We start from the raw sequence: 57,671 nt of genomic DNA, 5'->3' as shown, positions 1-57,671 counted from the left end.
AAAAAGCTAAATAGTACCCGAAATAGCGCATAAGCCCAAAACGCCGCCAGCGCGCAAAAGCCCGCGTCACTGAAATCCTGCGCGTAAAGCGCGAAGCAAAAAACGCTAACGATCAGCGCTAGCCTAAGCGCTATTTCACAGATCCAGCGGCGCGTCGTCGTCATCGAGCCTGTTTGCCTCATTGATCTTTGGAATGCCCATATCTTCGATATTTAAAGGCGGCGCGGGTTTAAATTTAGCCTCGTCCTCTTGCGGCTCCTGCGGCTCAAAAGGCGGCTCATCGCCCTCGCCGCTTCCAAAATACACAGAGTTCTCTTGTCGTGCGTTATTTGCCTCTTGCGATGCACCCTCTGCACCTTGCTGCGCGCCTTTTGCGCCCCGAGATGTGCCTTTTACGCCCTGCGGAGTGCCTGCTAAATTTTTATGCGCGCTTTTTGTTTGAGGCGCGACACCGCCCACTCTCGTATCATCTAAATTTTGCTCCTGAAATTCTTGCTTTTGCGGTGCGTCCTGTGCCGCACGACGCACCTCTGCTAAGCCCTGCTCTGCGCTAAGCTTAGACTCGCCGTCTATCTCCTCGCCGTCCTGCGCATCGCTTTGACCGAAGCTAGGCATCTCGTCAAAATCGATATTTACCCCGGAATTTCGAGCACCAGCAGAGCTTTCGTTTAAGCTTACGCCGCTATTTTGCGCTTCGTTAAAACTTTGGGCTTCATTAAAATTCTGCGTTAAATTTTGCTGCAAATTCTGCGCTGCATCGGGATTCGGCATATCGAGGCGCGGCGCAGTAGGCTCCTCAAAGCCCTGGTCTTGCAGCTGCGAGACGTAGTCGAGATTGTCGTTTTCGTTAAAGATCGCGCTCTCGCTGGGCTCGCCGCCGAAGCTCGTATCGACGAAGCGGGTAAATCTGCCCTGAAAGCCCACCTCGATCGTCCTGCCCGCCTCGCCCGAGCGGTTTTTACCGACGATGATTTCGGCTTTTTCCTGATAGTCGTTGCGCCTAAACACGGGCTCGCCAGCGTCCTTGCCCTCGGCCTCCAGCCGCGAAATGCGCTCGCGCTCCATCTGCTCTTTATAAACCTCGTCGCGATAGACGAAAAGTATGATGTCGGCGTCCTGCTCGATCGCGCCGCTTTCGCGCAGATCGCTTAGCATCGGGCGTTTGTTCGAGCGCGCCTCAAGCGAGCGGTTTAGCTGCGATAGCGCGATGATCGGGATGTTTAGCTCGCGCGCCAAAAGTTTGAGCCCGCGCGAAATTTCGGCGATTTGCAGGTGGCGCTCGGAGTAATTGCTCGTGCTCGTCATAAGGCCGATATAATCGATCACGCAAAGCTCGATATTGGCGTCTGCGGATTTGAGCTTGCGCAGCTGGGTACGGACTTGGTGGATGTTTACATAGCCGCTGTCATAGACGAAAAGCGGCATATTCAGAACCGCGTCGCAAGCGTCGTTGAAGCGCGTCCAGTCGTCGTCGCTGAGCTTTGCGCTCATTATGTCGCTTAGCGGGATCGAGCTAAGCGCGCTTAATATGCGATACATCAGCTGCACAGAGGGCATCTCTAGCGAGAAAAATACGACGCCTTTGCCGCTTTGCAGCGTTTTCATCATCAAATTTAGCGCAAAGGCGGTCTTGCCCATGCCGGGGCGGGCGGCGATGATGATGAGCTCGCCCGGCTTTAGCCCCTTCGTGCAGTCGTTTAAGAAGCGAAAGCCGGTATCAAGCCCCACGAGCTCCGAGCCTGCGAGCGCCTTTTGGCGCTTGAGCTCCTCTACCACGTCGGCGATGATCTCATGCGATTTTTTGATGCCGCCGTGGCGCTCCTCGTCGATGAGCTCGTAAATTTTGGAGCTGATTTTATCGGCGGTGTCCTTGCTGCGCACGGCTTCGTTTACCATCGAAGGGATCTCGTGTGCGACCTTGATTAGCGAGCGCTTGATCGATTTTTCGCGCAGCTCGAGTGCGTATTTTTGGGCATCGACCACGCCGCTGGTGGCTACGACCTCGGTAAATGCGCCATCGTCGTAGCGCTCGGCTAGCCATTTTTTAACGAAGCTCGGCGCGATCGGCTCGTTGTGCGAGGAGCACTTGACGATCGCCTCGTAGATGTCGGCGTGCGGCTTGTAGAAAAAATCGCCGACCGAGATTATCTCGCTCAGCTCGCCGTATGCGTCCTCGTTTTGCAAAAGCGAGCTTAAAATCGCGCGCTCCATATCCAGATCGTATAAATTTGCAGGCACATTCTGCTTCGTTGCCATCGCTTCCCCTCGTTTCGCATTTAAATTCTATAAAATTTCAAGCTCGCCTCCGCAAATCTCTGCGGCGCGATAATTTTAAATTTTATAGAATTGAAATCTCGCCTCTTAGCAAAATTCTATCGGGCAAAATTTTATAATTTGAGCCGCTTTAAATTTTTATCTAAAATTTCATCCTCGGAATTTTCGCCTTTAAAATTCCGTCAATTTTAAATTTCGCCCTTTGAAATTTTGACTCTTAAAATTTCGCTCGCCTTAAATTTAGGTGCAGGACGAAATCCAGCCGGATGAAATTTCGTGGCGTATCGGAATTTCATCCGTCAAGATTCCGCTTTGCGGCACGGAATTCTACCGAGGCAAATCCTGCGAGTAAAATTGGCGAGCGCATAGAGCCTGCGCCTAAATTTCATAGACAGCATAAAATTCTACCGCTTAAAATTTCGCGCGGTAAATTCTACTCTATAAAATTTCGCTTCAAATCGCGAGGTTGAAATTTTAAAATGAAATTTCAAGACGAAATTCCAAAGCCAAAATTTTAACTCAAAATTTCACGCGAAATTTCAAACCAAAATTCCAAGCCGTATTCCCCAAAGGCTCAAATTTAAAAGCGCCGTTTTAAAGACGAAATTTTAAAATTTCACGCCAAGACGCGCTGTACCGATGAGCCTAAACGAACCGCGATAAGCCCAAGCGCGCCGAAATTCAGAGCCGAGCCGCCCAAGCCACGAATCATAGCGACATTTAAGCTGCTAGGCGCCCCATAGATCTCACGCTCCTTCGCGAACCCGCACCTCGTCCTCGACCTCCTGCAAAAACCGCTCCACGAGCTTACTCTCATCGAGTTTGGCGACCACTTCGCCGTGGCGCATCACGATGCCACGCCCGTTGCCGAACGCGATCGCCACGTCCGCGCCCTTCGCCTCGCCGATCGCATTTACGACGCAGCCCATGACGCTGATATTTAGCGGCGTTTTGATATGTGCGGTTTTTTCTTCGACAATTTTGATCGCGCTTAGCAGATCGCTTTGCAAACGCCCGCAGGTAGGGCACGAGATGATATTGACGCCGCTTTTTTGCACGCCCGCATCCTGCAGGATCGCGCGCGCGACGCGGATCTCCTCCTCAAGCTCGCCCGTGATGCTCACGCGCATCGTATCGCCGATCCCCTCCATCAGAAGTGCTCCCAGCGCGATCGCGCTCTTGATGCTCGCGTGAAATTTCGTCCCCGCCTCGGTCACGCCCAGATGAAAAGGATACTCGCATAGCGGGCGCAGCGCGCGATACGCAGCCACCGTGCTCGGCGCGTCCGAAGTCTTAAGCGAGATCGCAATATCGCTAAAGTCCTCATCTTCAAGCAGCGCGGCGTTATACAGTGCGCTTTGCACCATCGCCTCCACGCTGCGACCGTATTTCTGCTCAAACTGCTCCTCCAAAGAGCCCAAATTTACGCCGATACGGATAGGCAGATTGCGAGCTTTGCACGCGCGCACGACCTCCTTGATACGATCCTTGCCGCCGATATTGCCCGGATTTATGCGGACTCCGTCGACAAACTCCGCGACCTGCAGCGCCAAGCGAAAATTAAAATGGATGTCCGCTACGATGGGAAGCGGCGAGCTTTTTTTGATACGTGCGAGCGCGTCCGCGTCCTGCTTATCGAGCACGGCGCAGCGCACGATGTCGCAGCCTGCGAAATATAGGCGGTTAATCTGCTCTAGCGTGCCCTCCACATCCTTAGTCTTAGAAAAACTCATCGACTGCACGGAGATGGGCGCGCCGCCGCCGATTTTGACGGAGCCGACGGAGATTTGGCGGGTCGGATAGCGATTTTTCAAATTTAAGCCTTTAGAATTTTTTGCGCTATTTTATTCAAAACGGGGTTAAAATTTAATAATTCGCGCTCGCTAGCCGCCGCAGAATTTTGCCTGCAAAATTTCACTCGCTGAATTTTGCTTTTGCGCTTACGAAAAATTTCATTTCGCCGTGAAATTTTAACAAATAGAGTTCTATAAAATTTAGCCATCTAATAAAATTCTAAAAATTCCGACAACAAATGAAACTCTACAAAATTTGATGGCAAGCGAAATTTAACAAACTACGCGGCCAAGCAAAATTCCGCGAATTTAGTAGGCGAGACGGGCGAAGTCCTGCGACGTAAAATTACAAAATTAAGCTTTTGAAATTTCCGCGAAATTTTACTCGCAGTATCGTCGCAGCGCTCACTCGCGCAAAACGAGTGCAGTATGGTTTATCCTAGCAGCGCGGCATGCAGCCGTGAAATTCAAAGCAAGTAGATGAAATATGAACATTCTATCTTTAATTGCAGTATTAGGGCATTGTTTCGCACGACGGCAAAGCCGAAAAACATCAGCGTTCGTGTTTTTGCAATGCAAGCGCCTGTATCGCGATCTTATAGAGGCAGCAAAATTTAAACCGCCTACGCATATAAATTGCGCCGGCGTGCCGCCTAGGCTAGCGCACTAGCTCCATATTCACCTTGACCCTGCTCATCTTGTCCTGCAGCATATCCATCACCGACTCATTGCGCGACGAAGCGTCATCCGTCGGGGCTTCGTGCTGCTGCCACTTACTTTTCGGCGCGGCGGGGCCCCACTGCGATGAAAATATCAGCCCTCGCTTTTTCTCAGTCTCAGGCGCAGGCTCGTACGGCTGTGGAGCGGGCCTCACCCAACGCTCATCATAACGCATCGTAGCACCTTGCCCTAGTGCATTACCCCGCTTTGGCGACGACATCCTACCAAGCGCGCTACCGCCAGAGCGCCCTATCGCACGGCTAGAGCGAGCAGATGTGGGAAGATAGGGCGCGCGGGCATTTTGACGAGCCGTATACTTCGTGGCGCTCGAATGAGATGCAGCTGTATGCCCCATAGCGCCAGAACGAGTTGCACTATAGCCGTAGCGAGCTTGCGGCTGTGCAATTCGAGTCGTCGTTAATTTTCGAGCTTGTGCGTCTACGGTTTTGCCGGTCTGCTCATCCGCGCCTCCGTGAGTTTGCGCGCTTACGCTTCTCCGCATGTCTGCGCCTCTGTAAGTTTGCTCCGTATCGCGGGCGTTTGGCACCTCATCCTCATAAATACGGGTCTTTGGCAAACGCATCAGCGTCGCGACTAGGCTCTTGCTAGCTCCATTCTGACTGCCTGATTGATTAGCTGGGCTCATAGATGCTTTATTTCTCGCAGAATGCGATGCGGAATTTTGCCCGGGATTTTTAGTAAAATTTTTCGCACTTTTTTGCGTGGAATTTTTAGCGAAATTCCTAGACGCACGCGTATTTTTTGTGAGCTTGGATTTTGAAAGGCTTTTAGCATTTGCAGATTTTTTAGCATGCGGCTCGGCAGAGAATTTTGCCGAGGTATTTTTACTCGGATGATCTTTGGCTCGCAAATTTTGAGATGAAATTTTAGATTTATGGTTTTGCAACGCGACAGGCAATTCGTGGTTTTGCTGCGCAGCAAAAACGCTAGAAAAGCTCGCCAAAATGAACGCAATTAAAAAAATACGAGCTAAATTTTTCATCGTTTTCCTTTCCATGGATTTTAGGCGAAATTTAGCAAAGCTTAGATTAAGCGGCGTTAAATTTAATGAGTGAGGCTATGAAATTTCAGCTCTAATTCCAAGCCGTATCGCCAAATAAAAACCTGGATAAAGGCTAAGCTTCAAAAATTCCGCAGCTAGGATTCTGTTTGCAATAGAATTTTATCACACTAAAAATATGACGCCACGAAAAAATTTTATCTTGTAAGCGTTTAGGTGGGATAGCTGAAAATTTTAAAGTTTTAGAATTCTGCGCTTAAATTTTGAGTGGCAAGTCAGAATTTAAGGTAAAAAGCAAGCTCAAATAAAGTTTTTAAATTTAAAGGATAATGCGGCAAAACCGTAAATTTGCGGTGAGATACGAAATTTATAAGATCATGCAGTGACTAAAAATCACACCGCTTAATCGCTAATTCATAATAAATCGCCGCGCCTTAGACATATCCAAAACGCGGCACATATCATTCTGACGGCGTATGGCAAAAATATCGCCGCGCATAAAGCATTTCGCGGCGCCGCAAAATCTCGCAGCACCGCCGCAAGGCGTATGGGGGCGCCGAATGACGCTCCTATGGGGCTACATCATTCCGCCCATGCCACCCATTCCGCCCATATCAGGCATTGGAGGCATTGCAGGTTTCTCCTCTTTGATCTCGCTTACGGTCGCTTCGGTCGTTAGAAGCAAGCTTGCGACAGAGACTGCGTTTTGAAGCGCGATGCGCTCGACCTTCACAGGATCGATGATGCCCGCTTCAAACATATTGACGTACTCGCCGTTTGCGGCGTTGAAGCCGAATTTTTTATCTGAGCCTTGCTCGACCTTATTAGCTACGACGCCCGCATCAAATCCCGCATTCTCTGCGATCTGGCGAAGTGGAGCAAAAAGCGCGCGCTTAACGATGTCTGCACCGATAAGCTCGTCGCCGCTTAGAGCTAGCTTTACGCTAAGTCCAGCTCTGATTAGCGCAGCACCGCCGCCGATTACGATACCCTCGTCCACGGCTGCTTTAGTTGCGTTTAGAGCGTCGTCCACGCGATCTTTTTTCTCTTTCATCTCGGTCTCAGTCGCAGCGCCCACCTTGATAACCGCAACGCCGCCGCTAAGCTTAGCCATGCGCTCTTGAAGCTTCTCTTTGTCGTAATCGCTCGTAGTCTCGGCGATCTGAGCTTTGATCTGCGAAACGCGCGCATCGATATCTTTTTTCTTGCCCGCGCCGCCTACGATAGTGGTGTTATCTTTGTCGATCACGATGCGCTCGGCTTGTCCAAGATCAGCCATGGAGGCGCTTTCTAGCGTTCTGCCAAGCTCCTCGCTAATGACGGTACCGCCCGTTAAAATCGCGATATCTTCAAGCATCGCCTTTCTGCGGTCGCCAAATCCAGGGGCTTTGACCGCAGAGATGTTTAGTACGCCGCGAAGTTTATTTACGACTAAAGTCGCAAGTGCCTCGCCCTCGATATCCTCGGCGATGATTAGAAGCGGTTTGCCGCTTTTTTGAACCTGCTCCAAAACCGGAAGTAGATCTTTTAAATTTGTAATTTTTTTGTCAAATAGAAGCACTAGTGGAGAAGCTAGCTCGACTAGCATTTTCTCGGCATTTGTAATGAAATATGGGCTTAGATAGCCGCGGTCAAACTGCATTCCCTCGACTACGTTTAACTCATCGTTGATAGATTTTGCCTCTTCTACCGTGATAACGCCGTCCTTGCCGACTCTTTCCATAGCGTCTGCGATCAGATCGCCCACCGCGCTGTCGTTATTAGCAGAGATCGTAGCAACCTGAGCGATCTCTTTTTTGCCGCTTACTTTTTTAGATGATTTTTTTAGCTCCTCAATAACCGCAGCACTAAATTTATCCATACCGCGCTTAACTTCGATCGGATTTGCGCCCGCAGTTACGTTGCGTAGGCCTTCTTTAAAGATCGCGTGAGCTAGCACGGTCGCAGTCGTAGTGCCGTCGCCTGCCTGATCGTTAGTTTTGCTCGCTACTTCACGCACCAAAGAAGCGCCCATATTCTCTAGCGTATCTTTTAGCTCAATCTCTTTAGCCACGCTCACGCCGTCTTTTGTGATCGCAGGAGCGCCGAAGCTCTTTTGGATTAAGACATTGCGACCGCGAGGCCCCATCGTAACTTTTACAGCGTCGTTTAGCTTTCTAACGCCCGCGTAAAGCTTGTTTCTTGCGTCGTCTGAAAAAATAATCTCTTTTGCCATTTTCAATCCTTTTTATTTAATTATGCCTAAAACATCTTCTAAATTTAAGATAAGGTATTTCTTATCGTCTAAGCTGATCTCGCTACCTGCGTATTTTGCAAACGCTACGGTATCGCCATTTTTGACGCCTTCACATTCGCTGCCGACGGCTACGATTTTGCCGGTCGAAGGCTTCTCTTTTGAAGCATTGTCGGGGATGATGATACCCGAAGCGGTCTTTTTAGTTTCCTCCTCGCGCTCTATTAGAACGCGCTTGCCAAGTGGTTGAAATTTCATTTCAGTCCTTTCTTTGATTTGTGATTTCTAAAATTGGCACTCAATGTGTTTGAGTGCTAAGATTATATGCAAAATTTAAAATCTTGTCAATAGTTTATGAAAAATTTTTATAAAACTTTAGTGATTTAAACTCAAGTATTGAGATTTCAAACGTTAAATTTTAAGGGCTATAATACCCTCAAATTTTAAATTTTAAGGGGACGAAATGAAAATTTTCGGCATAATCGCAGGAATTTTAATCCTGCTTATAGTAGGCGCAGGCTGCCTATTTTTCAGCGATTTTGGCAACAATCTCACCAAGCCTTACATAGAAAATTTGATCAAAGAAAAAAGCGGACTTGACGTGAAACTTGAGAAATTCGATCTAAATTTCGGTGATCTGGACATCAGCGCCAACGTAAATGACGCTGCGAACGTAAACGTAAAGGGTAAATACTCGCTTTTTGCGCGCTCTTTCGATCTTAACTACGACGCAAACGCGCACGATCTAGCCAAGCTCGGCATAAAAATGGACGAAGGGCTAAACCTTAAGGGGCAGATTTTAGGCGATCTTGACAAATTCGGCATCAACGGCAGCGGGCGGATTTTTGATAGCAACGTAAAATTTTTAGCAAATTTAAAAGACCTTAGTCCGCTTGATCTGCAAATCGATGCTAAGGGCCTAAACGTCGAAAAGGCCCTTGCCGTGGCCTCTCTGCCGATCTACGCCAAAGGAAATATCGACATTCTCTCAGACATCAAGGCTAGCAGCGGCGGTGCAGAGGGCAACGCAAGTATCAAGAGTTCAAATTTGATCCTAAACGAATCTGCGTTTAAAGATATGAATATCTCTATCCCAAAGGGCGTGCAGATCACGCTAAACTCGGACATCACGGCGCAAAATGACGTCCTGCGAGCAGCAAGCAAGATCGATTCGACGCTAGGCAAGATCAACGCCGAAAAATCGGAATTTGATCTGAAAAACAAAACTTTAAACTCAGATTTTAATCTGAATTTGCCCGATCTAGCGAAGCTCGAAAGCCTTATCGGGCGTAAAATTTCGGGCGATGTTAAAGCAAACGGAAATTTAAAGACCGATTTTTCTACGCTTGAGCTTTCAAACTCGCAAATTTCAGCGTTTAAAGATGCGCTTAAAGCGGATGCCGAGGCCAAATTTGACCTGAAAAACAAAAACGGCGAGCTGTCCGCGAAGCTAAGCGCAAACGATCTAGCCGCGCTACAAAACGTCCTGGGAGTGAAGCTGCAGGGCAAGGCAAACGGCGAGCTTAGCGCGGCTCTAGCGCAAAATGAGCTTAAAAATCTAAGCTTAAATTTAAACGCTATGGGCGGCAACCTGAACGCGAGCGGAAATTTAAGCGATCTAAAGCTTAAGGCGAGCAATCTAAATCTGGCCGTGCTTTCGGCTCTGTTTTACGGCAACGCGATCGGAAACGGCACGATAAACGGCGATGCGAAGTTAAATTTAAAAGACAGTATCAACGGCACGGCGCAAATTTCGCTCGCTAACGGCGTAATTTTTAAGAAATTTTTAGACGGCACGACGGGCAAGAGCTTCCCGAGCGATCTAAAAACAGATGCGCAGGCGCAGACAAATATCAAAAACTCCGTCGCAACCTTTAGCGTAAGCGCAAACTCCGATCTAGCGCAGCTTCAGAGCTTAAACGGCACTTATGAGCTTAAAAACAAAGCGCTTAAGGCTAACTACGCGCTACTGATCCCGAGTCTGCAGCGACTAGAATTTTTTCTAAATCGCAGACTAAACGGTAAAATTGCCGCTACCGGCGAGCTTTCGCACGACGGCAAGAGCCTGTTTGCGACCGTAAATTCCAAGGTTGCGGGCGGCGAGCTAAACGGACAGATCGCGGGCGATGAAGCGAACTTTAAAATCCAAAATTTTATCGTCAAAGAGCTTACGACGCTTCTAAATATCGATCACGTTTACGACGGCACGGGCAATGCGAATCTTACGTATAATACCAGCTCGCACAGCGGCAAATTCGACGCGATCATCAATAACGGCCGCCTTCCTAGCGGCGGATTGATCGACAAAATCGGCAAAATTTTAGGCCGCGATCTAGGCGGCGAGGTCTATAACGACGCCAAAGTAAACGGCACGATCAAGCAAAATTTGATAAATTTTAACGCCGATATGAGCGCGCAAAAAAGCAAGCTAAACGTAACGGACGGCACGCTGGATAGCAAAACGGGCGCGATTTCGGTGCCGGTTAAAGCAAATATCGAAAAGACCGATCTTGAAATAAACATCACCGGCACGATCAAAGAGCCGAAATACAATATCCAATCGGATTATCTAAAGGGCAAGCTTGACAAGCAGATCGGCAAGGGCATCGACAAGCTTTTCGGTGTGAAAAAGGACGATAATAGCAGCAAAAACGACGCGAAAAAGGAAAAATCTGACGCGATTAAGGGGCTGATAAATGGGCTATTTTAGCCCATCCGCCCCATTTGACATTTAGAATTTATGGGCACTGCTAAACGAGCGCGAAATTTAAAATTTTAAAATTTTGAAACCTCGAGCAGTTTAAATTTTAAAATTTCGCGCTAGCCGGCGCAGACAAAGCCGCAAAATTTCAAAACTCGGCGCATGCTATTTATCAAAATTTTAAATCTCGTTTCGATCTGTTTTTGATGACGATTTAAATTTATCGCCGTAAACTTATCCTGCTTGCGCCGCTATCCGCAATGAAATACACGCCGCAAGCCTAGCGTCTTTTAAAGTACTTCGTATCGATACTGCGCGCCGTGTTTTGAACTATCGCTGCGGCTAAAATTCTGCAGCACAGTTTTTATTGCAATCGGCGCCATGCTTGATAAAATTTACCCGCCACTATCACAAGAAAGAAGAGCGTTAAAATTCCAAATACCATAGCTGTAAATTTATCATCCGTCGTAGCGTATTTGTCATATCTGAATTTCATCAGATACTCGCGCTGCGGCGGATCGACGCTCGCATTATAATCCAAAAATAAAACTTGATATGCCGTGCCGCGACCCTGAAACGGAAACGGACGGCTTTGATACCAAGCTTTAACTCGCTTGCCTTCCAGCCATTCGTATGCGATTAGTGAGATAGAAGGCTTGATATTTATGCCTTGCCACTCGTCCGCTCCTGAGCGCTTAAAATTAGCTTCAACAATTGCCGCATTGAGCAAAATTTTATTTTTATAAAAGTAGGTTAAGTTATCCGTATCGCCATTTAAAAAGACTTTGATAAATTTGCGCTCGTCCGTAAAAATCTGCATATATTCGCGCCCATCATCGCTTCCGACATCCATGATTATTCCATTTGCGATTTTCAGATCATCTAAACTTTTCGGATTCAAGCTAAAAAGAAATCCGTACCACATCGCCGCCAAATAAAATGCGATCATAAATAGATCAAACTTACGATCTAAGTTATGCCAAATTTCGCCGAGCTTCATCGATCATTACATTGTAAGTTTCGCTGCAAGATACGCAATTTCACGGCTTTTACTATCGCGGGCTATATTCCTGCATCGCTACCACAGGTAGAAATAGCACTGTTCCCACGATTATTATCGGTATAGCTACGATGGCGCTTATCGTATACAATAAGGCGTTGCCCTCGCAGCGTTCAGGTCTAACCTCGATATTTGCCGGGATCGCAGAGCGTAGCCTATCGCTTGGCTTCATTATTTCGCTAAGATTTTTGATCTGTACGACGCGCGCATCAAAGTTAAAAATAACCTCGATCTCGCCTTTTTTCTCATCGATTTCGATGCGGTTCGCTAGAGCCTTGATTTTGGCGACATCTGCTCCTGCGGCGGAATTCAAAAATGCGCTGAAGCTACCGCGCACCTCGCCGTTTTTAGCATCGGTTACTTCGATCTGTACAAACTCGCGCTTAAGCCCTTTGGCGTATCCGCCATCGTAAAATTCTGAAATTTTCTTAAGCGACGAGCCGTCCGTCAGCACATAGCTGAGTTTCTCGCCTACGATGTATTCCTTGCCATCGTTTATGAAAAATGCCGTAATCTTTTCGGGCGTTTCTTTCGCCCCAGGCACTACGTTTTGTTTGCACTGGCATCCCACAAGCAGGACAGCTAGTAAAACCGCGATAAATTTTTTCATAATGATCCTTTAAAATTTTAAATTAGCGTATGAATTCCGCAGCCAAAGTTCTATCTCAAAAAATTTCGGCCGCAAAATTTTAGCCGATACAATTTAGCCGTAGCCGAAATTTAGCCCCAAACGCAGGCTACTTCAGTGCCGCTTTGACTGCATCGCTCAGCCGCTTGCCGTCCACGCTTGAGCCGAGCGCTTCCTTGGCGGCTTTCATCACGCGCCCCATGTCCTTTGCGCCGCTCGCACCGAGCTGCGCGATTAGCGAGCCAACCTCGGCGGCAAGCTCGGCATCGCTTAGCTGCGCGGGCAGATAGGACGCGATGATCTCGATCTCGCCCTGCTCTTTTTGCACCAGATCGTCACGACCGCCCGCGCGATACTGCGCCGCGGAGTCATTTCGGCGCTTGATCTCGCTTTGAAGGATGCTAAAGACGCGCTCGTCGCTAAGGCTGATGCGCTCGTCCACCTCGACCTGCTTAAGCGCGGCGTTAAGCATCCGCAGGCTGTCTCTGCGGAAGCGATCGCCGCTCTTCATCGCCGTTTTAATGTCTTCTAAAATTTGCTCTCGCACACCCATTTTCCACTCCTTGAGATTGAAATTTCGGCGGTAATTGTAGCAAATTTAAAATTTGGCTCGGGTAAATTTAAGAGGATAAAATTTTAAAATTTTAAAGATTTAGCGCGATTTGCGGCTAAGCTTAAAGCTCGCACGGATATCTTCCGCGACAAAAGCCTGCGCGAGTGGAATTTGAGTAAAAATATCCACGCAAAAACTTGCGCGAATGGGGCATGCGCAAAGTGCGTTAAATTTAAAAAGCCTCGCAAGAACATAAAATTCCTGCGAGGCAAAGCGAGTAATTAAAGCTCACAAAAGCTCTATTTAGCGCGTGAGAATATCATTCGCACGATTTGAAGCAAGAAGCACACGCTTCCAACCAAAAAGATCGTATCGCCGATGATGCGCGCCCAGCGGAGCCCATAGAGGCTATCTTTTTGCAAAAACTCCGCGCTTCTTGCGTACCACATACCCACGTCGATCGCCGCAAACGCCTGCAAAATTCCAACTGGAAGAAGCGAAATCAGCACCATTAGAAGCAGACCCGCATTAAGTGCCCAAAAGCCGATCTTCATCAGCGTATCGTCGAAGCTTTTGTCTTTGTAAATATACAGCGCCACGAGCCACACGAAGCCAAGAGCCAAAAAGCCGTATACACCAAATAGCGCCGTATGGGCGTGCACCGCGGTGGTGTTTAAGCCCTGGATATAAAATAGCGCAAGCGGCGGGTTGATCAAAAAGCCGAAAACGCCCGCGCCTAGCATATTCCAAAACGCTACGGCGATGAAGCAGTAAAGCGGCCATTTTAAACGCTTGGCCCAATCCTGCGCGAATTGAAGCTTGTAATAATGAAACGCCTCCGAGCCCAAAAGTACCAAAGGCACGACCTCAAGCGCCGAGAAGCTTGCACCCACAGCCATTATCGGCGTAGTGGTGCCCGCAAAATAGAGGTGGTGGAAGGTGCCAGGAATTCCGCCAATTAGGAAAATCGACGCGCTAGCAATCGAGGTGTAGGTGGCAAATTTCTTGCTTACGAGGCCCAAGGACGCGAATACGAACGCCAAAGACGCCGTCGCGAAAACCTCGAAAAATCCCTCTACCCAAAGGTGCACGACCCACCAGCGCCAATACTCCATCACAGGGATCGGCGAGCGTTGTCCGTAAAATAGTCCCGCGCCGTAAAAAAGCCCCACGGCGATGACCGAAGCGGTAAAGATCGCCAATAAATTCTTATCGCCCTCGGCTCTAAAGCCTGCGATAAAGCCGCGCAGCACGAGCACCATCCAGATCACAAGGCCCACAAACAGTATCAGCTGCCAAATTCTACCGAGGTCTAAATACTCGTATCCTTGATGTCCGATCCAGAAGCTGCTACTTGGATCCATCTTGCCCGCAATCGCCATGTATTCGCCGGCGAAGCTGCCGACGACTAAGAAAAGAAGCGCGTAGAAAAGCACGTCCACGCCGAGCTTTTGAAATTTTGGATCCTTGCCGCCGTTGATTATCGGAGCTAGAAACAATCCAGCCGCCAAAAAGCCCGTAGCGATCCAGAAAATGGACGCCTGCACGTGCCAGGTGCGCGCTAGCGAGTAAGGGATATATTGCGAAATATCAAGCCCGAAAAAGGACTGACCCTCGATCGTGTAGTGCGCAACAAAGCCGCCGATGAAGGCCTGAAATGCAAACAACGCAATCGCTACGAAAAGGTACTTACCGAGCGCCTTTTGCGACGGCGTAAGCGCTAAAGCGGCGATCGGATCGGCGTTTAGCTTCGCAGGAGCCTCGAAATCCTCGTCCTTTTTGCCGTAGAAATTTCCAAACCACACCAGAAGACCGATGCCGGTAAGCAAAATAACGAGGCTTGCGATTGTCCAAACGACGTTTTCCGTGGTAGGGACATTGTCTATTAGCGGCTCGTGCGGCCAGTTATTGGTATAGGTCGCCTCTCCGCTTGGACGATCCGTAGAAACCGCCCACGCAGTCCAAAAGATGAAATCCACGAGCTCGGCACGGTGTTGCTCGTTTGCGAGCGTGTTTTCCTTCATCGCGTAATCCTCGCGAAGCTTTTTAAAGCGCGGATCGTTTCCGAAAACGCCCATGTACTCGTCTTTTACGACCGCCATAGCCTTTAAGCGATCATCGCTTAGCTTAACGGTGCCGTCTTTTACGGTATTGGTGCGGTACTCGGCCTTGGTAAGCGCCTTGATCTGCGCCTTTTGCTCGTCGCTCAAAGCGTCAAATTTCGCTCCGAAGCGCTCCTGCGCCTTGATATCCATAAACGCAACCAGCTCTTTATGCAGCCAATCCGCGCTCCAATCAGGCGCCTGATACGCGCCGTGACCCCAGATCGAGCCCACCTGCATACCGCCGATGCTCTGCCAGGCCTCCTGTCCGCGGTAAATGCGCTCGGTGCTGATTAGCTCGTTGCCGCTAGCATCGGTAAATTTTACCACCGGCGGAGACTGCCTATACACCTCGCCGCCGTAAAAACCCAAGAAACTAAAGCCCACGATGAGCACCACTACGAGCGCCATCCAGAGCTTCTTAAATTCTCCCATTTTCACTCCTTTAACTGAAATTAGGAGTGAATTTTACCTATTTAAATTTCGATAAGCATTGAGGTTCGTCAATAAAAAGATAAAATTTATCTGCTTAAGCTGGAATTTATTAAATATACTGAAATAAAGGGTTTTAGAAAATTTTATATAAAATTTATATCTATAAATCTATCCCTTACCTCGATATTATCAAGATCTAGATTTAGTTTGTCTTTTAAATACTTTTTCAAATTTACTCGTTCATACTCACTTAACATAGTTAACGGAATGGCAAAATAATTACTATGAGTACTATCTAATAAAATTAGAACATTTAAATTTATGCTATCTATTCTTCTTAAAATTTTAAGTACACCGAAGCAAAGAAGATTTATCGGATGTAGAGCGTACGATAAAATTAGCAAGAGAAATTTTTTAAACCTAGTTATATTGGCATTGTATTTGCACGCGTCTTCAATCACGAGTCCAGAAAATTTATAAATAGCGATTTTATCAAAATTAGAAGCCTTTACACTTTTATGTACCGAATATACATCGTTATAATTTTTGCATAAAGAATTATATTCTATTCTATCGGAATAGAAATTTAAAAATCTATGTTTATTAATAAATAAAATTCCCACCAAAAAAGTAACGGCTCCTAAAAATTGACCAAGCACTTCCTCTGCAGAAAAATATAACTAAAAATACAGCTAATATTAAATAACATTCTGTGCTGATTTTAGTCCAATAATCTTTGATCATAAAAAGCGGCATTTCCGATTTATAACTTTGAAATTCCATACGATAATACTCCAAATTTTTAATTCAATACACCGCTCTTTTCATTGACTTTGCTCTGCATCTTTCACTCCTTTTAAATAGAAATATATTTTGTAAATAAATTCGAATGTAGACATTAATATTACGGAACCAGAAAGAGAAAAACCGGATTGAAAGAAAAAGATATATCCAAAAATTGAAAATCTACTTTGAAATTCCGGCATAAAATGGCTTGTTCTTATGCTTATACCGCTGCTTGCAAAATATCAGGTATAATAAACCTCAAACATAAAAATACCAAGACCAAACATAAACGGAAGCAACAAAAACGGGCAGTCGTTTTCCCGCTTCTTTTTTGAAAGCAAGATAAAATCATCATCATATCTGCAAAAGTAAATATAATAAACCAATGAATATAAGCTAGAAACCGCAAAAATAATAATCCCATATATCCACATAATACTAACGTAAAATTCAGAAAGTTGGGTGTATGGGCTAATATTGCCGATAATTTCGATATTTGGAAAATAGCTTTTCATAAAATTTACGAAATTCAAGCACGCAGGAGAAATATCTAAAATATTTTTAGGAATTATAAAGGCGCTAAGAGAATATAAAAAATATATAAAACATAATTTCGTAAAAAATTTGCCGAATTTTACACGAGTATTTTCTATTCTTATCTTTTTACTTTCGAATTCTAAATCCTGCAATCTTGACCCCTAAATAAAATGATTACGCATTTTAGCGCCTACAACCTTATACAAACTATAAATTAGCATATTTATATTGTGCTTAATAAACGCAATCTATGTAAGGGCTTCCGAAAACGGATTAAAATTTGGATTTGCTCCAAATTTAAAATGATCCGTCGCTGCTACTTTCGCGAGGTTTAGGAAGCGGCGAAATTTTAGTGTAATACTCGTCTTTGCCGTTGTATTGGCGGCTAAAAACGCCGTCCGGGACGGTGAAGTTGCGCTTGGTTTGCGGATATTCTTTTAAATAGGCATCTAAAAATTTTGCAAACACCGGTGCTGCGGTACGTCCGCCGCCCTCGACCTTTCGCATCGGTTTATAATCGTCGTTGCCGTACCAGATGATGATCTGCAAATCGGGCGTAAAGCCGCAAAACCACGCGTCTATGCTATCGTTTGAGGTGCCTGTTTTGCCCGCTATGTCGATGCCCTGCACGCGCGCGCGAGTACCGGTGCCGCGCTGCACGATATTTTTTAGTAGCGTAGTCATCAGATATGCCTGTTCAGGGCGTAACACGCGACGGCGCTCAGGCTCTATAAAGCGAGTTTTGCCGTCCTTATCGGTAATCGAAACGATAAATTTTGATTTTGCAGTAATCCCAAGCCCCGGAAACATCGAATACATCGTGGAGTATTCAAGCGGCGAAATTCCGTAGCTGCCGATAGCCACCGACAGGGCTGGCGGGACGTTCTTAAAGCCGAACTCGCCCAGCTTTTTTACCGCGCGATCAACGCCCATAGATTGCATCAGATTGATCGAGGCAAGGTTGCGCGAGCGTGTTAAAGCTTCTTTGATCGTGATATAGCCGCTGTAAGTCTTGTCGTAATTTTTAGGCTTCCACGTTTTATCGCTGCCATCGTCGAATTCTCTAGCTATATCGGGAACTTCGGTCATCGTCGAGTAGCCCATATCAAGGGCGATTTGATAGACGAAAGGCTTGAAGCTGGAGCCGGTTTGGCGCTGGGATTGGCTGGCGCGATTGAAATTTGATTTCGCGTAATCCACGCCACCTACTAAGGCTAAAATTTCGCCGTTTTGCGGATGCGTGACGACCATAGCGCCGTTTACGTTGCTTGCATTGGCGTCTTTGTTGCGCTTTAAAATTTCATTGTAGCCGAAAACTAATGCCTCTTGCGCCATCGCTTGCGCCTTTAGATCAAGGCTCGTATCTATGCGGTATCCGCCCGTGCGGACGTCCGGTAGAATTTTTTCGGCTTCTTTTATGATCTCATCTACGGCATACGGCGCTACGTTTTGCGTGAGCGTTTCGTTGTAGATCGTAGGCTGCTCGTTCATCGCAAGCTCATATTCGGTCTTATTTATCCAGCCGAGCTCATGCATCCTATAAATCACGTTATTGGCGCGCGAAAGCGACAAATCCAGGTGCTTAGTAGGATCAAAGCTGCTAGGAGCTTTCGGCAAGCCCACTAAAATCGCAATCTCTTTAAGGCTCAAATCTTGCAAATCCTTTTTGAAATATCCTAAAGCCGCCGTGCGAATGCCGTAATATCCGTGCCCAAAATACACCTCGTTAAAGTAACGCTCTAGAATTTGTTCCTTGCTTAGGGCGTTTTCTATCTTAAGCGATAGGATCGCTTCTTTGATCTTGCGATCAAGCTTCTTTTCGCTCGAAAGAACTAAATTTCGCGTGATCTGCTGCGTAATCGTGGAAGCCCCTTCGACGAATTTCATCGCTTTGACGTCCTTAATAATCGCCCTAAAAATCGCCTCGACATTCACGCCGCCGTGTTCGAAAAACGCCGTATCCTCGATAGCTACAAGCGCCTCGATCACGCGACCTGGGATCTCGTCGAATTTTACGTAAATTCTATTTTGTTCATTAAAAACATTGGCTATCAAATTGCCGTTGCGGTCATAAATTTTAGTCGTAAGCTCGGGATGATAATCGATGATCGAGTCCGATTCCAAGCGGATTTGCGAGTAAAAATACAAAAAAATCCCGCCTGCAGCAAACGCGCAAACCGTAATAAAACTAAATAAAACTCTTACCATACAAACCTCTTTAAAATTTCCAGATCAAGCCCCATCGCCGTAAATTTTGACCCACGCGAGCTTTTGATATATTTTTCGTTAAAGCCTTCGATACTCATCGCACCCGCCTTGCCGCGCCAATCGCCGCTAGTGATATAGCCTTTTAAATCTGCTTCATTAAATTCTGCAAATTCAAAGCTTGCGACGCTAAGCGCCGAAAGCTCTAGCGCCTTACTACAAAAAATCATCGCAGTATAAACGGCGCAGCTGGCACCGCTTTGAGCTCGCAGCATTCTTAATGCGTCCGCTTCATCCCGCGCCTTGCCTAAAATTTTGCCGCCAGCAAGCACGGAGCTATCGGCAAACAGCACTCTATCATAATTTTTATAAATTTTAAAAAACTGCGTTTTCTTGGCCAAGACAACGCGGTAAGCATAGGTGCGTGCATCGTCCTTACTAATGCCGCTTTCGTCGAAATTAAAAGGAATTTGCGTAAATTCTACGCCGTTATCCTTTAGAATTTGTGCTCTAGTAGGCGAACTGGAAGCTAAATAGATCATCAAAACTCGCCCACCGTCACGCCTAGATAAACGCAAATCAGCGTGACTACGATATTTAGCGGGATGAAATATTTAACGACGATGATTAAATGCTCATTCGCCTCAAGCTCATCTCCCGCATCCAAAGCTCGCTTCAAAGATGAAATTTTATAATGCATGTAGATAAAATTTAGTAGTATAAAGCCGGCGCCAGCCCACAGCGTCGCAATCGCGCCTTTTACCATAGGATCTGAAAATTTAAAACCTCCGCCATCCGCAAGAAAAAATCCACTTACGCAAACGATCACCAAAAATAGCGCAAAGAACTGCTCATAGCGCTTCATATATCGCAAAATTTCTGCAAATTTTACATCTTTCGCATCTGCTTGGCTTTTACTGCTTAAATTCATAAAAATTCGCGCGATCAAAAATACGCAGATCTGCGCGCAGACCAAAAAAATCACGCTTAAAATGTGAATCAGCGGCAAAATTTGCGAGGCTTTGATGAAGCCGGTATCGATTTCGTTCAAATTTTACCTTTTGCGTAAGAGATCGCCTCTTTGATCGCTTCTTCGATTTTTAGCACGTCCCTGCCGCCTGCGGTCGCAAAATCATCGCGTCCACCGCCACCGCCGCCTAAAATTTGCGCTGCTAGCTTAACCCACTCGCCCGCTTTAATAGGCGCGTTTTTAACGCCTGCCGCGATTGAAATTTTGCCGTCGGTGCCTACTTGCATCAGCATTATCGCCGCCTTTTCGTGGCTATTTTTAAACTCATCTATCATAGTTTTTATATCACCGCTTTCGACTGAGGCTACACAAAGTTTGGTATCACCGACATTTAAAAAAGCCAGTGCATGAGAACTGCTTGCATGCTTGATCTGATCTTTTAGCGATCTGATCTCATCTTTTAATTTCTCAATCGCGCGGAGAGGCTCAATCCCTTTTAGCTCCGCAGAAATTTCAGCAAGTTTAGCGCGATTTTGAAGCGCCAAATTTAAAGCAGCGCGCGAACAAACTGCCTCGATACGCCTAACGCCCGCACTTACACCGCTTTCTTTGACGATAAAAAACGACCCTATCTCGCTTAAATTGCGCACGTGAATTCCGCCGCAAAGCTCCTTGCTAATCTCTCCGAAGCTCACAACGCGCACTTTTGAGCCATATTTTTCGCCAAAAAGCGCAATCGCGCCGCTATTTTTAGCGTCATCTATATCCATAATCTCGGTTTTTGCCGCACAGCCCTTGCAAACGGCATTATTTACAAATTCCTCGATTTTAGCTAGCTCCTCGTCGCTAAGCGCCTTAGGATGCGAGAAGTCAAATCTTAAGCGATCTGCCTCGACTAAGCTTCCTGTTTGAGCTATATGAGCCCCTAGTACCGCACGAAGCGCCGCGTGTAAAAGATGCGTCGCGCTGTGATGACGTGCAATCTGCTCACGCTCCTCAGAAACCTTGAGCCCGACGATATCGCCAATTTTTAGGTTACGATTAAGGCGCAAGTGGGATAAATTTAGCCCATAAAATTTCTGCGTATCAAACACATCGGCTATGGACTCCACTTCGCCGCTATCGCCCGTCTGACCGCCACTTTGTGCATAAAACGGAGTGATATCAAACATCGCCCAGCCGATATCGCCAGCTTTGAGCTCATCCACTTCCGCAAAATCCTCGTTAAGCAGCGCTAAAACCTTGCTTGTGCGGCTAAGCTCTTCGTAACCGCTAAATTTATTCTCACCAAATTTCTCTAGCAGTGCCTTAAAATCGCCACGGACGTTTTTATCGCCACTGCCCTTCCATGCGGCTTTAGCTATCTGCCTTTGCTCGCTCATAAGCGCGTCAAATTTAGCCTCATCCACGCGCAAATTTTTCTCGCGCAGCATATCAGCGGTCAGATCGAGCGGAAAGCCGTAGGTATCGTATAGTTTAAACGCGACCTCGCCGCTAAAAATTTCTTTAGTGCGCGCAAGCTCCTCGTTAAAAAGCTCGATGCCATTTGCCAAAGTGGCGAAAAACCGCTCCTCTTCGAGTTTGATCTGCTCCTTTACGACTTGCTTTTTTTCATTCAGATAGGCATAGTGCCCGCCCATCAGCTCGCATACTTTATCCACAAGGCGATACATAAAGGGCTCTTTTATACCGAGCAGATAGCCGTGGCGAACGGCGCGACGCAGAATTCTACGCAAAACATACCCCCTGCCCTCGCGATTAAAATTTGTTCCCTGCGCTAGCAAAAACGTAACCGAGCGGATATGATCGGCGATGACGCGATAGCTCGCGCCGCTTTCATAAACGTAAGGTTTGCCGCAAAGCTTTGCAACCTCATCAATTAGCGGCATAAAAAGCGAGCTGTCGTAGTTGCTAAACTTGCCCTCTTTGATCGCCGTGACGCGCTCAAGGCCCATGCCCGTGTCGATGCTAGGCTTTGGAAGCGGGCTAAGCTTGCCGTCTTTGCTGCGCTCGTACTGCATGAAAACTAAATTCCAAATCTCTAAAAAGCGGTCGCCGTCGCCGCCCATATAATCCTCGGATGAGTGAAAATGCTCCTCACCCTGATCATAAAAAATTTCGCTGCACGGCCCGCACGGTCCGGTATCGCCCATCGCCCAAAAGTTATCGTGATCGCCGAAGCGATACATGCGCTCCTGTGCTATGTGGCGCGCCCAGAACTCAAACGCTTCGTCGTCCTTTTCGTGCACGGTAACGTAGAGTTTGTCTTTGGGAAGCTTTAAAATTTCAGTGATAAACTCCCACGCATAGGCGATCGCCTGCTCTTTGAAATACTCGCCGAAGCTGAAATTTCCAAGCATCTCAAAAAACGTATGGTGGCGCGCGGTGTATCCGACGTTGTCTAGGTCGTTGTGTTTGCCGCCGGCGCGGATGCAGGTCTGACAGCTCGTGCGGATAGGCGGCGTCGGACGCGGTACGGCTCCTGTAAATATGCTTTTAAAGGGCACCATGCCCGCATTTGTAAAAAGCAAGCTGTCATCATCTGGCACCAGCGGCGCGCTAGGGATGATCTGATGCCCTTTGCTTGCAAAGAAATTTAAATATTCGCTTCTAATATCCATGATTTGTCCTATTTCAAGTTAAATTTTAAAGGCGCATTTTAGCTAAATTAGATTTTAAAAATTATAAATTTTAACCATTCTTAGTTATAATGGCGCGAAAGATTAAATTTAGGGCATGGCGATGAAAAAAAAGATAGCGATCATAGGTATGGACGAGCTTGGTCAAAAGCACTTCAGCGAGCTAAGAAGGAGCGACTATTTCGAGCTTGTAGCGCTTTATCATAAGGGCAGCAGTGAAAATTTCGGCCCGCGCTATCCGATCTTTGATAATCTAACCGATCTTTTTAACGTCGCCAAGCCCGATGCCGTAGTCATCACGGCTCCCCCGCCATCGCATAAAGAGCTGATTTTAAAATGTCTGCCGTTTACCAAAAATATCTTCGTAGAATCTCCGCTCGCACAAAGCCTAGCCGAAGCCAGAGAGATAAACTACGCAGTCACTACTAACGGCACGCGCCTAGCTGTAGGATACTCCGACCGCTACAATCCAGTAATCGTATCCTTGCTACGCGAGCTTGCCAAGGGGGATAAAATTTTTTCGATGAGCTTCGTAAGCGGTTTTGCAAACGATGATAGAGCAGATATCGTCGCCAATGCCCTTTTTAGGGATATCGATCTTGTGCGGCTGCTTTCTCACAGCGAGATCGCTTGCATAGAACTTAGCAAAAATATCTCTAAAGAGCGCACTCTAGCCGCATGCGCGACGCTTCACACAAAAAGCGGCTGCTATTGCACGCTAATGCAGTCCAATCTCTATCCGATCAGACGCCACGGTATCGAGATTTGCACCGACAGCGGCGTATATTTCGGCGATCTAATCTCAATAACTCTTTTTAAAATTACGCCTGACGGGCGCGTAAATCTGCGCGTCGATCGCGACGATTTTTCGCTACGCCGCGAACACGAAGCGTTTTGCGAGATGTGCGACAGCAGTACTAATGCAGGTCTTGCAAGCGTAGAGGATGCGATAAAAATCAGAGAAATCATCTCATGAAAAAAGCCCTAATTTTACTCAACATGGGCGGTCCGAACAATCTGAGCGAGGTTGAAGTTTTTTTAAAAAATATGTTTAACGACCCCTTTATTTTGGGCATTAAGAGTGATTTTTGGCGTAGCGTTTTAGCTGCGCTCATCGTAAAAAGCAGAACCGCATCAGCGCGTAGCAACTACGAAAAACTGGGCGGACGCTCGCCAATATGCTCCATCACCGAAGCGCTTTGCGAGCGGGTAAATGAACTAGCGCGAGCAAAATTCGGCGCGGGGTTAAAATTTGAAGGCGCAGCGGATGCGGGCGCCGCGAATGAGCCACAACAAGAGATTTCATTGCAGAGCAAGCCGCCGCAAGACGCCCCGACGCATGGCGAGCCGCTACAAAATGAAGCGCCGAAGGATGAAAAACCGATAGATGAGCTAATTTGCGATTATGCGATGAATTACACGCCGCCCTTTGCGGAGGACGTGTTTAAAAAATACGTGGATTTTGACGAGATAATTTTGATGCCTTTGTATCCGCACTTCTCAAAAACTACGGTGCAATCGAGCCTGTGCTCTGCCGAAGCGGCACTTAAGCGGCTCGGGATAAAAAATTATAAAATAGCGGGCATCTTCTACGACAGCGCCGCTTACAACGAAATTTTACTAAATTTGATCGCAAGCTGCGTCGCGAAATTTAGCGCAGATGAAATTTCGCAAATTTCACTCATATTTTCTGCGCATTCGCTGCCGGTAAAAATGATCGCCGCGGGCGATCCCTACGAGGCGCAGGTAGAGGCGCACGTGGAAATTTTAAAAGATCTGCTGGCTGCGCGCGGGATTAAATTTAAAGAGATTATTTTGGCGTATCAATCGCGCCTGGGCCCCGTGAAGTGGCTACAGCCCAATATCGCAGACGTTTTGCGGAATTTAAAAAGCAAAAAAGCGCTCATATTTCCGATCGCATTTTGCGTGGATAATTCAGAAACGAATTTCGAATTAGATATTTTTTATAGACAGCTTGCGCGCGAGCTGAATTACGAATACTACGAAGTGTGCAAATGCCCGAACTCCCGCGAGGATTTCGCGAAATTTATACTCGCGCAAGCGCTGTAAATTTAGAGATTAAAATTTAATCTTTTAGTTTGGATTTTTTATATTCTATATGAAGCTTGAAAGTAAATATAAAAGCTATTAAAACTAAAATTATACCAGCTATAATGCTAGTTTTTCTTCCTTTGTAGAGATAGCTCATGTTTGTCGTATCTTTAAATAAAACCAAACCATCATCGCAGCGGCTCAGCTTATTCAATACAAAATCAGACATATTTATGATTATACATCGATTAAATACATATTCTTTAAAAAATATATCACAAATATATGTTCCTTCTGAAATTTTTACATCTACAAAGCGTCTAGTGATGATTTTATTATTATTTTGGATTGACACTACACAATTGGCTTTCGTACGATAATGTCCTTTGTGCCTTTTAAGTTCTTTTATAGTACCGGAAAATACGAATGGATCTCTTATGCTTTGAGTACTTGGTACGATAGAGTAGGAGTACAAGAGAAGTATCGGTGCGATAAATGAAACGCAAACAACGATTAGCGTTATAAAAGTATGCTTCCGATCAAAGCCGAATTTAATCAAATCATACCAATAATCTACGTAGTAAAGCGGGTTTTTCATTGTATTCCTTTAGTAGCTTTTGGCAAATCAGAATATTCTTGTAGCGATTTAAAACCATCTGTAATAAGTACACCTTTTATCAACACTTCCTCTACTCATCTATATCTCCTTTATTAAAATTAAGGCATTGGAATTTTGAGCATCAGAATTTTCCTGTGAGCCTCGCTCTAAATTTTGACGTCGTTCGTTTAGAATTTTCTTTAGCTCTTCGAGCCTTGCCTCGTTCATCCTTATCCCCGCTAAACCGCCTATTTAGAAGTCTAAATTTAAACCTCGGCTAAATTTCAGAGCTTTCCTTGCGCGCCTTTATAGACGTTTTTCACATCGTAAACCAGCGAGCCTGCGTAATCAAGCTCGAAAAATTGCTTATGCGCTACGGCGATTACGACGCAGTCAAATTTGCGCAAATCGGGCTTTTGTAGCAGATCGATGTCGTAGTATCTCTTGGCGTCGGCGGCGCTCGCCCAAGGATCATAGACGCTTACTTCGCAGCCGAAATTTTTAAGCTCGTTTATCATATCCACGACGCGCGTATTGCGGGTGTCGGGGCAGTTTTCTTTAAACGTCAGCCCTAGGATCAAGACCTTCGCGCCCTTGACCTTTTCATCGTATTTTATCATCATCTTAACGACCTCCGTAGCGACGTAGCTTCCCATATTATCGTTGATACGGCGGCTTGAGAGGATGATTTCGGGGTGATAGCCCACCTCGGTCGCTTTCTGCGCCAGATAATACGGATCGATGCCGATGCAGTGCCCGCCCACGAGCCCCGGACGGAAGCTTAAGAAATTCCACTTCGTAGCCGCCGCGTCGATGACGTCGTTGGTGTTGATACCGAGCTTGCCGAACAGGATCGCAAGCTCGTTGATAAAGCCGATATTGATGTCGCGCTGGGTGTTTTCGATCACCTTCGCGGCCTCTGCGACCTTTATGCTGCTAGCGCGAAAGGTACCGTTTTGCAGGATGCTAAGATAGACGCTATCTACGACGTCCAAAGCCTCTGGGGTGCTTGCCGAGACGATCTTTTTGATCTTCGTGACGGTGTGAACTTTATCGCCTGGATTGATCCGCTCGGGCGAATATCCGCAGAAAAAATCGCGGTTAAATTTTAGCCCGCTTACGCGCTGCAACACCGGCACGCAGTCCTCCTCCGTAGCGCCCGGATAGACGGTGCTTTCATACACGACGATGTCGCCCTTTTTAAGCACGGCTCCGACGCTTTTGCTGGCCTTGAGTAGCGGCGTAAGATCGGGGCGATTTAGCCTATCTACGGGAGTGGGCACGCATACGATGTAAAAATTACTCTGCCTCATATCATCTAGCTTTGCGCTAAATTTAAGCCCGTTTTGAATCGCCACGGCAAGCTCCTCGTCGCTAAGCTCCAGCGTGCGGTCGTGCCCGCCGCGCAGCTCCTCTATGCGCTCTTGCGAGACGTCAAAGCCTACGACCTCGTGTTTCGCCGCAAACGCCGCCGCCAAAGGAAGCCCCACGTAGCCAAGTCCGATTATCGCTATTTTCATTTTTCCCTCATTTGCTTTCATATTTTCCTCTTTTCTTTGCGTTAAATTTCATCATTAAATTTTGCTCTCAAACTCGCTAAATTTCATACTCGCGCAGATACATTGCACGTCTTAAAATTTAAACATTACAAGCTCGCTTACCGTTTTACTTGCGTTACTTGCGCGACGGCAAATTTAAAATTTTGCCTTGATACGGAATTTTACGTCGCACCGAAATTCTGTATTGCGATAAAACTCCACCACCTTAGCGCAGCAAGCGACACAGCACGAAATCCCGCGTCGCGATAAAATTCCATCGCCGTGCCGTTAAAATTTACGCCACGAAATTCTATCCCGCCAAAATTCCGCGCCGTAAAATTTAAACACTGCTAAATTTCAAAAAGCCGCGCCAAATTTCGCGAATTTTCGTCGTCGCAAGCCGCAAAATTTTAAAAAACCTCGCGAAATTTAGCAAATTTAATCTTTAATTTCAACTGCCTCATCCTTGATCTCGACCTTTTGCGTGGCGTTTGCGTCGGCTGCGGGCTTTAGATAGCCCTCCTCTATCAAAATTCCTACCGCCCTCTTAAAGATCGGCAGCGCATTTTGAGCGGCGTAGTAGCTGCCCCTTTTAGGCTCGCGCACCAAAACGCCGATCGTGTAGCTGGTGTCTGCGTCGTTGGCAAAGCCAAAAAACGAGCTATTATAGGCGCTCGAATAGCCGCCCCCCTTAGCGATACGCGCAGTGCCCGTCTTGCCGCCGATTTGCAGCCCCGCTACCCGCCCTTTGCGCCCCGTGCCGCTCTCAACCGTTTTGATTAAAATTTCTTTTATTACGTCAGCGGTAGGTTTAGAGATTACCTGGCGGGTTTCGCTTTCGTTAACGGTGTAAGTTTTGCCATTATTTTCGAGATTTTCGACTAGGCGCGGGCTGATCATCACGCCGCCGTTGTTAAAGACGGTATAGGCATTGAGCATCTGAAGGAAGGTCATCTGGGCACCGTAGCCGTAGCTGATCGTGGCTTTGTAAATTTTATTATTCAGGCTTTTGATACTAGGTATATTTCCACTTTGCTCATACGGCAGATCGATACCCGTTTTTTGCGACATACCGAAGTTCATCAGCCCATCATAAATAGCCTGCCCCTCCAGCCGTTCTGAAATTTTAATCATTCCTATGTTTGAGCTGTGGATGATGATCTCCTCACCGCTCATCTGCTTAGCCGGGTGCGTGTCGCGGATCGTGCGAGTACCAAGCTTATAGCTGCCGTTATAGGTATTGATGATCTCGCCCGGTTTGACGGCTTTGGCATCATAGGCGATTGCGAAAATTATCGGCTTCATAATCGAGCCCACTTCGTAGGCGTATTCGCTCGCGGTAAAATTTAAATTCTTAAGATCGTTTTTTGTGATGTTTGAGGGATCATAGCGGGCATTGGTCGCAAGGGATAAAATTTTGCCCGTTTTGGAGTTCATAATGCCCACCACGATTTCTCGCGCATCGTAATTATCAGCGCCCTCATCGCTTAGGCGCTCTATCTTTCTTTGCAGCGTTAGTGGCACGCTTAGACGGACGTTGTAGCCGTCGATCCTGCCCGTTTTTTTGCTGCTACGCTCTAGGATGATGTTGCCGCCGATATCGCGCGGGCCCACGATAAACTCATCTCTAACCGGCGCTAGATAATACTCATAGTACTTCTCGATCCCTTTGATGCCGCTAACCTTGGTGATACCATCAACCTCTTTTTTATTGATATAGCCGATTAACGGAGTGAGCGAATCGCCGACATTGTAGCTGCGCTTCTCGCCGCTTTCGGTCACGCTCATGCGGATAGGCGGATTTAGCCTGCCGTTTGAGCCCATGAAGCTAACGAATACCTTTTTTAAATTTAGCTTATACGCAAGCTCTTTTAGATGCACGGCGGTTTTGGCGTCGATTTTATACGACAGCACGGTCGTGCCGCCAGAGCCCTCGATCGCGCTTTTGACACGCTTTTCGCTATCGCCCGTATAGATGCAATAAAGCCGCACGAAAAGATCAAGCTTGTTTTTATCGATGCTGCGTGCATCGACGCTAACTTTGTAGAGTTTGACGGAATTTGCCGCGACATAATTATCTTTTGCGATTATCGCGCCACGGATCGCGCTGTTGGTTTCATTGACATCTAGGCGCGGTAGCTTGCGCTCAGTGCTGCCCCAAAAATATAAAATCGCCAAAAATACAAAAAGCGCCGCCGGCACGAATATAAACATCACGATAATCATACCGACCGAGGAACTTTTATCTCTTTGCCACATATTATTTCTTTAAAATTTTAAATTCCGCACGTTTTTTATGCTGCATCTTAAGCTTTGACTCAATGCTGCGCTCCGCGCGGAACTTTAAGATCCGCGAAGCGCTCAAAGCCGCTATCTTGCGCACTAAGCTCAGCAAATAGAGCGAGGAATTCCGCTCGCGGCATCTCTTTAGCACCCATAAATTTCAGATGCTCGTTCATAATCTGACAATCGATTAGAAAGCCGAAATTTGCAAGCACCTCACAAAGCCTAATCAGCGCTACTTTTGAAGCGTTGCTCTTTAGACTCAGCATACTCTCGCCGCAAAACACACGCCCAAAAATTAGCCCGTATAGCCCACCCACAAGCTCGCCGTCCTCGTACGCCTCGACGCTGTGAGCGTAGCCGTCTGCTGCCAAACGCGAGTAAGCCTGCACGATCTGCTCGCTGATCCACGTGCCGTCGCTCTCTTTTTTTCGTACGTCTTTGCAGCGCTCGATGAAGCCCTTAAAATTTGCGTCAAATTTCACTTCATATCGCTTAAGATAGGGCTTGATGGACTTTTGCACACGCACTTCGCGTGGATCAAGCACTGCGCGCGGATCGGGCGACCACCATAAAATCGGCTCATCCTCGTTAAACCACGGAAATATCCCTGCGCTATAAGCGCTAAGCAAGCAATCCTCGCTCAGATCGCCGCCACTTGCAAGCGGCGCAAAATCGGGCGCATCCATAGGATCTGGAAAATCGTAAAACCGAGCCATTATTTAACGACACTGCTTTGAGCTAGTGCGGGTTGCTTTTTTTCTATCTGCGGCAAAGGCGTAGAAGCAAAGCTAAAGCTTAGCTCGCCATCTTTTACGCTCACGCTAACTAAGCCGCCCTCTTGCAGCGCGCCAAAAAGCAGCTCGCCGCTTATATGATCGCTGATCTGAGAGCTGATCTCGCGCTTTAAATTTCGCGCGCCAAACTCGTCCGAATAGCCGCGCGAGATAATCAAATCTTTTGCTTCCTTGTTTAGACTAATCTTTACGTTTTTTAGCTGCGACTCTAGCTCGCCGATAGTTTTATCCACGATCTTTTCTAAAATTTCGCCGCTTAAGCGGTTAAAATTTATGATTTTATCAATGCGGTTGCGAAATTCCGGCGCGAAGAAGCTTCTTATGGCGCTATCTACTTTATAGCTCTCGTCCTTCGTAAATCCAACCTGCGGCGCTTCTTTCGTGCCTAAATTCGACGTCATTATTATGATCGTATTTTTAAAATCGGTCGTAACGCCGTTGTTATCGGTAAGACTTGCGTTATCGAAAATTCCTAAAAAAATATTCGTCATGCTAGGATGAGCTTTTTCTACCTCATCAAATAAAATGACGCTGTAAGGGTGCTTTTTGATGTTGTTAGTTAAAATTCCGCCATTTTCAAAGCCCACGTATCCAGGAGGCGCGCCGATGAGCCTAGAGACGCTGTGAGCTTCCATATACTCGCTCATATCGTAGCGCTCAAAATGCACTCCAAGCTGCGCGGCCAAGACCTTGGCTAGCTCACTTTTGCCCACACCGCTGCTACCTGCAAACAAAAATACCCCGATCGGAGAGCTTGCGCCTCCAAGCCCGGCGTAAGAGCGTAGAAGCGCCTTACAAAGACTGCTAACCGCCTCGTCTTGACCGAAAATTTCGCGCTTGATATTGGCTTCCAGATTTTTTAGTACTTGTTTATTATCGACGCTACTGCTTAAATTTGCGATATTCGCGCTAATCGAAAGTGTATTTACTAAATCATCCTTACTGATTTCAAGAGGAGCTTCGTGTGGCTTAAACGCAAAGCTCGCACCCACCTCGTCGATGAGATCAATGGCGCTGTCGGGAAGGAATTTATCGCTTTGATATTTTTTAGCAAGCGTTACGCTATCACGCAAAATTTCGTCGCTAAATTTCACTCCGTGAAATTCCTCATATTTTTTGGCTACGCCTTTTAAAATTTCAACGCTATCGTCGATGCTAGGCTCGCTTACATCGATCTTACAAAACCTGCGGCTAAGCGCTTTATCCTGCGAAAACGAGCGGTATTCGCCGTATGTAGTAGCGCCGATGACCGATAGCTCGCCGCTTGCAAGCGAAGGCTTTAGGATGTTTGACATATCAAGTTCGTTGCGATTGCCCGTGCCTGCGCCAACGATCGTGTGAATTTCATCGATAAATAAAATCGCGTTTTGATTGGCGCTAAACTCGTCTATGAGATCTTTTAGCCTCTCTTCAAACTCCCCGCGCAGCGTAGTGCCTGCGATCAGCGCGCCAGCATCAAGGGCGTAAATCACCTTGTTTTTTAGCTTTTCTGGCACTTCGCCGCGGACGATTTTTAGCGCGATGCCCTCGATGATCGCGGTTTTACCAACTCCTGCTTCGCCCACTAAGATCGGATTATTTTTCTTGCGGCGACAGAGGGTTTGCAGCGTCTTTTCGATCTCTTTTTCGCGTCCGATGAGTGGATCGATCTTGCCCTCAAGCGCGATTTTATTGAGGTTTGCTGTATAAAGTGAACTAGGCGAGTCCTTTTTAATATCGCGCTCGTTTATGGCGTCCTTTTCGCCCTCAAACGCAGGCTCAAATTCCGTATTCTGCCACTGCCTACGGCTTTCGTCGTAATTCATCGCATGTGTGATATCGTCGATATCGTATGAGTTTAGCTTAATCGCTGCGGCTTCGTCGCGAGAAACGACCTCATCGCGGTGATCGAAAGCAGATTTGTACTTTCTCACGATGAGCTCAAAAATCGCGGCGTTTATACCGTAGTGATTTAAAATTTTAGTGCAGTCGTTTTCCTTATCATTTAAAATTTTAAGCATAAAATCAAGCTCGTTTTTAGGCTCTTTAGCGTTATTTAATTCAGTATAGAACTGCTTAAATTCTATCGTCTGCGCCGGATCCTTACCGCTTGATTTAGGCATCATATCCAAAAGCCCGCCCAGATTATCCAAGATATTTAGGTAGTTAATATCCGGAATTTCTTTGGCGATGAGCCCATGGAAGGGCTTATTGTATTTAAAAATTGCATAAACTACGTGCGAAGTGGTTATGTATTCGTCCTCGCCGTCGTTTGCGACGCTGATTGCTTGTTCAAAATGTTTGTTTAAAAAAAATCCTATCATTGCTTTCCTTTAAATTTAATCCTCTTCGATCTCACATCTAAGAGGGAATCCTGCGGCCTTTGCCGCTTGTAAAACCGCTTGTTGCTTGCACTCGGCTATCTCTTTAGGATACGCGCCGCAAACTGCGCGGCCCTGCTTATGAACTTTCATCATTAAATCTACGGCGTCGTTAAAGTTTTTGGCGAAAATCTCCATCAAAATATAAACCACGAAATCCATCGTCGTCACGTCGTCGTTAAGTAAAATTACTTTATACGGACGAGGCACAAAAGATTTTGTTTTGGCGCGAGTGCGAATCTGCACGCCGGTTTTAGTTGCCATTTTTTATCCTGGCGATATCGCTTTTTATCACATCGGTATCGACCATGCCTAAGTAATACGGCTTGCCCCGCTCATCGCCCTCGTTAATGTCGGTAAGCCTTTGATATTTTCCATCTTTAAGCACCACCTTAAAAGGGATCGAAAGCGCGTGACGATAACCGATGTCGCTTAAAATTTGACCCACTATGCGCTCGTTTTGTTTTGAATTGGAGATGAAATAATACGCGTTAAACTTTTTCGTAAAATTTTCGATCACTTGCGCGTCCGTAATATCCTCAAAATAAATCAAGCCGACCATTAGAAAATCCGCGGAATTTTTTAACTGAAAGTCCATCAGATGCGGCGCTTCGATGCGGCACGGCTGACAGTATGTACCAAAAATATCAAACATTAAAATTTTATCGCTGTCCGCAAGCTTAAAGCCCTTTTCTGTCCGCTCGATCGTTACCTCGCCGCCTACGACGCTTTTAAGCGTAAATCGCTCACCCGTTTTAAACGGCGTAAAAGCTACCTCCTCGCCACTTTCTCCGCCAATACGCTCGCCATTTTTATCTTGAGCGGAATTTTTTGCCATCTGATTCTCGCTCGCGGCAGGATTCTCGCCAGCAGAGCCCGTCTTTTTCTGCGAATCATCTCCGCAGCCACTTAAAACAAAAATCGCCAAACATGATAGTAAAAATTTCTTCATTGCATTTCCTTCGGGTTTAAATTTAAGCCCGCATTTTAACCAAAGTTTTGTGAATTTAAAATGAATGCTTGTCGTATCGCTTCATCGCGCTTTGCGCTTCGCGGTCGGCTTCCTTGCGCTTTAGCGATTCGCGCTTGTCGTGCAGATTTTTGCCACTAGCCAAAGCGATACGCGCCTTTACGCGGTTTTTATCATTCAGATACAGCGACAAAACTACGATGGTAAGGCCCTCTTTGCTAACCGCGCCCAGAAGCTTATCGATCTGCTTTCGGTGCATTAAAAGCTTTCGCACTGCCCCTTCGTCTGGACGAAAGTGAGCGTTTGTGCTTTCAAGATAGCTGATATGAGCATTTAGCAAAAACAGCTCGCCGCGGATCACGCGACAAAAGCTATCTTTGAGATTGCCCCTGCCCGCGCGCAGAGCTTTGACCTCGCTGCCCTTTAGCACGATGCCCGCCTCAAAGCTTTCAAGTATCGTAAAATCGTGAAATGCCTTGCGATTTTTACTCAGTTCTTTCATCTTTTTCCTTCTAAATTTAGTCCTAAGCTTAGCCCGTTTTTGCTTAAATTTAAAAGCGGGCGAGCGAATTTTAAATTTTATCTTTAAATTTAGCTTTCAAATTTTAACCGCGCCGCCACAGCTTTTCTATTTTAAGAAAAACACGCTGCTGCCGCTACCGCTTAGAAACATATCGCGATACTTGCTCATCTGCGGATATAGCTTTATGCACGGCGCGAAAAGATCGTTTAGCTGAAAGCCGCCATATTGCGCCAGCAGCTGCTCGCTGCTTAAACGCAACATCTCTTGCGCCTGCGCGGCGTTTATGTTTTGCATAAAGCTTGCGCGAAACTCATTATAAACCGCGCCGGTGGAGCAAAAGATCGCGGGCGTTAAAATTTCGATCGCAGGCAGCCGGTCCTCGAAAGGCTCGATGATCTCGCCGATGCCGCGCACGTTTGCGGCCTCAAGCCCGCTAACAAAAAACGCGACGTCCGCGCCGATATTTTGCGCGATTTTGGTAAGCCGCTCGCGCGGAATTTTTAAGCCTAATTCCTCGTTCGCAAGTCGCAAAAACGCCGCTGCATCGCTACTGCCGCCCCCAAGACCCGCACCGATCGGAATACGTTTTTTAAGCACGATCTTGTGCGAGCCGAAAAACTCCGCAAGCTCGCGCGCAAAGCCCGCCTGCTCAAGCGCCGCCTTGGCTTTTAAAATTATATTGTCCGCGATTTGCGCGGCGCCACATTCAAGCGCAAAGCCGCTCGCGCGCTCAAAGCTTATCTCATCAAAAAGCTCCCTGCGCAGCACGAAGCGCGAGGCGATCTCGTGATAGCCGCCGCGCGTGCCGACGACTTTTAAAAAAACATTGATCTTTGCATAGGCCTTCAAATTTTACTCCTTCTGCGCCTAGGCGCGCTTGCGTTAAATTTAGCCCGCGACAAGCCCATCCGGCGCGATTAAAATTCCGATCCGTGCGCGAGTTAAATTTCAGCCTGCGGCACGCCCTGTCCAGTGCAATCAAAATTTAAAACCGCGCACCGTGAAGCGCGCCCTGCAGAATTTAACCCGCGATCGCGGCGCTCGATACGTAAATTTTATAAAGCGCGGAATTTTAAATCCGCAACGCGCGAGTTAAATTTCAACTCGCGGCGCAAATCTATCTTAGCGATTAAAATTCCAAGCCGGCAAAATTCTAGTCGCACCGCGCTAAGTCGTAAATTTAACTTGGCGGTACGCCACCCGTTGTGAAATCAAACCCGTCGGTGCAGACTACGTATTAAAATTTCATTCGACAAAAGCTGCTTGCTGCGCCGCAATAAGCCCCAACCTGCGCGCTTTTTAAATCGTCAAATTTTAATCTCGCGGCGCTTCACCATCACGCGGCACAAGTAAATTTAAACGCCGCTCCGCCGCATTTAAATTTGGGTTTCGAAATTTTATTCCTTTTTGCGAGCGGCTGCCGTCCGCCGTGCGTTGAAATTTATACCGCTTAAGGCCGATTTACGATCCGTGCGCAACGAAAGAACGCAATCCCCGCCGCCGCTCGCGATAAAATTTAGCCGCACATGGCGGAGCGCTATGCTAGCAAATTTAAAACGCGCCGTATTTATGATCGTCGAAATTCAAGCTCGAACCGCCCGATCAAAATTCCGCCGCAGGCTGGAGCCTCGGCTTAAAACGCGCCGCCTGCGATCGGGACATCATTCCAAAGATAGCGCACCTCGCCCGCGCCAATCTCGATGATCGAGTAAAAATCGCCGCAGATAAGCAGGTAGCGGCCGTCTGCGTGGCTCGCCAGATCCTTTGCGGCGAGCTTCTTGCCCAAGATCACGTCGCGCGCATCGCCGTCGTAAAAGTTCGGCTTAAGATCCAAAAACTCGAGCGGATTTAGCGCCGCCTCGTCCGCAAAGCGCGGATCTTTCAAATCAAAAGCCCCCTCGCTTTCTCGTCTAAGCGCGCTTAGCGTACCGCAAACGCCTAGCTTTTCTGCTAAAATTTGCGCGAAAGAGCGCACGTAGCCACCCTCGCTGAGTGCTACGCGAAAGCTCACGAAGGGATGAGCGTAGCTTAAAATTTCAGCATCAAAAACCCGCATCGAGCTCTCTTTCAAGCTCACCTCTTCGCCCGCGCGAGCGAGCTTATATGCGCGCACGCCGCTAATTTTCTTGGCGCTGAAAGCGGGCGGGATAAATTTTGTCTCGCCGCGCATTTGCGCCATCGCGGCGTCTAAAACCTCGCACGAAAGCGGCGGAATTTGCTCCACGCGCCCTATGTTTTCGTTATCGCCGCTTGGGCTCTGCGCGCCCAGCCACAGCGTCGCAGTGTAAACTTTTGGCTCCTTTTTCAAAAACCTAAAAAAGCGCGCGTATTGCCCGAATGCCACGATCAGCGCGCCGCTCGCAAAGGGATCGAGCGTGCCGCTAAAGCCCGCCTTTTTCACGCCGTATTTGCGTTTAAGAGCGCTTAAAAATTTATTGCTGCCGATACCCGCGGGCTTGTCCGCCAAAAACAATCTATTCATAAGAGCCGATCTTTTCTACGAAATTCGACACTATCACGCGCGAAATTCCGCCGAAATTTATAGTGAGCCGATCGCCGTTTACCGCCGTGATCTGTCCGATACCGAAGAGTTTGTGTTTGATCAGCTCGCCCTTACTAAAGCCGCTGCTTTGCTCGCGCGGCGGCTCTTTAGCTACCAAACCCGCCTCAGCTATAAACCTGCTCGCATCGAGTCTCTCGCGCTTGCCGCGATAAAAGCGGCTAGCGGCAAAGCTAAGCGTGAGAGTGTGTTTGGCGCGCGTAATCGCTACGTATGCGAGCCTACGCTCCTCCTCGATATCATTGCTGTCGCCCAAAAGCGGGAAAAAGCCCTCCTCCAGTCCGATTACGAAAAGGTGCGAAAACTCAAGCCCTTTGCTCGCGTGCACGCTCATTATGTTTATCGCATCGCCAGATACGGCGTCCTGATCGCTAAGAAGGCTCAGCTCATTTAAAAATTCCGCCAGATCAAAATCGGGCTTATTGCTCGCCTCGTCCTTCAGCATCGCCAAAAACTCGTCGATATTTGCGACGCGATCGACGCCGTCGGGCAGCGAAGCGTAGTAAGCTTTTAACCCGAAAGCGGGCTCCAGCGCGTCTATTTTTTTGATCGTATCCGCTAGCGCGGAGATAGAAGCGATACCGCTTTTAAGCTCCGCTAGAGCCTGCGCCGCCTTGGCGCTAAGCCCCGCGTCCGGCTCGCTAAAAGCGTCAAATAGACTGATAAGTCGCAGGCGCGAAAGCTCCTCGAGCTTTGCCAGCGAGACCTTGCCGATGCCGCGCTTGGGCACGTTTATGATCCGCCTCATCGAAAAGTCGTCGTGCTCGTCATTTACTAAGCGTAGATAAGCGATCGTATCCTTGATCTCGGCGCGCTCGTAAAATTTCACGCCGCCTACCATTTTGTACGGGATTTTGGCTCGATTCAGCCCCTCTTCCAGTGCGCGCGAAAGAGCGTTTACGCGGTAAAGCACGGCGATTTGAGAGGGCGCTATGCCGCTTGAAAGCAGCTTTTTGATGGCTTCTGCAATCTTTGCCGCCTCGATACTCTCCTCGTCCGAACGCAAAATTTCGATCTTTTTGCCCCCGCCGTTCATGCTAGTAAGGCTCTTGCCGAGGCGGTTTTTGTTATGTGAGATAAGCTCGTTGGCGGCATTTAAAATTTCATCCGTGGAGCGGTAGTTCTGCTCGAGTTTGATAAATTTTACGTTTGAGAACTGATCTTTAAAATTTAGAATATTTTCTATCCGCGCGCCGCGCCAGCCGTAGATACTCTGATCGTCATCGCCCACTACTACGAGGTTTTCGTGCGCGGTGCAGAGCTTTTGCAGCAGTTTGAATTGAATGTCGTTGGTGTCCTGATACTCATCAACCGTGATGTAGGCGTAACGGCGCGAAATTTCATCGCATAATGCGTCGTTGGCGCTTAAAATTTTATACGGCAAAATCAGCAGATCATCGAAATCCACCAGATTATTCGCCGCCAAATACTCCTCGTAGCTCTTGTATGCTCTAGCGCAGTGCGCGTAAAATCCGCTATACATCCTGCTTAGCTCGTCATCTTCGCCTTTTAGAAGCTCGTCGATATCTTTGGGATCGATCAAGGAATTTTTATAGGTTGAAATTTTAGCCGCCAATAGCGACGTGGGCAAATTTATCTCAAAGCCCTTGATGATCTTTTTCTTATCGTCGGTGTCGATTACTTGGAAGTTTGCGCTACGCCCAAGCTCGCTAATATGAAATTTCAAAAACAGAAGCCCAAATTTATGAAAGGTGCACAGAAGCGGCACGTTGCTTAAATTTAGCCCGCTTATCAGATTAAGCGCTCGCGAGCGCATCTCGGCGGCGGCTTTGTTCGTAAACGTAAGCGTGAGAGTATTTTCCGCAGGCACGCCGTTTGAAAGCAAGTAAGCAAGGCGCGCGGTGATTGTTTTGGTTTTGCCGCTGCCCGCACCCGCTAAGATTAACATCGCTCCGTCCACGTGGCTCGCAGCCTCGCGCTGAGCGGGATTAAGACCTTCTAAAATATCGCTCATTTTGAGAAAATTTTACGCGATTTTTCGCGCTTAAGCCACTCGGACTCGGGCTGGGAGAAATTTACCGCGATGGGCTTGCCGTCCACGACGATCTGCAAAACCGCGTAAAACGGCACGCTAAGCGTGCTTACAAAATCCTGCGGCCCAAATCCCGCCTCGAAAACCAGCTCATCCTTGCTAAGATGCGCGCTAGAGAGCGTGTACTCCTCCAGCTGCAAAAAGATCGCGGGCATTTTGAAGCTTTTTAAAATTTCCTCCGGCAGCAGCGGGTCAAATTTTATCTGATCCGTCCTCGCAACGATGCCAAATCCATATCCAAGAGCCAAAACGTAGTCCAAAACCGCGCCTATATTTGCGCTGCTCGCAGCGATAAACTTATCGTCTTTTAAAATTTTATCTATCATCCTAACCCCTCACAAACTCATCTACAAGCGCTGCGACCTGCTCTATGCCGATGCGCCAAAACTCGCTTTTATTGATATCAAAGCCGAATTTCGCAACTAGCTTTTGCGGCTCGTCGCTGCCACCCGAGCTTAAAAACTCGGTGTAAATTTGAACGAAATTTTCGAGCCTGCCGCTTTTATACAGCCCGTAAAGCGCGAGCACCAAAAGCTGCGCGTAGGCGTAGGAGTAGCAGTAAAACGGCGTGTGAACGAAGTGCGGGATGTAGCTCCACCAACTTTTGTAATGATCCTGCAAGATTAGCTCGCCCGCAAACATCTTGCGCGACTCCTCCATCCAAAGCTCATTAATACGGTCTACGCTTAGCTCATCCGCGTTTGCATGCACGCGCCGCTCAAAGGTCGTAAATCCGATCTGGCGGTAAAGCGTAGCGAAGATATCCTCGATCTTTGCCGCAAGCATCGCTCTTAGCGCGACCTTGTCACTTGCGGTCTGCGAGGGCGTATCCGTATCGTGCTCTGCGTATTCACACGAATCCGCAGAGCCTTGCGAAGCGGCATTTTTTACGGCGCGCTCGTTTGGAATTTCACCGCCCTGAGCCTCTTGCGAAGCGCTGCATTTAAAATTTTGCGAGCCGTCCGAGGCGGCGTCGCTTTTTAAATTTTGCGAGCCGTTTAAATTTGAAAAATTTTCGCGCATATAATCAAACACCAACATCTCGCAGAACACCGACGCGGTCTCCGCCGTCGTTAGCGGCGTAAAGGAGTTAAAATAGCCCACGCCGTAGCTTAGATACTGATGTATCGCGTGCCCAAGCTCGTGTGCGAGGGTAAATACGTCGCGGCGCTTGCGCGTGAAATTTAAAAGCACGAAAGGGTGCGTATCGCGCGAGCCAGAATGCGAAAACGCGCCGCTTTGCTTATTTTGCGCGGGCATCGCGTCGATCCAGTTTCGCTCAAACGCGATCAGCGCGATCTGCTTAAATTTTGGGTTAAATTTTTCAAACGCCGCTAGCACGATCTGCTTAGTCTGCTCGAAGCTAAACTCGCTCTCATCGCCACTAAGCGGCGCGTATCTGTCGTAATCATACAGCGCGTCGTAGCCTAAAATTTCGCGCTTTTTGGCGTAAAATTTGCCGACCAGAGCGAAGCTTCGCTCCGCCTCTGCGATCAGCGCATCGACGCTTGCGATATTTATCTGATTTTCCTCATGCATCACCGCCTCGGCTTTATCGTAGCCCCGCAGTTCGCAGCGAATTTTAAGATCGGTTTTGATCATATTGTAGATGTAGCCGAGCAGATGGGAGTTCTGCTGCAGCACCGCGCTTAGCGAGGCTGCGGCGTCCTTTCGCACCCCGCGATCGGAGCTATGAAGCAGGCTTAAAATTTCCTCCTCGCCGAGCTTGCGCCCGCGAAAATCAAAGCTCATCCGCGCCATACTCTCGTCAAAAAGTCGCGAAAACGCCTCGCCGCTTACGGGCGAAGTTTTTAAAAGCACGCTTTCTTGCGGCAGGCTTAGCTGATGGGCCTTGCGCTGCTTAAGCAGGCTCAAATAATATCTAAATCTCCCGCTTCCCGCGATAAGCTCGTCCTGTTTTGCGGCGTCAAGCTCGTTAAACTCGAGCTCAAAAAAAAGCAGGCTCTGCGAAATGTCGTTGCAAGCCTGCTCCGTCTTGGCCTGCTGCGCCCCAAGGCTCGTATCTCGCGCAAATCTAAGATGCGCAAAGCTCATTATCTTGCCGATCTGCTCGCTGATGCTCTCATAAAGCTCAAGCGCGCCTAAAAATTCCTCCGCGCTAAGAGCGCGCAACCTGTCTTTAAATTTAGCTTCAAAATCCCGAACCTGCGCGGCCGCGCTATCTATCGCGCCGCTAAATTTCGCTTCGTTTGCAAACAGCTCGCCTAAATTCCAATTCATCGATTTCCTTTTAAAATTTTTGGATAATTTTATCAAAAAAGCATAAGTAAAATTTTAAAAACCGCGAGATCCATCACATGGACGAAATTCGCGGTAAATTTTAAGGTGAGTTATTTTTGCATACTTTGCGACGCGATCGCCGTAAAAATCACGTCGGTAGAGCTATTAATCGCGGTTTCTACAGAGTCTTGGATCACGCCGATGATAAAGCCGATCGCGACGACCTGCATTGCGATATCGTTTGAGATATTAAAGAGCGAGCACGCAAGCGGGATCAGCATCAATGAGCCGCCGGGCACGCCGCTAGCGCCGCACGCACCGACCGCCGAGACCACGCAAAGCAGCAGCGCCGTCCAAAAATCGGGACGCACGCCAAGCGTATGGGCCGCAGCAAGCGCTAAGATCGCGATTACCACCGCAGCGCCCGCCATATTTATCGTAGCTCCCAAAGGGATCGAGATCGAGCTTAGCTCGTCGCTGATACCGAGCTTTTTGCATAAATTTAAATTTACGGGGATATTCGCTGCTGAGCTGCGGGTGAAAAACGCCGTGAGGCCGCTTTCGCGCAGGCAGGTAAATACGAGCGGATACGGATTTTTCTTAATCACCGCAAAGACTATGAGCGGATTTACCACGAGGGCTACGAACGCCATCGCACCTACTAGCACGACTACTATTCGCACGTACCCAAGCAGCGCATCGACGCCGGTTTGATACACAGTAGAAGCTACTAGACCGAAAATTCCAAACGGCGCGAGTTGGATTACGAACTGCACGATTTTGGTTACCGCTTCGCTCAGATCGGTAAAAATTTTCCTCGTTTCGTTGGTGCAAAATTTAAGCGCGACGCCAAGACCTATCGCCCAGGTTAGAATTCCTACGTAATTTCCGTGCGCGATAGCGTTTAGTGGATTATCTACGACCTTAAAAAGCAGATCTTTTAGCACGATCCAAACGCTTGCAGGAGCGGTATTTTCCGCCGCGCCGACATTGCTTAGAGCAAGCTCCGTCGGGAATAAAAAGCTGGCTGCAACCCCCACGCACGAGGCTAAAAAGGTGCCTACGATATATAGGACGACCACGCGTTTTAAGCCACTTGCGCTGCCGTATTGTTTATTTACGATCGAGCTTAAAATCAAGATAAAAACTAAAATCGGAGCTACCGCTTTAAGGGCGCCTACGAATAAATTTCCTAAAATTTCCGCAAAAGCTACTACGTTTATTAAAAACGAAGTGTGCTCTGCCGCAATATCGCCCGCAGCCGAACGCGCGGCAAAGCCCAAAATAGCGCCTATTATCAAGCCGGTAACTATGCGCAGAACTAGATTTTTATCTTTGTAGCTAGCTACTAATTTTTGAATCGAACTCATTTTTTACCTTTCAATCAAAACATCGTTTGAAATATATCGAAATTTTATTTAAGCACATTTAAATTTTGGCGAAATTTCGTAATTTTTAGTTAATCTTAAAACCTCGTTAGATAAAATGCCCCGAAATTTTAATCAGGAGCAGATATGTATCTTTTCACAAGCGAAGTAGTAAGCCCGGGGCATCCGGATAAATGCGCCGATATCATCGCAGACAGCATCGTGGATGAAATTTTAAAACAAGATCCCAACGGGCGCGTAGCGGCGGAGGTTTTCATCGCGGGCAAACACGTAGTAATCGGCGGCGAAGTAAACGCCAAGATCGATTTTACCCACGATGATTACCGCCACATCGTAAAGGGCGCGCTTAGCGAGATCGGTTACAACGACAACCCTCATTTTACGCGTGCGCAGTGCCTGCATCCGCAAGATCTGCAAGTGGACGTATTTTTAAACCAGCAAAGCCCCGACATCAACCAAGGCGTCGATCAAGAGGGCGGCGAGATCGGAGCGGGAGATCAGGGCATAATGTTCGGCTTTGCAAGCTGCGAAACGAAAAATTTTATGCCGGCGGCGATCACCTACGCGAGGCTTCTTTGCGATCACGTTTATGCCTATGCAAAGTCCCATCCTAACGAGCTTGGCGTCGATATTAAGACGCAGGTTAGCGTCGATTACGGCACGAAGAGCAATTTTGAGGAGTGCAAGCCGCAAAGCATCCATACGATCGTGGTTTCCGCGCCATGCGTCGAGAGCATGAGCATCGAGCGCGTCCGAGATCTGATCGGAAATTTGATCGATTCTGCAGGGCTTCCGAAGGAGCTCTACGACAAAAGCAAGACGATCATCTACATCAACCCGACCGGCCGCTACGTAAATCACAGCTCGCTTCACGACAGCGGCCTAACGGGGCGCAAACTAATCGTCGATAGCTTCGGCGGCTACAGCCCGATCGGCGGCGGCGCTCAAAGCAGCAAAGACTACACCAAGGTCGATCGTAGCGGGCTTTATGCGGCGCGCTATATCGCCAAAAACATCGTTGCAGCGGGGCTTGCGAAAAAATGCATCGTCCAGCTCAGCTACGCAATCGGCGTCGCAAAGCCCGTCAGCGTCAGCGTCGATTGCATGGGGACGAATTTAGGCGCAGCTAGCGACGATGAGCTATCTGCTTTCGTACTTGAAAAATTCCCGCTCACGCCGCGCTGGATCATCGATAAATTCGGTCTTGATCGCCCGGGCAAAGGAAGCTTTCTCTACGCCGACGTCGCCGCACGCGGACAGGTCGGAAACGACGAGTACCCGTGGGAGCAGCTCGATAGCGTCGAGCTTTTTAAGGTTTTGAAATAAAATTTTACGCTTTGCAGTAGCGCCTTTTTGGCTTACGACATTCGCTAGGCTTGCAGCAGCGAGCCTAGCTCAATATTCTTACGCGGCTTTTGCATGCCACGTAGTTTTATCGCATCCCAAGAAATAGCGTTGTGGCAAAATTCTGTATCAAAATTCTAAGCCATGAAATTTAAGAGTTTTTGCAGGTAGAATCGAATTTTAAAATTTTAAGCCTAACTCGCGCAAAATTTTAAAATTGGCGCGGTGAAATCCCAAGGCTGAGCCCGTCTAGTTTAGTGATAAATTCTAACTAGAGCAGGCTTTAAAAGTATTTGCATACAAGCTTTAAATCTGCAATCGCTTAAAATGAAATTTGACCTATAAAATTTTTTCTAACGCGCTTTGTACTTAATCCCCGAAGAGTAAAATTTTAAATTCTCCTTACTTGTGATGTTCAAGCGTATAAATTTTAAAATTTTGCATTTTATTTGAAGTTCGCTGCTTTATATAACAAGAAAACCCGAAGCAAATTTCACTTAAAAGCGGCATTTGCAAGATAAAAGCACTGAAATTTTAAAATGTGGAATTTATGAACGCTACTAATTTAAAATCTCAGATTAGCACGCTTCGCCAAAGCTTCTTCGCTAACTATGCGAAATGAAAAAGTAAGATTAAATTCTCCCTCGCTCAATGTCGCCCGCAAACGAGCACGGCGGAATATCAAGCTTAAATAGCGCAAAAGATAAAAGAATAAAGCAAAAATAGAAGGAGCTTGGAGCTTGATAAAATTCTAGCTTTGTGCGGCGGCGACTGAGCGGCTTTTAAATTGGGCTTTAAACGCAATGATGCAAATTGCGCGCCTTAACTTAAATGCTAAAGCGGCGATAAAATTTCATCGCCGCTTTCATAAATTAAAATTTTAAAGATACTCCGAGCTACGCAGCTGCAATAAGCAAATCACCTGCATTTTAATCACCCGCGCCTCGCCTAAATTGCCTAAAATTGCCGATCAAATTTAAGCCGCATACGCCTTTATCTGGCGCTTAGTTTAGCCGCGCGGCATAAAAACGCAGCTAAAAAATGAAGCACTATTTCGTCTGATTATCCTCGTTTTTTGGTGCGGCAGTGCTTGCATTTATCTCGCTGGCTGCGCTATTTACGGGCTCAGGAACAGAGATTTTTTTCACTGAAGCGGTAAAATTCTGCTCGGCTTCAACGTCGCCTGTTTTTTCGATATATGTAAAATCGCCCATCTTCGTCCACGTTCTAGCTTTAGCTAAAAACGCCTTTTGGCTCTCCCAAATCTCTTTGAAATCGGGATTTTTCTCGCTTTCTTCGGCTAAAATTTCATCCGTCGCCTTGCGAAGCGCACGCATAATTTCAGGCGAAAAAGAGCGAATCTGAACGTTCGGATATTTCTTTTTGATCTCGTCCCAAATTATTACATTTTTATAAAACGTCTCGTTTTCTGCGTATTCGCGCGCCTTTGCGATAGAGGCTTCCAGGATATTTTGCAAGTCCTTAGGAAGCTTCTGCCAAGTTTGTAGATTTATCACTATCTGCTGCTCGCTAGCGGGTTCTTGCCATCCCGTATAATAGTAATTTGCGACCTTGTGAAAGCCTAGAGGTATATCAAAGCTAGGACTTGCCCACTCGACCGCATCGATAGTGCCCATCTCTAGCGCCATATATAGCTCACCTACAGGTATCGTAGCGACTGCGACGCCAAGGCGGCTCATGACCTCCCCGCCAAAGCTTGGAATTCTAAATTTAAGCCCTTTTAGATCATCTAACGTATTAATCTCTTTTTTAAACCAACCACCCATCTGCATGCCGCTATTTAGGATATTAAAGACCTTTAGATTGCTTTTAGCATAGAATTTATCCGCTAGCTCCTTACCCCCGCCGAAGTAATACCAAGCGTGTTGCTCATCTTTCGTCATACCAAAAGGCACGGTCGTAAACAGCATATTTGCGCTATTTTTGCCTTTATAATAGTAGCTCGCAGTATAGCCTAAATCGTATTGTCCGTTTTTGACCATATCATAGATTGCGAAAGGTGCTTTATGTTTGCTAGGCGCGTCGATGCTGATTTTCAGCCTGCCATCAGACATACTATCTGCAAGATCTGCCATACGCTTGGCGACATCGCCTACGATAGGCATACTAAGCTCGTAAGTCTGAGCTAGCTTAAGGCGATAAACTTTCTTATCCGCGCCCCACAGCGACGTGGCTATAATCAAACTTAATCCGACAATAATCGATTTTTTCATATACTACTCCCAAAATGAAATGGTGCGAATTTTATATAAAATCATCTAAATTCACGCTTTTATAACTAGCTTTTAAGCGAAATTTTCGCACAATTGCAGCCAAATTCGATAAGGAAAGGGCATGCAAGAAAAACATTACGACGTAATCATCATAGGCGGCGGTATCACGGGCAGCGCGCTAGCATATGTACTGGCGGAATTTAGCGGGATCAAAAATATCGCTCTACTTGAAAAATACGAAGGGCTTGCGACGCTAAATTCTAAAGCCAGCGCAAATTCCCAGACGATTCATTGCGGCGACATCGAGACCAACTACGACCTGCAAAAAGCAGCAGAAGTCAAGCGCAAGGCGGATATGATCGTGAAATATTGCCAAAAGCATGGATATGAGAATAAATTTTTATTTCAGGGGCAGAAAATGGCTCTTGGCGTGGGCGAAAGCGAGGTAGAGCTAATTAAAGACCGCTTTGAGAAATTTAAAGAGCTTTATCCGTATCTGCAGCTTTTTGACAAGGAAGAGCTCAAAAAAATCGAGCCCAAGCTAGTTTTTGACGGACGCGGCGAGGAGCGAGCGGAGGATATCGTAGCAATGGGCGTGCAATCGGGAGTTTACACGACGATCGATTACGGCGCGATGGCGAATTCCTTCGTGCAAAACGCTAAAAACGTGGAGGGCAAAACCTGCGATCTATATCTAAACTCCGAGGTGCAAAACATCACTAAAGTAGGCGATAAGCTCTATATCCGCACTGTAAATAGACTCTCGCTAAGCGCCGATTTCGTAGTCGTAGATGCAGGCGCTCACTCGCTGTGGCTGGCGCACAAAATGGGGCTTGGGCAGGATCTTAGCACGATTTGCATCGCGGGCAGCTTCTATCTAACCAAGCAAAAGCTTCTAAATGGCAAGGTTTACATGATGCAAAACCCAAAGCTTCCATTTGCCGCGCTTCACGGCGATCCGGATTTGCTCGCAGGCGGCTGCACGAGATTTGGCCCTACCGCGCTTACGATGCCAAAGCTCGAGCGCTACAAGGGCTGTCGTTCGGTGCCGGAATTTTTTCAGTCATTAAATTTTGACATGGACGTAGCTAGGGTCATTTGGCAAAATTTTGGCGATAGCGAGGTAAGGGATTTCTTAATCCGCAATATAGGCTTTGAGATACCGATTTTAGGCAAAAAGCTTTTCGTCAAAAATGCGCGCAAGATCATACCTAGCATCCGCGAGGAGGATATTTACTACGCCAAGGGCTTTGGCGGCGTGCGCCCACAAGTAATCTCACACTCGCAAAAAAAGCTGATTTTAGGCGAAGCTAGAATAGGTGAAAATCCGGGGATTATCTTTAATATGACCCCAAGCCCCGGCGCTACGAGCTGCCTAGGCAATGCGCTTCGCGACGCAAAAAGTGCCTGCGAATATTTAGGAGCGAGCTTTGATGATGCAAAATTTGACGCGGAAATGATGCAATAAAGAGGAATTTTTAAATTTCGCTCGGGCAAGAATTTTAAAATTTTACTTCGGCGAGGATTTTAGAATTTTGCTCGCGCTTCACATATATAGAGAGTTTTAAAATTTCATTCAAACGCGAATTTTTAGAATTTAACCTGCACCGCAAGCTATGAAATTTTAAAATTTCGCCGTGCCGTAGAATTTTGAAATTTCATCGCGCCATAAAATTTTAAAATTCCTTCGTCTAGCGAATTTTAAAATTTAGAAATTTCAAAATTTTGCGCAAAATTTCGCCTAATGCGGCGATAAATTTTAAATTTAAAGGAGAAAAGATGCTTAAAAAAACCAAAATCCTAGCGACCATCGGGCCTGCAAGCGATAGCGAAGAGATGATGAGCGCGATGGTAAAGGCGGGCTGCAACGCCTTTAGGATGAACTTCAGCCATGGTACGCACGAGTATCACGAGGCAAATTTAAACAAAATCCGCGCCGTAGAAAAGAGCCTAGGCGTGCGCGTAGGCGTCTTTCAGGACATCAGCGGTCCAAAGATCCGCGTCGGCAAACTCGAGGAAAATTTTAAACTAAAAACGGGCGATAAAATCACCTTCCTTCCTCGCGAAATGATCGGCAAAAAGACCGCAGAAGGCGAATACGAGCTGTGTATCAACCACCCTGAAATTTTGCCGTTAATGAAGGTAGGCGAGTTTATCTATCTCTACGACGGCTCGATCCGCGCTAAGGTAGTCGCGGTAAGCGAGCAAGGCGTGCGAGCGGTGCTCGAAAACGACGGCTTTTTAAGCTCAAATAAAGGGGTGAACTTCCCAAACACCCGCCTAAATATCGACGTCATCACGCAAAAGGACCTCGAGGATCTGCGCTGGGGCGCGGCGCACGGCGTAAATTTCGTAGGCATCTCCTTCGTGCAGTCTCAAAACGACATCCTGCGCGTGCGCGAAATTTTAAACTCGCTCGGTTCAAAAGCTAAAATTTACGCCAAGATCGAGAAATTCGACGCGGTCGAAAATATTGAAAAGATTATCGAGGCAAGCGACGGAATAATGGTCGCGCGCGGAGATCTGGGCATCGAGATGCCGTTTTATGAGATCCCGCGTATACAAAAGCGCATCATAGCTCTTGCCAACGCCCGCTCAAAGCCCGTCATCACCGCCACGCAGATGATGCTTAGTATGACCGAGCACGAGCGCGCCACCAGAGCCGAGATCAGCGACGTCGCAAACGCCGTGCTCGACGGCACCGACGCCGTAATGCTAAGCGAGGAAAGTGCCATCGGCAAAAACCCCGCAGCCGTAGTCGCCGCGATGAGCGAGACGATCCGCGAGACCGAAAAGATCTATCCTTACGATAAATTTAACGATTACGATTTCTACGACGAGACCGATATGATCACTTCAAGCACCGCAGCGCTTGCCGCAAGACTGGGCGCGGGCGCGATACTTTCGATCACGGGCTCGGGGCGCTCGGCGATAAAACTCGCACGCAACCGCGCTAAAATAGATATCATTGCAATCGCGCACGACGAGCAGACCGCGCACGCGCTAAGTCTCGTGTGGGGCGTAAATCCTGCGATGGTCAGGGAAAAAACGAGTATCAACTCGCTGCTCGCACGTATCATAAGCGAGGCTCTGCAGCGCGGGCTCATCGAGGAGGACGGCACCTACGTGATGACGGCGGGCTTTCAAAGTGGCCATCCCGGCAGCACCGACTACATCCGCATCATCAAAAAAGATCAGATCGATTTCTACCGCAACGCGGCAAAAACGGGCTTTTAGAGTAAAATTTAAAGCGCAACATTAAATTTAGCGGTAAAATTTGAAACTTTTGAGTCACAGACCTAGAAAGGTAAAATTTTAAAAATTAGGAAGGAAAACGATGATACCAAGCTACAAAGAGATGATGTTTCCGATTTTAAAATTTATCGGCGAGCGCGGCAGCGTAGATAGAAAAGAGGTTTGTAAATTTGTCGCGGAGTACTATAAATTTAGCGAAGATGAACTCTCGCAAAGGATACCCAGCGGTATGCTTTTATACATTAACCGCGCGGGCTGGGCGTTAGCATATTTTGCAGGCAATAAAGAAGTCGTAAATTTACCCGGCACCAAAAAGCCAGTCAAAAAAACCGGCAGAGGCGTATACGAGATAACGGATTTTGGCAAGCAGATGCTAAAAAGCAAAGACGCGCAGGCGAAATTTGAAGCTTGGTATGATGAAATTTATAAAAACAAAAGCGCGCCGAGCGCCGAAATTTCGCAAACAGCAACGCAAGAAAAGACTCCCAGCGACATCATAGCAGAGACGGCAAACGAGCTCGCACAAAATCTAAAATCTCAAATTTTAGATGAAATTTCGCAAAAAAAGCCGAGCTTTTTTGAATATTTAGTGGCGCGCTTGCTCGAAAAAATGGGCTACGGAGTAGGCAGGCTAACCAAAAGCGGCGCGGACGGCGGTATAGACGGCATTATAGATGAGGACGAGCTTGGATTATCGCAAATTTACGTGCAAGCCAAAAGCTGGCAAGGCACGGTCTCTCGTCCTGAAATTCAAAAGTTCGTCGGCGCGATCTCAGATAAGCAGACCAAAAAGGGCGTGTTTATCACGACGTCAAAATTTAGCAAGGATGCCGAAAGATACGCCGCGAACGTGCAAAGTCACACGGTGGTTTTGATCGACGGCGAGCGGCTGGCGGAGCTGATGATAAAATACAAACTAGGCGTCCAAGTGCGACAAAATATCGAGATTTGCGACATCGACGGCGACTTTTTCGGCGATGAAATTTAAGCAAAGACAAAATGTTCCTGAATGCGTTTCCGATTAAGCGTGAGCGAGATAAAATTTAGGAGTAAAAATACCGAAACAAAATCCGCCAAAATCAAAAATTTCAGCTAAATTTAGCTGCGCAAAGCTTCGCGGTAAGGTCGCGGCGTGAAAATTTAAAATCCTAAAAATATTACAGATCAAGCGCTGCGCTCTTAAATTTCAAGGTATAATTACGAAGCAAATTTACAAAATTTAACCGAAGGAGAGACCATGAAAAAATTTCGCTCACTGCTGCTGTGTGCGGCGGCGGCTGCGACTTTGAGCGCCCAGAGTGAGGAGAAGGTAGAGAAAATCACTTCGATCGACATCTATATCTCGCCGTTTTATTCGGCCAAGGAGGGCAAGCCCGAATACGTGCATGTTTACGAGCCGATCGACGATCTGTTGATGAAAAACGACGTGCCAAGCCTAAAAAAGGCGATCAAAATCATCGAAGATGCCCCGGAGATGGTCGCTCCAACCACGCTGATGACCGTCGCAGCGCGCGCTTATGATCTAGGGCTCAAGGACGACGCGGTGTTTTGGTTCTACGCGGGCAAATACCGCTTCATCTCCTTCGCCTCGGTAATCGACGTCAGCGGCGCGATGTTTATGGAGACGGTCGAGGCAAATTCCGCTTTCATGCACCTTGCAGGCGACGTGATCAACCCATACGCGTTTTGCGACATCGACAAGCAGCAGATCATAGTCGAAAAGGCGGTCGATTGGGTAAAGGATCATCCGTACAAGGCGATATTTTCGGATAAATTCCCATCCATCGCTAGCGACCGCAAGGCGGCTCTAAAGGAAGTGATAGAAAAGCTCAAAGCCGATCAACAAAAGCAAAAGCAGTATTTCGCCGATCCGAAAAATAGAGCGGACTACATCGCCGAGCGCAAGAAATACCGCACTGACGAGCGCTTCTGCGATTAAATTTGCGGCTAAGCTTACCCCTCTGGCGGGCTTTGCTAACTTAGCTGCATTTTGCCTAAATTTCAGCTCGCAGGCTAAATTTAGGCAAATTTCAAACTATGCTTCAAAATAAAATTTAAGGAAAAGGCGTGAGCGAAATTTTAAAAAACGTGATGCCGCCGCCGTGGATCAAATACCCCGCTCTTAGTGAGTTTTCGCTCGGCTGGCGGATGGGCGCGACAGAGGATTATAAATTTAAATTTTGGCAGTGGTTCGAGCGGCTGGATAAAGCGGTGCAAAGAGCGTATGCATGGACCTTTCCCTACCCTTGCTTTTGGCACTACGGCGGCTGGGATGAGCTAAACGAGACGTCTGAAAATGAGCGCGTAAAATGTGCGCATGGCGGCGACAGATGCTGCTCGGAGGCACGAAATTTGGAATTTAGTGAGCGTGATGAGCTTAGGGGCGATCTTACGGACGACATAGACGATTTCTACCGCGAGGGCGTGCCGTTTTGGCGAGCAGGCGGAGCGGCGAAATACGACAAAACCTCGCTAATAAATTCTTCCGAAGCGCACGAATTTCTATTTTTCTACAAGCCGGATGCGGCCGCGGACGAATCCTGCCTCGGGTAGTGGCAGAGCTCGCCTTTTGCCGTAGATGCCGATGAGTATCTCTGCGCCGAGCAGTTTATGATGGCGAGTAAGGCGCAAATATTCGGCGACGAACAGACGTGGGCGCGGATAATGCAGAGTCGCGATGCAAAGCAGATGAAAGCGCTCGGCAGGCAGGTGCGGGGCTTTGATGAGCGGCTCTGGGGCGAGGTGCGCTACAGCGTCGTGCTAAGCGGCAATTACTATAAATTCACGCAAAATCCCGCGATGATGCGCTTTTTGCTCGCGACGGGAGATAAAATTTTAGTTGAGGCCAGCCCGCTAGATAAAATTTGAGGTATCGGCCTTGGGCGACAGAGCGAAAACGCAAGCCGTCCGAGCACGTGGCGCGGGCAAAATCTGCTCGGCTTTGCGCTGATGGAGGTGCGAGACGAGCTGCGCAGGCTGTATAAAAACTACGATCTGATCGATAAGAAATTTTTGCGAGATTGGGCGGCTTAAAATTTAGCCACTGCGTCATTCGATCCGCTTTTACACCCTATTCCTCGCCCAAATTTAAACGCATTGCTAGCTCGTAAAGGCGCGCGACCTTAGTGCCCTGCGCCGAAGAAATTACACATCGCCGTGCCTATCACGATGAGCGCTATGCCGCAGATCGCGGGCGCAGAGAGTTTTTCGTGGAAGTAAAACACCGAAAGCAGCGACGCTAACACTATGCCAAGCCCACCCCACGTGGCGTAAGCGATGCTAAGCTTTACCGTTTTTAGCGCGAGAGCCAAGAAATAAAAGCACGCACCGTATGCCGCTAGCGTGGCTAGAGAATAATTCAGCTTACTAAATCCGTCCGAGAGCTTCATGCAGTTGGTCCCCGCTAGCTCCAAAACTATCGCAATGCCCAAATAAAAGTATCCCATAAGTGCTCCTTAATGTAATTTGAGCCGAAATTTTATAGAAATTTCTCTTAAATTCACCCAAAGGCGCCTCCTAGCGGCTTGCGTAAAATTTGCGCCGTATATTTGAGTAAAACCGGCGCTTCGGCGACATAAAATTCCGCTCGCCGATCTACGCAGAATTTCATGAGCATATCGCAGCATAAAATTCCGCTGGCGTCGTCTCAAAATCCGAGTCTTTTAAATTTATCCGCACGCCGAAATTTTATCCGTTTTTATATACGAACATTATATAATTATCAAAAATTTTTCCAAGGAGAGAGGATGAAAAAGCTCGCTACGATACTTGCGCTGCTCTGTGTGGCGGCGTTTGCCAAGGAGTATGAGTATATGGTGCAAAGTATGAGCTACAGCTCACTCGGGGAGCGCAAGGAGAGCACGCATCTAAGCTACGATGCGGCGGCGCGCAAGCTGGAGCAGATAAGAGATACGAACTCCTCGGACGACCTGGGCTCTAGCTACAAAGAAATCAGCTACTTTGACAAAAAGGGGGGAATGGTTAAATTTGAAGTATTTAACCTCGATCTTAAAAGCGGCAAGTGGAAAAAAATAGAAGACTACACGGAAAGCGTAAAGGGTAATGTCACTACGCGCGAGACGAATTCAATAGCGGATGACGGCACGCGCAATGCGAGCAAAACCGTCTCCAGCTACGACGGTAACGCGACGCAGGATGTGCGATATAAGCTTGTAAAGGGCAAATGGCAGAAAGATAGCATGAACAGATCCGTAAAAAACGCGTGGGATAAGGAAGAGCTTACGATAAGCTTCAAATGGGATGGCAAGAGCTGGCAGCCCAAAGATAAGACCGAAATTTTCTATGACGGCTCAGGAAAGATGAACGGATACGTAACCTACGAGTTTGTAAACGGCGCGTGGCAAAACAGCGAGCGAGAGATGCTTAACGGCGATCGAAACGGCAGCTACGAGCAGATCCGCAGCACCTTTAAGGACGGCGCGTGGCAAAACGCGACGATGAGTAAGCACGAGCTTGATGCCGCGAAAGGCGAGGGGATCGTTACGAGCTTCATCTGGAACGACGAGAAGGGCGCATGGGATAATATGAGCAAACAAACCGCTATCAAGAAGGGCGCAGATCTTAATATGACCTCTTATTTGTGGGATGAGCAGCTTAAAGATTGGGTCAAAAGCTACTCAAACGGCGAAATTTACGACAAATCGGGCGAGCGCCCGCTCGTGCAAAGCTTTGAATCAAATTCCAGTAGCGGCAAATACGTCTATAGCTACGACGAGCGCGGCAGCAATACGGCGATGGATATCTACAAGCTTGACGCGAGCGGCAAATGGGTGCAAACCGGGCGCTCGGAGGCCACTTACGATACCGCAATCCCAGCCGATAGCGTGGGATACGGAGCCGCGCTGATGATGTTTGAGATGCCTAGCGCCTACGCGATAACGAGCTTTAAGGAATTTAAGCTTAAAGACGGTAAGCCTAAGCTCATAACGGAGCAGACATGGAAATACAAAAAGATAAAGTAGCGTTTGAAGATGCGTCGGTAAAATTTCGCGGCTAAATTTTACCTGCGCGGCCTTGCGCGAGCGCTGCGATTAAATTTTATCGGCGTGGCGTTTAAATTTAACGGGCGCGGCGCGAGCTATGCGGTTAAATTTAGCTAGCGCGGAGGTATTTGCGCACCGCATAAATTTTAAAATTTAAATCCTACGCCGCAGCAGGTCCGCACGCAGCGGCGGTAAAAGAAAAGGTTGAAAAATGGCTTTACCCAGAGCGACAAGAACGGCTATTTCGGCTTTAATTTTGGCGAGTATCTGTTTTGGCGCCGTAGAGGCGCAAGATCACGGCGCGGCAAGCGGACAAAAACAGAAGATGCAAGGCGGCGAAAGAGAGGATCGGGCGCTCGCAGACAAGCAGAGTGGCGAAATAAGCGCAACAAAGCGCGCAGACGAGCAAGGCGACGAGGCGCAAAATTTTAAAATCAAAAGGCGCTATTTTCGCAGCTGTTAGTGCCTGCATAAACAAAAATCAAAGGAGCCCGCCCGCCTCTACGATGAAATTTCGCAAGAGCAGGCCGAAAAATCGGCAAGCTATTTCATCGGCTATTTCAAAGAGGGCAAGCTAAGCCGCTATGAGAAAATTTACGAAGGCGAGAGAGCCTTTTCGAGCGAGGATATAAAGTGGTAGGCATGATTTAAAATTCAGATAAAAGGAGCGGTCATGAGAGGTGTTTTTAAAATTTCACCCGAGGATGCGGCAGATTTCACGGCGCTAAATTTAAAGGCGCGAGCGATTGTTTCGGCGGGCGCTTTTAAGGTGCGGGCGGCGGTTTCGGCAGACAAGCTTCGAGCGCAGGCGGCAGTTTTAGCAGGCTCTGTTTTAGCGGCGACATTAACGCTTGCGATGCCTGCGGGCGCGACCGAAACGGGCGAGGCGGCGACGAAACATGCGGCGGCGGATAAAATTTGTCTGCAAAAGACGAGTTATAAAACAGAGGGCGGCGCCGTGCCGCGCTACGAATATGAAGTGAGCCAAAACTACGACGCCAAAACCCGCCGCCTAGAAAAAATCTACAAAAAGAGCGGCGAAGAGGGAACCTCCGTATCGAAAAGCTTCAGCAAATTTGACGAAAGCGGCGAGCGCGAGATCGAAAATATCGAATACGACTGGGACGCGAATACAAACAAATTTCGCGAAACGGCGATAAGCAAGCAGGAGATCGCAAAGGACGGCTCGAAAATTTATTTTAGTCTGCAAAAGGACGGCAAGCCATACGAGGGTGAAAAAGCCGTCGAAAAGCGCGAGAGCAAAACGGAAATTTTGGAAAATTTCACGCTAAAAAAGGGCAGATGGACGCCGACACACCTTACAAAAAGGATTGTCGATGAAAGCGACAGAAACAATTTCGTAGCGACCTATGAATGGAACGCCAAAGCGAAAAAATGGATGCCGTACGAAAAATCGATATATCACTACAACGGCGACGTTTACGCAGGCTCCGAAGGCTACGCGTGGCGCGGCAAATGGGTGCCGCTTACAAAACGTACCGTCTTTACGGCTGCGGACGGGACGCGCAGCGAGATAAATTTTATATGGAAGGACGACACATGGCAGCGCGATGAAAAGATCTTGCGCAAGATCGAGCCTAAGCATAGGCGCTTTAGCGAGCTAAAATCGCGCTGGGACGCCGCAAAAAGCGAGTGGAGGGAGTACTACAAAAACGTGCACGAGGAGACCGAGGAACGCAGGTTGCTACGCGAGCAAACCGCGCTTTGGCGCGAGGAGTCGCAACGCTGGGAGGTCGTGTTTGAAAACGAGTTTGGCTATGATGCGCGCGGCAACGTGATAAAAAATCGCACGGCTTCCGACGGCAAGCAGTACGAGTATATCTACGACTACGACGAGGCGGGCAATAACATCTCCATCATCCTGCGCGAGCCTGATGAGAACGGCAAATGGCGCGAGACGCAAAGGACGCAAAACGTCTTTGAGCCTGAAATTTTAGCGCGCGACGTCCTGGATCGCGGCTTCATCGGCGATTACATAGCTACGGACGAAAACGCGATCAAAAGCAGCAAGCAGTATTTTCTAAAGGACGGCGAGTTTAAGCTAAACGAAACTCGCGAGTGGTTTTACGGAAAGTGCGAGCCGCAATAAAATTCGAAAAGCCTCATGAACGAGCCTTATATCGTTAAAATTTCAGATAGCGACGCGATGATGTTCGGCTGCGAAGCGGACGAGCGGGTGCGCGAATTTGTCGCTAAATTTGACGGCTGGGAGTACGAAAGCGAGTTTGAGCGGATATACTATCTGCTCGGCACGGACGTTTTTATCGAGGTCGCGAGCGAGGAGAGCTTAAATGAAGGCGCTTTACGCGCTCAAATTCCAAACGAAAAGTCTTTGGACGCTGACGGCGGCGCGGCATTTTTAAGCCTGCGCGAATGTGGCGGCAAGGGGCATTCGCGCGAGCGATGAAATTTTACGCGCCATCAGCGAGGATGAGGACGGCGGCGCGGCGTATCTGCTCCTTAGCCCGCGACATATCGCCGCAGAGGAGTTGCGAGGCGCCTTTGCGGACAAGCCGCCGCAGGAATTTGCGCGCATTATCGAGGCTCTCGAAGCCAAATACGACTGTAAAGACCGAATGCTCTGCTACATCGTTTGTTATTTTACGCCGAAAGGCAAAGAGGGGATGCGGGCGGACTTCGGCGTCTGAATTTAAAGTGTGGCGGATTAAATTTAAAATTTGCCCGCACGGCATGCTTGCGCCGAATAGCGAGAGTTTGATCCTGCGCGTAAGACCTGCGCCGCATGAGTGCAAACAAAATTTAAGCGACGAAATTTAAACCGCCGCGACGAGCGAAATGGGAGTCAGAATGATAAAATCCATAAAATTTGGGGGCGAAAGCATCGAGGAGCTAGAGGTTTGGTACTACGCCCCAAAGCACGAATGTAGCGCGGCGGAGTTCGCGCAGCAGTGCGGCAAGCTCGTGCGCGCGGACTTTGGGCTCGCCTCCCTTTACGAGATAAAATTTGAAAAATTTACGCCCTGCGAGCCCGATGATTTTATGAAGGAGCGGATAACGGCTGCTTTAAGCGCGGCGGCTCTATCTGACGAGCCTCGAAATTTCGCAATGGGCGGCGAGAACGACTGGGACTGGCAGGAGTGCTCGTTTGAGGCGAGCGGACAGCGATTTTTACGCGTCTGGGCGACATCGGCTTGATAAATTTAGTCCCGCTAGCGGGCTTTGAGGCGAAGTGCGAGTTTTTAAAATTTAAAGTTTCAAGCGGCGCATACCATCGCGCCGAAACGCATTTCATCGAGCCTTAAATTTTAAAATTTCGGTCGCGAGCTTTCGGATTTTAAAATTTAAACGGCGCTGGGCTTTGAGGTGCAGCGCGAATTTTGCGGCGCGGTAAAATAGCAGCGCAAACGATAAAAAACGGCGCTCGCTAAGTAGAATTTTATAAAAGGTGAATGCGGCGGCTCGCCGTATTTAGGACGCAAAAAGCTTAAACGGGCTTAGGAAGTAAATTTCGATCTAAATTTAGGCGAGGCGCCAAAAATTTTAAAATTTAAACGCAAGGTCTGAAAAATGGATGTTTTGCAGAGTTTCGGACGAGAGTATGTGCGGCAGCTCAGAGACGGGTCGCTGGCGTGGTTGGACGGGGTCGTAAGCGGTCGGATGAAAGGCGCGCGGTGCGAGCGGCTGTATGCATTGATAGCGGAGTTTTCGCCGCAGCAAAGGGAGGCGCTAAGGACGCTTTGCGCGCATCTTACCGATCACGTCCTGCATGAGACGCTAAGCTTTTTCGAGCAAAGCGAGCGCTGGCGGCTTGCGGACGAGGTGGGCGAAAATCT

At 47.7% G+C, this 57,671-nt stretch carries 50 protein-coding genes and 1 pseudogene (1 of these 51 running past the window's edge); 19 read left to right on the top strand and 32 right to left on the bottom strand.

Annotated elements, in window-relative coordinates:
* Both Q0393_RS04985 and Q0393_RS04980 read right to left on the bottom strand, forming a co-directional pair.
* Positions 1–182: the beginning of a hypothetical protein gene (locus Q0393_RS04985; protein WP_298978367.1), read on the bottom strand. It extends 2,011 nt beyond the left edge of the window; the window shows 182 of its 2,193 coding nt (coding positions 1–182); the start codon lies at positions 180–182; its stop codon lies beyond the left edge, outside the window.
* Positions 136–2,256 carry a replicative DNA helicase gene (locus Q0393_RS04980; protein ID WP_298978364.1) on the bottom strand — a complete coding sequence of 707 codons (2,121 nt, stop codon included), beginning with the start codon at positions 2,254–2,256 and terminating at the stop codon, positions 136–138. Before Q0393_RS04980 ends, Q0393_RS04985 begins: the two co-directional genes overlap by 47 nt.
* Positions 2,257–2,540: 284 nt before the next feature.
* Here Q0393_RS04980 and Q0393_RS04975 point away from each other — a divergent pair, with 284 nt between their 5' ends.
* Positions 2,541–2,744 carry a hypothetical protein gene (locus tag Q0393_RS04975; RefSeq protein WP_291936701.1) on the top strand — a complete coding sequence of 68 codons (204 nt, stop codon included), beginning with the start codon at positions 2,541–2,543 and terminating at the stop codon, positions 2,742–2,744.
* A 276-nt stretch (positions 2,745–3,020) separates the two neighbouring features.
* On the opposite strand, the gene ispG is transcribed toward Q0393_RS04975, so the two are convergent.
* The 4 genes from ispG to groES form a co-directional block, all read right to left on the bottom strand.
* Positions 3,021–4,088 (bottom strand): flavodoxin-dependent (E)-4-hydroxy-3-methylbut-2-enyl-diphosphate synthase, encoded by a 1,068-nt coding sequence (gene ispG, locus Q0393_RS04970; protein ID WP_298978361.1) that lies wholly within the window; start codon positions 4,086–4,088, stop codon positions 3,021–3,023.
* Positions 4,089–4,725: 637 nt separating this feature from the next.
* Positions 4,726–5,790 carry a hypothetical protein gene (locus tag Q0393_RS04965; protein ID WP_298978359.1) on the bottom strand — a complete coding sequence of 355 codons (1,065 nt, stop codon included), beginning with the start codon at positions 5,788–5,790 and terminating at the stop codon, positions 4,726–4,728.
* 595 nt (positions 5,791–6,385) lie between these two features.
* A complete protein-coding gene (gene groL / locus Q0393_RS04960) occupies positions 6,386–8,023 on the bottom strand; it encodes a chaperonin GroEL (RefSeq protein WP_298023126.1) in 1,638 nt (545 codons plus the stop codon).
* A gap of 12 nt (positions 8,024–8,035) precedes the next feature.
* Positions 8,036–8,299 carry a co-chaperone GroES gene (gene groES / locus Q0393_RS04955; protein WP_005871710.1) on the bottom strand — a complete coding sequence of 88 codons (264 nt, stop codon included), beginning with the start codon at positions 8,297–8,299 and terminating at the stop codon, positions 8,036–8,038.
* Positions 8,300–8,504: 205 nt separating this feature from the next.
* Between groES and Q0393_RS04950 the strand changes: the two genes are divergently transcribed.
* On the top strand, positions 8,505–10,751 hold the full coding sequence (locus tag Q0393_RS04950; protein ID WP_298978357.1) for a hypothetical protein: 2,247 nt from the start codon (positions 8,505–8,507) through the stop codon (positions 10,749–10,751).
* A gap of 355 nt (positions 10,752–11,106) precedes the next feature.
* On the opposite strand, the gene Q0393_RS04945 is transcribed toward Q0393_RS04950, so the two are convergent.
* From Q0393_RS04945 to alaS, 9 genes are all read right to left on the bottom strand, one after another.
* Positions 11,107–11,742 carry a hypothetical protein gene (locus Q0393_RS04945; RefSeq protein WP_298978356.1) on the bottom strand — a complete coding sequence of 212 codons (636 nt, stop codon included), beginning with the start codon at positions 11,740–11,742 and terminating at the stop codon, positions 11,107–11,109.
* Between the two features lie 52 nt (positions 11,743–11,794).
* On the bottom strand, positions 11,795–12,412 hold the full coding sequence (locus tag Q0393_RS04940; RefSeq protein WP_298978355.1) for a hypothetical protein: 618 nt from the start codon (positions 12,410–12,412) through the stop codon (positions 11,795–11,797).
* A 127-nt stretch (positions 12,413–12,539) separates the two neighbouring features.
* Positions 12,540–12,983: a GatB/YqeY domain-containing protein gene (locus tag Q0393_RS04935; protein WP_298978353.1), complete on the bottom strand. Its 444-nt coding sequence runs from the start codon at positions 12,981–12,983 to the stop codon at positions 12,540–12,542.
* A 299-nt stretch (positions 12,984–13,282) separates the two neighbouring features.
* The gene (locus Q0393_RS04930; protein WP_298978351.1) at positions 13,283–15,520 is read right to left on the bottom strand and encodes a nitric-oxide reductase large subunit; all 2,238 of its coding nucleotides are present in this window, start codon (positions 15,518–15,520) and stop codon (positions 13,283–13,285) included.
* A gap of 1,028 nt (positions 15,521–16,548) precedes the next feature.
* Positions 16,549–16,995 (bottom strand): hypothetical protein, encoded by a 447-nt coding sequence (locus Q0393_RS04925; protein WP_298978350.1) that lies wholly within the window; start codon positions 16,993–16,995, stop codon positions 16,549–16,551.
* Positions 16,996–17,140: 145 nt separating this feature from the next.
* Positions 17,141–19,051, bottom strand: a complete 1,911-nt coding sequence (locus Q0393_RS04920) for a transglycosylase domain-containing protein (RefSeq protein ID WP_298978349.1) — start codon at positions 19,049–19,051, stop codon at positions 17,141–17,143.
* Positions 19,045–19,590 (bottom strand): septum formation inhibitor Maf, encoded by a 546-nt coding sequence (maf, locus tag Q0393_RS04915; protein ID WP_298978348.1) that lies wholly within the window; start codon positions 19,588–19,590, stop codon positions 19,045–19,047. The genes Q0393_RS04920 and maf overlap by 7 nt, the downstream gene beginning before the upstream one ends.
* Positions 19,590–20,099, bottom strand: a complete 510-nt coding sequence (locus Q0393_RS04910; protein WP_298957170.1) for a hypothetical protein — start codon at positions 20,097–20,099, stop codon at positions 19,590–19,592. Before Q0393_RS04910 ends, maf begins: the two co-directional genes overlap by 1 nt.
* Positions 20,096–22,639, bottom strand: coding sequence for an alanine--tRNA ligase (gene alaS / locus Q0393_RS04905; protein ID WP_298978347.1), 2,544 nt, complete (start codon positions 22,637–22,639; stop codon positions 20,096–20,098). Before alaS ends, Q0393_RS04910 begins: the two co-directional genes overlap by 4 nt.
* Before the next feature lie 121 nt (positions 22,640–22,760).
* Here alaS and Q0393_RS04900 point away from each other — a divergent pair, with 121 nt between their 5' ends.
* Positions 22,761–23,633: a Gfo/Idh/MocA family oxidoreductase gene (locus tag Q0393_RS04900; protein ID WP_298978346.1), complete on the top strand. Its 873-nt coding sequence runs from the start codon at positions 22,761–22,763 to the stop codon at positions 23,631–23,633.
* Complete coding sequence (hemH, locus tag Q0393_RS04895) at positions 23,630–24,727, top strand: ferrochelatase (RefSeq protein ID WP_298978344.1); 1,098 nt, start codon at positions 23,630–23,632, stop codon at positions 24,725–24,727. Before Q0393_RS04900 ends, hemH begins: the two co-directional genes overlap by 4 nt.
* Before the next feature lie 16 nt (positions 24,728–24,743).
* On the opposite strand, the gene Q0393_RS04890 is transcribed toward hemH, so the two are convergent.
* The 15 genes from Q0393_RS04890 to sstT all read right to left on the bottom strand — a co-directional run bounded on the left by Q0393_RS04890 (position 24,744) and on the right by sstT (position 42,002).
* Positions 24,744–25,307, bottom strand: a complete 564-nt coding sequence (locus Q0393_RS04890; protein WP_298978342.1) for a hypothetical protein — start codon at positions 25,305–25,307, stop codon at positions 24,744–24,746.
* Positions 25,308–25,406: 99 nt separating this feature from the next.
* The gene (locus Q0393_RS04885; RefSeq protein WP_297882610.1) at positions 25,407–25,535 is read right to left on the bottom strand and encodes a hypothetical protein; all 129 of its coding nucleotides are present in this window, start codon (positions 25,533–25,535) and stop codon (positions 25,407–25,409) included.
* A gap of 56 nt (positions 25,536–25,591) precedes the next feature.
* Positions 25,592–26,827 carry a nucleotide sugar dehydrogenase gene (locus tag Q0393_RS04880; protein ID WP_298978340.1) on the bottom strand — a complete coding sequence of 412 codons (1,236 nt, stop codon included), beginning with the start codon at positions 26,825–26,827 and terminating at the stop codon, positions 25,592–25,594.
* A gap of 456 nt (positions 26,828–27,283) precedes the next feature.
* A complete protein-coding gene (locus tag Q0393_RS04875; protein ID WP_298978338.1) occupies positions 27,284–29,104 on the bottom strand; it encodes a penicillin-binding protein 2 in 1,821 nt (606 codons plus the stop codon).
* Positions 29,105–29,163: 59 nt separating this feature from the next.
* On the bottom strand, positions 29,164–29,847 hold the full coding sequence (gene aat, locus Q0393_RS04870) for a leucyl/phenylalanyl-tRNA--protein transferase (protein ID WP_297949207.1): 684 nt from the start codon (positions 29,845–29,847) through the stop codon (positions 29,164–29,166).
* A complete protein-coding gene (locus tag Q0393_RS04865; RefSeq protein WP_298978336.1) occupies positions 29,847–32,228 on the bottom strand; it encodes an AAA family ATPase in 2,382 nt (793 codons plus the stop codon). The genes aat and Q0393_RS04865 overlap by 1 nt, the downstream gene beginning before the upstream one ends.
* A 15-nt stretch (positions 32,229–32,243) precedes the next feature.
* Positions 32,244–32,549: an ATP-dependent Clp protease adaptor ClpS gene (locus Q0393_RS04860; protein WP_005871755.1), complete on the bottom strand. Its 306-nt coding sequence runs from the start codon at positions 32,547–32,549 to the stop codon at positions 32,244–32,246.
* Positions 32,539–33,237 (bottom strand): TlpA family protein disulfide reductase, encoded by a 699-nt coding sequence (locus tag Q0393_RS04855; RefSeq protein WP_297902104.1) that lies wholly within the window; start codon positions 33,235–33,237, stop codon positions 32,539–32,541. Before Q0393_RS04855 ends, Q0393_RS04860 begins: the two co-directional genes overlap by 11 nt.
* 55 nt (positions 33,238–33,292) lie before the next feature.
* On the bottom strand, positions 33,293–33,757 hold the full coding sequence (smpB, locus tag Q0393_RS04850) for an SsrA-binding protein SmpB (RefSeq protein ID WP_298027415.1): 465 nt from the start codon (positions 33,755–33,757) through the stop codon (positions 33,293–33,295).
* A gap of 126 nt (positions 33,758–33,883) precedes the next feature.
* Positions 33,884–34,627 (bottom strand): 4-(cytidine 5'-diphospho)-2-C-methyl-D-erythritol kinase, encoded by a 744-nt coding sequence (locus Q0393_RS04845; RefSeq protein WP_298978333.1) that lies wholly within the window; start codon positions 34,625–34,627, stop codon positions 33,884–33,886.
* A 784-nt stretch (positions 34,628–35,411) separates the two neighbouring features.
* The gene (truB, locus tag Q0393_RS04840) at positions 35,412–36,260 is read right to left on the bottom strand and encodes a tRNA pseudouridine(55) synthase TruB (protein ID WP_298978331.1); all 849 of its coding nucleotides are present in this window, start codon (positions 36,258–36,260) and stop codon (positions 35,412–35,414) included.
* The gene (locus Q0393_RS04835; RefSeq protein WP_298978329.1) at positions 36,253–38,313 is read right to left on the bottom strand and encodes an ATP-dependent helicase; all 2,061 of its coding nucleotides are present in this window, start codon (positions 38,311–38,313) and stop codon (positions 36,253–36,255) included. Before Q0393_RS04835 ends, truB begins: the two co-directional genes overlap by 8 nt.
* Positions 38,310–38,717, bottom strand: coding sequence for a hypothetical protein (locus tag Q0393_RS04830; protein ID WP_298978327.1), 408 nt, complete (start codon positions 38,715–38,717; stop codon positions 38,310–38,312). The genes Q0393_RS04835 and Q0393_RS04830 overlap by 4 nt, the downstream gene beginning before the upstream one ends.
* Position 38,718: 1 nt before the next feature.
* Positions 38,719–40,632: a M3 family oligoendopeptidase gene (locus Q0393_RS04825; protein WP_298978324.1), complete on the bottom strand. Its 1,914-nt coding sequence runs from the start codon at positions 40,630–40,632 to the stop codon at positions 38,719–38,721.
* 110 nt (positions 40,633–40,742) lie between these two features.
* Positions 40,743–42,002, bottom strand: coding sequence for a serine/threonine transporter SstT (gene sstT / locus Q0393_RS04820; protein WP_298978323.1), 1,260 nt, complete (start codon positions 42,000–42,002; stop codon positions 40,743–40,745).
* Positions 42,003–42,146: 144 nt separating this feature from the next.
* Here sstT and metK point away from each other — a divergent pair, with 144 nt between their 5' ends.
* Positions 42,147–43,346 carry a methionine adenosyltransferase gene (metK, locus tag Q0393_RS04815; protein WP_298978321.1) on the top strand — a complete coding sequence of 400 codons (1,200 nt, stop codon included), beginning with the start codon at positions 42,147–42,149 and terminating at the stop codon, positions 43,344–43,346.
* Between the two features lie 1,067 nt (positions 43,347–44,413).
* Here metK and Q0393_RS04810 read toward each other — a convergent pair.
* Entirely contained in the window at positions 44,414–45,598 is a 1,185-nt protein-coding gene (locus Q0393_RS04810; protein ID WP_298978319.1) for a TRAP transporter substrate-binding protein, read from the bottom strand.
* Positions 45,599–45,719: 121 nt separating this feature from the next.
* Between Q0393_RS04810 and Q0393_RS04805 the strand changes: the two genes are divergently transcribed.
* The 6 genes and pseudogenes from Q0393_RS04805 to Q0393_RS10765 all read left to right on the top strand — a co-directional run.
* Positions 45,720–47,066, top strand: a complete 1,347-nt coding sequence (locus Q0393_RS04805) for an FAD-dependent oxidoreductase (protein WP_298978317.1) — start codon at positions 45,720–45,722, stop codon at positions 47,064–47,066.
* Between the two features lie 311 nt (positions 47,067–47,377).
* Positions 47,378–48,835: a pyruvate kinase gene (gene pyk, locus Q0393_RS04800; RefSeq protein ID WP_298978315.1), complete on the top strand. Its 1,458-nt coding sequence runs from the start codon at positions 47,378–47,380 to the stop codon at positions 48,833–48,835.
* Positions 48,836–48,935: 100 nt separating this feature from the next.
* Positions 48,936–49,841, top strand: coding sequence for a restriction endonuclease (locus tag Q0393_RS04795; RefSeq protein WP_298978314.1), 906 nt, complete (start codon positions 48,936–48,938; stop codon positions 49,839–49,841).
* 249 nt (positions 49,842–50,090) lie between these two features.
* Positions 50,091–50,792 carry a cytochrome-c oxidase gene (locus Q0393_RS04790; RefSeq protein ID WP_298978313.1) on the top strand — a complete coding sequence of 234 codons (702 nt, stop codon included), beginning with the start codon at positions 50,091–50,093 and terminating at the stop codon, positions 50,790–50,792.
* A gap of 128 nt (positions 50,793–50,920) precedes the next feature.
* On the top strand, positions 50,921–51,406 hold the full coding sequence (locus Q0393_RS04785; protein WP_298978312.1) for a hypothetical protein: 486 nt from the start codon (positions 50,921–50,923) through the stop codon (positions 51,404–51,406).
* Between the two features lie 12 nt (positions 51,407–51,418).
* Positions 51,419–51,886: pseudogene (locus tag Q0393_RS10765) on the top strand (NADAR family protein); the annotation flags it as partial.
* Between the two features lie 89 nt (positions 51,887–51,975).
* Here Q0393_RS10765 and Q0393_RS04775 read toward each other — a convergent pair.
* Entirely contained in the window at positions 51,976–52,299 is a 324-nt protein-coding gene (locus tag Q0393_RS04775) for a multidrug efflux SMR transporter (protein ID WP_298978311.1), read from the bottom strand.
* A 300-nt stretch (positions 52,300–52,599) separates the two neighbouring features.
* Here Q0393_RS04775 and Q0393_RS04770 point away from each other — a divergent pair, with 300 nt between their 5' ends.
* The 8 genes from Q0393_RS04770 to Q0393_RS04735 form a co-directional block, all read left to right on the top strand.
* Entirely contained in the window at positions 52,600–53,835 is a 1,236-nt protein-coding gene (locus Q0393_RS04770) for a hypothetical protein (RefSeq protein ID WP_298978309.1), read from the top strand.
* Between the two features lie 232 nt (positions 53,836–54,067).
* Positions 54,068–54,319 carry a hypothetical protein gene (locus Q0393_RS04765; protein ID WP_298978306.1) on the top strand — a complete coding sequence of 84 codons (252 nt, stop codon included), beginning with the start codon at positions 54,068–54,070 and terminating at the stop codon, positions 54,317–54,319.
* A 210-nt stretch (positions 54,320–54,529) separates the two neighbouring features.
* Entirely contained in the window at positions 54,530–55,966 is a 1,437-nt protein-coding gene (locus tag Q0393_RS04760; protein ID WP_298978304.1) for a hypothetical protein, read from the top strand.
* 15 nt (positions 55,967–55,981) lie between these two features.
* A complete protein-coding gene (locus Q0393_RS04755) occupies positions 55,982–56,284 on the top strand; it encodes a hypothetical protein (RefSeq protein ID WP_298978303.1) in 303 nt (100 codons plus the stop codon).
* A complete protein-coding gene (locus Q0393_RS04750) occupies positions 56,253–56,525 on the top strand; it encodes a hypothetical protein (RefSeq protein ID WP_298978301.1) in 273 nt (90 codons plus the stop codon). The genes Q0393_RS04755 and Q0393_RS04750 overlap by 32 nt, the downstream gene beginning before the upstream one ends.
* Positions 56,526–56,532: 7 nt before the next feature.
* The gene (locus tag Q0393_RS04745) at positions 56,533–56,655 is read left to right on the top strand and encodes a hypothetical protein (RefSeq protein WP_298978299.1); all 123 of its coding nucleotides are present in this window, start codon (positions 56,533–56,535) and stop codon (positions 56,653–56,655) included.
* Between the two features lie 30 nt (positions 56,656–56,685).
* Entirely contained in the window at positions 56,686–57,033 is a 348-nt protein-coding gene (locus tag Q0393_RS04740) for a hypothetical protein (protein WP_298978297.1), read from the top strand.
* Between the two features lie 372 nt (positions 57,034–57,405).
* On the top strand, positions 57,406–57,671 hold a 266-nt coding region (locus Q0393_RS04735), incomplete at its 3' end, for a hypothetical protein (RefSeq protein ID WP_298978295.1).

The sequence above is a fragment of the uncultured Campylobacter sp. genome (assembly GCF_938015785.1).
In the GTDB taxonomy this organism is placed as follows: Bacteria; Campylobacterota; Campylobacteria; order Campylobacterales; family Campylobacteraceae; genus Campylobacter_B.
Note: the sequence above shows the minus strand (reverse complement) of the source record. Positions and strands in the feature narration are given on the sequence as shown.

Bases quoted from the DNA above. Each gene is read 5' to 3' on its own strand.
- Q0393_RS04980 (WP_298978364.1), bottom strand. From the start codon at position 2,256: ATGGCAACGAAGCAGAATGTGCCTGCAAATTTATACGATCTGGATATG.
- Q0393_RS04975 (WP_291936701.1), top strand. From the start codon at position 2,541: ATGAAATTTCGTGGCGTATCGGAATTTCATCCGTCAAGATTCCGCTTT.
- Q0393_RS04965 (WP_298978359.1), bottom strand. From the start codon at position 5,790: ATGAAAAATTTAGCTCGTATTTTTTTAATTGCGTTCATTTTGGCGAGC.
- groL (WP_298023126.1), bottom strand. From the start codon at position 8,023: ATGGCAAAAGAGATTATTTTTTCAGACGACGCAAGAAACAAGCTTTAC.
- groES (WP_005871710.1), bottom strand. From the start codon at position 8,299: ATGAAATTTCAACCACTTGGCAAGCGCGTTCTAATAGAGCGCGAGGAG.
- Q0393_RS04950 (WP_298978357.1), top strand. From the start codon at position 8,505: ATGAAAATTTTCGGCATAATCGCAGGAATTTTAATCCTGCTTATAGTA.
- Q0393_RS04945 (WP_298978356.1), bottom strand. From the start codon at position 11,742: ATGAAGCTCGGCGAAATTTGGCATAACTTAGATCGTAAGTTTGATCTA.
- Q0393_RS04940 (WP_298978355.1), bottom strand. From the start codon at position 12,412: ATGAAAAAATTTATCGCGGTTTTACTAGCTGTCCTGCTTGTGGGATGC.
- Q0393_RS04935 (WP_298978353.1), bottom strand. From the start codon at position 12,983: ATGGGTGTGCGAGAGCAAATTTTAGAAGACATTAAAACGGCGATGAAG.
- Q0393_RS04930 (WP_298978351.1), bottom strand. From the start codon at position 15,520: ATGGGAGAATTTAAGAAGCTCTGGATGGCGCTCGTAGTGGTGCTCATC.
- Q0393_RS04920 (WP_298978349.1), bottom strand. From the start codon at position 19,051: ATGGTAAGAGTTTTATTTAGTTTTATTACGGTTTGCGCGTTTGCTGCA.
- maf (WP_298978348.1), bottom strand. From the start codon at position 19,590: ATGATCTATTTAGCTTCCAGTTCGCCTACTAGAGCACAAATTCTAAAG.
- alaS (WP_298978347.1), bottom strand. From the start codon at position 22,639: ATGGATATTAGAAGCGAATATTTAAATTTCTTTGCAAGCAAAGGGCAT.
- Q0393_RS04900 (WP_298978346.1), top strand. From the start codon at position 22,761: ATGAAAAAAAAGATAGCGATCATAGGTATGGACGAGCTTGGTCAAAAG.
- hemH (WP_298978344.1), top strand. From the start codon at position 23,630: ATGAAAAAAGCCCTAATTTTACTCAACATGGGCGGTCCGAACAATCTG.
- Q0393_RS04890 (WP_298978342.1), bottom strand. From the start codon at position 25,307: ATGAAAAACCCGCTTTACTACGTAGATTATTGGTATGATTTGATTAAA.
- Q0393_RS04885 (WP_297882610.1), bottom strand. From the start codon at position 25,535: ATGAACGAGGCAAGGCTCGAAGAGCTAAAGAAAATTCTAAACGAACGA.
- Q0393_RS04880 (WP_298978340.1), bottom strand. From the start codon at position 26,827: ATGAAAATAGCGATAATCGGACTTGGCTACGTGGGGCTTCCTTTGGCG.
- Q0393_RS04875 (WP_298978338.1), bottom strand. From the start codon at position 29,104: ATGTGGCAAAGAGATAAAAGTTCCTCGGTCGGTATGATTATCGTGATG.
- aat (WP_297949207.1), bottom strand. From the start codon at position 29,847: ATGGCTCGGTTTTACGATTTTCCAGATCCTATGGATGCGCCCGATTTT.
- Q0393_RS04865 (WP_298978336.1), bottom strand. From the start codon at position 32,228: ATGATAGGATTTTTTTTAAACAAACATTTTGAACAAGCAATCAGCGTC.
- Q0393_RS04860 (WP_005871755.1), bottom strand. From the start codon at position 32,549: ATGGCAACTAAAACCGGCGTGCAGATTCGCACTCGCGCCAAAACAAAA.
- Q0393_RS04855 (WP_297902104.1), bottom strand. From the start codon at position 33,237: ATGAAGAAATTTTTACTATCATGTTTGGCGATTTTTGTTTTAAGTGGC.
- smpB (WP_298027415.1), bottom strand. From the start codon at position 33,757: ATGAAAGAACTGAGTAAAAATCGCAAGGCATTTCACGATTTTACGATA.
- truB (WP_298978331.1), bottom strand. From the start codon at position 36,260: ATGAATAGATTGTTTTTGGCGGACAAGCCCGCGGGTATCGGCAGCAAT.
- Q0393_RS04835 (WP_298978329.1), bottom strand. From the start codon at position 38,313: ATGAGCGATATTTTAGAAGGTCTTAATCCCGCTCAGCGCGAGGCTGCG.
- Q0393_RS04830 (WP_298978327.1), bottom strand. From the start codon at position 38,717: ATGATAGATAAAATTTTAAAAGACGATAAGTTTATCGCTGCGAGCAGC.
- Q0393_RS04825 (WP_298978324.1), bottom strand. From the start codon at position 40,632: ATGAATTGGAATTTAGGCGAGCTGTTTGCAAACGAAGCGAAATTTAGC.
- sstT (WP_298978323.1), bottom strand. From the start codon at position 42,002: ATGAGTTCGATTCAAAAATTAGTAGCTAGCTACAAAGATAAAAATCTA.
- metK (WP_298978321.1), top strand. From the start codon at position 42,147: ATGTATCTTTTCACAAGCGAAGTAGTAAGCCCGGGGCATCCGGATAAA.
- Q0393_RS04810 (WP_298978319.1), bottom strand. From the start codon at position 45,598: ATGAAAAAATCGATTATTGTCGGATTAAGTTTGATTATAGCCACGTCG.
- Q0393_RS04805 (WP_298978317.1), top strand. From the start codon at position 45,720: ATGCAAGAAAAACATTACGACGTAATCATCATAGGCGGCGGTATCACG.
- pyk (WP_298978315.1), top strand. From the start codon at position 47,378: ATGCTTAAAAAAACCAAAATCCTAGCGACCATCGGGCCTGCAAGCGAT.
- Q0393_RS04795 (WP_298978314.1), top strand. From the start codon at position 48,936: ATGATACCAAGCTACAAAGAGATGATGTTTCCGATTTTAAAATTTATC.
- Q0393_RS04790 (WP_298978313.1), top strand. From the start codon at position 50,091: ATGAAAAAATTTCGCTCACTGCTGCTGTGTGCGGCGGCGGCTGCGACT.
- Q0393_RS04775 (WP_298978311.1), bottom strand. From the start codon at position 52,299: ATGGGATACTTTTATTTGGGCATTGCGATAGTTTTGGAGCTAGCGGGG.
- Q0393_RS04770 (WP_298978309.1), top strand. From the start codon at position 52,600: ATGAAAAAGCTCGCTACGATACTTGCGCTGCTCTGTGTGGCGGCGTTT.
- Q0393_RS04765 (WP_298978306.1), top strand. From the start codon at position 54,068: ATGGCTTTACCCAGAGCGACAAGAACGGCTATTTCGGCTTTAATTTTG.
- Q0393_RS04760 (WP_298978304.1), top strand. From the start codon at position 54,530: ATGAGAGGTGTTTTTAAAATTTCACCCGAGGATGCGGCAGATTTCACG.
- Q0393_RS04755 (WP_298978303.1), top strand. From the start codon at position 55,982: ATGAACGAGCCTTATATCGTTAAAATTTCAGATAGCGACGCGATGATG.
- Q0393_RS04740 (WP_298978297.1), top strand. From the start codon at position 56,686: ATGATAAAATCCATAAAATTTGGGGGCGAAAGCATCGAGGAGCTAGAG.